Consider the following 55,049-nt stretch of genomic DNA (forward strand, 5'->3'; position numbering starts at 1 on the left):
CCACGTGAACGGGTAGCCGTCGGGGGCGAAGCCGCGGGCCGTGGGCATCCGCACGACGGCGGGGTCCGGGCTCGGCGCAGCGAGCGGCGCGAAGACCAGCACCTCGTGCCCGTGCCGCTCGAGCTCCTCCTTGTGCGCCTTGATCACGGTCTGCACCCCGCCGAGCGTCGGCAGGTAATAGTCGGTGACCATGGCGATGCGCACCCCCTCAGACTAGGGCCGCTAGGGTGAGGAGCATGTCCGGAGGCCGTGTGCTGGTGACGGGGGCGAGCGGGTTCCTCGGCGGTCATGTGGTGCGCGATCTGCAGATCCACGGAGTCGAGGTTTTCGCCGCCGGACGTCGCGCCGCAGCCCTCGATGCGCTCGTCGATGCGGAGCACCGGCTCGTCGGCGACCTGGCCTCTCTGGCGCGCACGGACCTGACGGTCGATGCGGTGATCCACTGCGCGGCGCTGTCGACGCCCTGGGGTCCCTGGCGCGCTTTCGTCGAGGCGAACATCGAGGGCACCGCGCAGGTCGTGGAGTTCGCGCGGCGCAACCGCGTGCGCCGGATCGTGCACGTCTCTTCGCCGAGCGTCTACGCGGCTCCACGCGATCGCCTCGCCATCCGGGAGGAGGATGTCGACACCGGCAATCGACTCAACGGATACATCCGCTCGAAGATCGCCGCCGAGGCGCTCCTGCAGGATGCTCGACGCGCGGGGGCCTTCTCCGAGCTCGTGATCGTGCGTCCGCGCGGGCTGATCGGCACCGGCGACCCGAGCCTCGTCCCGCGCCTGATCGAGGTGCACCGCCGCGTAGGGATCCCTCTGTTCGACGGCGGCCAGAACCTCATCGACGTCACGGCGGTGGAGAACGTGGCGACGGCTCTGCGGCTCGCACTGGATGCCGGCGATCCCGCCGGCGGGGTCTACAACATCAGCAACGACGATCCGCGTCAATTCCGCGACCTGGTCACCACTCTGCTCGAGCTCGTGGGCGAGACGCCGCGGATGCGACCCATGAACAGGCGCGTCGCCTGGGCGCTCGCTACGGCGCTCGAGGGAGTCTTCCGCGTCATTCCGGGGCGACCCGAGCCCCCGCTGACCCGCTACACCCTGAGCACCATCGCCTACTCGCAGACCCTCGATCTGACTCGCGCGAAGGCGGAGCTCGGATACGAACCCCTCGTGACGCTCGACGACGCGCTCGTGCGAGCGGCCGCCGACCAGAGGGCGCACGCATGAGCGCGCGTCTGCGGCACTACGTCTGCGGCAGCACCGCGCACGATCTCTCGGCCATGTTCCGCGGCGGTGCTCACGAGACGCGCGAGTTCCCCGCCGGGGTCTTCCTCTTCGATCGCGGCGATGGCATCCGCGTGCTCTTCGACACCGGCTACGCCACGGGCGAATGGCGCATCGGCTGGCGCGGCACCGTGTACCGGCGCCTGCTGCCCCCCAAGGTGGTGCCCGAAGACGACGTCGCGCGACAGCTGGCCGCCGATGGCATCGACCCGGCTTCGGTCACTCACGTCGTGCTGTCGCACCTGCATCCCGATCACATCGGCGGGGTCTCGCGGTTTCCCGGTGCCACCTTCGTGCTGACCGCGGGGCAACAGCGCTCCCTCGCGGCTCCGCGCCTGCGGGCCGGAATCTTCACCGGGCTGCTGCCGAGTTGGTGGGACGAGGCGTCGAAGATCGTGCTCGCCGCCGATGCGTTCCGCGACGTCGACGTCTCCGGCGTATCCCTGCGCGCAGCCGACCTGCTCGGCGACGGCTCCTATCTGGTCGTGGAGCTTCCCGGCCACGCCGAAGGGCACATCGGTGCGCTGGTGGACGGCCGCGTCCTGCTCGCCGGCGACGCTGCGTGGGGAAGCGACCTGCTCGGCGCGACGGCCGAGCTGCGTACGCTCCCGCGGGCGGTGCAGCACGATCCTGCCGCGTACCTTCGCACGGCCGCGCTCCTGCAGGACCTCGCCGATGCCGGCATCCGCATCTCCTTCAGCCACGATCCGCTCGGGCCGAAGGAGCTGCTGGCCTGATGTCGACCCTGCGGATCCTGCGAGAGTTCGCCGCCGTGCGGTGGACGCGGCGTCTGCGCACGCGCCGGGCGATCGAACGGCGTCAGGCGCGGCTGCTGCGCCGGCATCTCGGTTTCCTGCGTCGACGATCGCCGTATTTCCGCGACCTGCTCGAGACGCACGCCTTCGCCGGGCTGCCGCTCATGGACAAGAGCATGATGATGAGCCGGTTCGACGAGATCAACACGGTCGGTGTACGGCGCGACGAGGCCTTGGAGCTGGCGATCGCGAACGAGCGGTCCCGCGACTTCGACGCCGACCTCGGCGGGAACTCCGTCGGACTCTCCAGCGGTACCAGCGGGCACCGAGGGCTCTTCGTCGTCAGCCCGCGCGAGCGCGATGCGTGGGTCGGCGCGGTCCTCGCCCGCACGCTGCCGCGCGGACGGCTGACCGGGCATCGCATCGCCCTCTTCCTCCGCGCCGACAACAGCCTGTACGAGTCGGTCGGCTCGCGCGCGGTGTCGTTCTCGTACTTCGACGTGTACGCCGACATGGACGAGAACATCCGCCGCCTCGCGGACTACGCGCCCACGATCCTGGTGGCGCCGCCGTCGGTCCTCCGTCTGATCGCCCGTGCCGCGGATGCCGGACGCTTCCCGATCGTGCCGCAGAAGGTCTACGCGGTCGCCGAAGTCCTCGAGGTCGCCGACGAGAAGCGGATCGCGTCGTCTCTGCGACAGGAGCGGCTGCATCAGCTGTACCAGTGCACCGAGGGCTTCCTCGCGCACACCTGCGCGCACGGCGTTATCCATCTGAACGAGGACAGCATCCTCGTCGAGCGCGAACAGCTCGACGACGAGCGGTTCACGCCGATCATCACCGACCTCCGTCGTCGTGCGCAGCCGATCGTGCGGTACCGGCTGGGAGACGTGCTGCGCCCCCGCAGCGAGCGCTGCCCGTGCGGGAGCGCCCTGGCGGCCATCGAGCGCATCGAGGGGCGGGAAGGCGACACCCTGCTCTTCCGCGGGCATGACGGCCGCCGCGTTCCCGTGTTCGCCGACCTCGTCGCGCGGGCGCTGCTGTACGCGGAGGGCTTCGACGAGTACCGCGTGGTGCAGACCGACGCGTCGCTGCTCGAGATCGCGCTGGACGTGCTCGATGATCGGACGAGGGACAGCGTGACCCGCGAGATCCACGGCCTCGCCGACCGGATGCACAGCGAGCGGCCGGAGATCGCGTTCGCGCCGTACACGCCGGACGGATCGGTGAAGCTGCGTCGCGTGGCGCGGACCTGGAGGGGGGATGCCGATGAGGAGCTGTGAGATCGTCGGGTGGGGCAGCGTGCTGCCCGAGCACACGGTGCGATTCGGCGAGGAGGTCCGCTACCGCATCGCGGAGGACACGTCGCACCTCGACATGCTCGCGGACGCCTGCGAACGCGCCCTCGCCCACGCCGGGATCGGCATCGACGACGTCGATCTGGTGCTCGGCGCATCGGCGGCAGGCGTGCAGCCGATCCCGTGCACCGCGGCGCTCGTGCTCGAGCGACTGACCCTCGAAGGGCACGCCGCGGCCTTCGACGTCAACTCGACCTGCACGAGTTTCATCACCGCCGTCGACGTCGCGTCGCGGTACCTGGACTCCGGCGACCACGACACGATCCTGGTGTTCGCCGGCGATGTCGGGACGAGGTTCCTCGACCCGGCGCAGCGCGAGAGCTACGAGCTGTTCAGCGACGCCGCCGTCGCGGTCGTCCTCCGGCGCTCCGACGATCCGTCACGCGGCGTGATCGCCAGTGCCCAGCAGACCTGGCCCGCGTACGCGCACGACACCGAGATCCGTGGTGGACTCTCGCGGTCGCCGGCGCAGCTCTACGCGGAAGCCGACCCCGGCGACTACCTCTTCGACATGAACGGCCGACGGGCGCTGCTCGGGATGATGCGGGTGCTTCCCGGGTTCTTCGAGCGCTTCCATGAGCGGAGCGGCATCGCCTACGACGACGTCGCCCTGTGGGTCCCGCATCAGGCCTCGGCCGCGCTCGGTCCCATGCTCGATCGTCTCGGCATCCCCGTGGACCGCCGGGTCGACGAGGTCGCGGCCTTCGGCAACATGGTCTCGGCGTCCGTGCCGTTCATGCTCACGCGGGCCCTGGACGCCGGGCGCATCGGTCCCGGCGACACGGTGATCCTCTGCGGAACGGCTGCCGGACTCACCGCGAACGTTCTCGCGCTGCGGCTCTGACACGCCGCCACGCGACGACCGAGGTCAGACGATCGTGCGGCCGATGCTGCCGATGACACCGTCGATCGGCTGACCGGAAGCGTCGCGGCGGGCGCCGGGCTCGGGGAGCTTGCGCACCGCGCCGGTCGGGTCGACGGCCTGTGCGGGCGTCGGGCCCACCCAGGCGACCGTGAGCCGGTCCTCGCCCTTCAGGAACGAATGCGCCCGCACACCGCCGGTCGCGCGGCCCTTCGCGGGGTACTCCGTGAACGGGGTCAGCTTCGCCCGTCCCGGATCGGTGCCGGGAAGGATGCTGTCGCCGCCGGAGACCGTGGCGACCACGGCGTCCGCACCCGGGTCGACGACGCCGAAGAACAGCACCGAGGCGCCGGCGGAGAGCTTGACGCCGGCCATACCGCCCGCGGGAGCGCCCTGCGGGCGGACGGCGGAAGCGGCGAAGTGCAGCAGCTGCGCGTCGGTCGTGACGAACACGAGCTCGGCATCGTCGGGTGCGTCGGCCGCGCCGACGACGGTGTCGCCGGGCTTCATGCCGATGACCTCGAGTTCGGGACGGACCGGCAGGGTCGACGGGACGATCCGCTTGACGGTGCCCTGAGCCGTGCCGAGCGCGATCGGGGTCTCGCTGTCGAAGCGCACGAACCCGATGATCCGCTCGTTCTTCGACAGCAGGCCGAGGTAGTCGCGGAGCGGCGTCCCGGCGGCGAGCTGCACGGACGACGACGGCACGGAGGGCAGATCGACGGGGGAGAAGCGCATGACGCGTCCGGCGCTGGTGAGCGCTCCCAGCTCGGCACGCACGGTGGTCTCGACGGTGGTGAGGATCGCGTCGTGCTTGCTCCGGCGGGCCGGTGCGTTGAGCTCCTGCCCTTCGACGGCGTCGATGCGCACGGCGCGGCCGGTCGTCGAGAGCACGAGGAGGGTCGGGGCGTCGGCGATCTGCAGATCGACCGCACCCTTCGTGGCGCGCGGCTTCGGGGGAGCGGCGTTCATCAGCAGCGTCCGGCGCGGGGTGCCGTACGCGTCGGCCGCAGCGTCGAGCTCCTGTGCCACGACGGCGCGCAGCAGCGCGGGGCTGTCGAGCAGCTCCCGGAGGGAGGCGATCTCCGCGAGGAGGGAGTCGCGCTCGGCCTCGAGCTCGATGCGGGAGAACTTGGTGAGCCGGCGCAGGCGCAGCTCGAGGATGTACTCCGCCTGCAGCTCGCTCAGGTCGAACACCGAACGCAGGCGTGTGCGGGCCTGCTCCGAGTCGTCGGAGGAGCGGATGACCTGGATGACCTCGTCGATGTCGAGGATCGCGATGAGCAGGCCCTCGACGAGGTGCAGACGCTCCTCGCGGCGAGCCAGGCGGTACCGGCTGCGCCGCGTGATGACCTCGAGGCGGTGGCCCACGTAGACGCTCAGCATCTCCTTGAGGCCGAGGGTGCGCGGCTGCCCGTCGACGAGCGCGACGTTGTTGATGCTGAAGGAATCCTCCAGCGGGGTCAGCCGGTAGAGCTGCTCGAGCACGGCGTTCGGGTCGAAGCCGGTCTTGATGCCGATCGCCACACGCAGACCGTGGTTGCGGTCGGTGAGGTCGGTGACATCGCTGATGCCCTGCAGCTTCTTCGCCTGCACCGCGTCGCGGATCTTCTCGATGAGGCGCTCGGGGCCGACCATGTACGGCAGCTCGGAGACGATGATGCCGGTGCGCCGAGGGCCGAGAGGTTCGACCGAGACCTTGCCGCGCACCTTGAGGGCGCCGCGACCGTTCATGTAGGCGTCCTTGACGCCGTCGAGCCCCATCAGGATGCCGCCGGACGGGAAGTCCGGACCCGGGACGAACTCCATGAGCTCTTCCGTCGTGGCATCCGGGTTCTCGAGCAGGTGCGTCGCGGCGGCCACGACCTCGATGAGGTTGTGCGGCGCCATGTTGGTCGCCATGCCGACGGCGATGCCGCTGGCGCCGTTGACCAGGAGGTTCGGGAACGCTGCGGGCAGCACGGCCGGCTGCTGGAACTGGCCGTCGTAGTTCGGGATGAAGTCGACGACGTCTTCGTCGAGGTTCTCGGTCAGGGCCATGGCCGGCGCGGCGAGGCGCGCCTCGGTGTAACGCGCCGCGGCGGGGCCGTCGTCGAGGGAGCCGAAGTTGCCGTGCCCGTCGACCAGGGGCACCCGCAGGGCCCACTCCTGTGCGAGGCGCACGAGTGCGTCGTAGATCGCGGTGTCGCCGTGGGGATGCAGCTTTCCCATGACCTCGCCGACGACGCGGGCGCTCTTCACGTGCCCGCGATCCGGCCGCAGGCCCATCTCCGCCATCTGGTAGAGGATGCGGCGCTGTACGGGCTTGAGACCGTCGCGCGCGTCGGGCAGGGCGCGCGAGTAGATGACCGAGTACGCGTATTCGAGGAACGAGCCCTGCATCTCGCTGGAGAGGTCGATGTCCTGGATGCGTTCCTCGACGGGCTCGGGCGGCGGGGTTTTCGGCATGGACTTCCTGGGGGCGTGAAGGAGCCTGTGTCAGACTGGCTCGGATGTCCCTCATGCTACCGTCCGAGTCGCCCAGTGCCCGGAGCGTCGTCGGGGTGGCGGGTGACCTGTTCGCCGCTCTCCGGGGCGAATCCGAGGTGCTGCCGCGTGCGGAATCGGTGGTGCTCGTCGTGATCGACGGGCTCGGCGCGATCACTCTGCGGGCGCATGCCGGGCACGCCCGGGCGCTGACCTCGGGCATGCCGAAGCGCGACGTCGCGCATTCGGTCTTCCCGTCGACGACGGCGGCCGCGCTCACGAGCATCGTCACCGGTGTGTGGCCCGGCGAGCACGGCCTGGTTGGATATCGCGTGCTCGATCCGAGCCGCGACGTCCTGGTCAATCAGCTGAGCGGTTGGGAGACGGACGGGATCGACCCGCTCACCTGGCAGCCGGCGTCCACGATCTTCGAGCGTGCTGGGGCCGCGGGGCACGAGAGCTTCGCCGTGGGTGTCGCCGCCTACGCCCGGAGCGGGTTCACGAAGGCGACGCTGCGGGGCGCGGAGTTCGTCGCTGCCACGACCCCCGCAGACCGCGTGGCGACCGCGTACGACCTCGCGCAGCGGCATCCGGGCTCCCTCGTGTACTGCTATCTGCCCGAGGTCGACAAGGCCGGTCACCGGCACGGCGTCGATTCGCCCGAATGGGTGACCGCGCTGGAAGACATCGACGCCGCTCTCGCGGTGCGCGTCCCGCCGGGCGTCGGCGTGCTCGTCACGTCAGACCACGGCATGGTCGACGTGCCCTCGAACCGGCAGGTCGTGCTCGAGGAAGAGCATCTCGCTGGCATCCGCCATGTCGGCGGCGAGCCGCGGATGCTGCACGTGTACCTGGAACAGGATGCCGATGCCGCCGCCGTGACCGCCCGCTGGCGCGCCGACCTCGAGGGTGTGGCCGATGTGCTCACCCGCGACGAGGCGATCGGCCATGGCCTGTTCGGGCCGACCGTCAGCGCCGCAGCGTCATCCCGGATCGGCGACCTTCTGGCCGTGGCGCGGGGTGCTGCGGCCGTGTACGACGGCACGGCATCCGATCAGCGCGGGCGAGGCATGATCGGACAGCACGGCGCCCTGACGCCGGAGGAGCGTCAGGTTCCGCTGATCAGGCTCGGTGCGTTCGCGCGCTGAGACCGTTCGCGCGCTGAGCCGAGACGTCAGGCCGAGCGCTACTCGTCGGTGCGCGCGCCGAAGACGATCTCGTCCCACGACGGCATCGCGTTCCGCCGCCGACGGCGTCCGCCCCCGTCTCCCGCGTCTGCGGATGACGACGGCGCGGCCGGCTGCGGGGGCTCCGGCTCTTCTGCCGGCTGGTCGAAGGCGTCGAACAGGGAGATCGGAGTCTGGTCGAGGTGGTCGTCCTCATCGACGTCGTCGATGAGGGGAGCTGTCTCCCGCTGACCGCGGCGGCGACGCAGCGCTTCGAGCAGATCAGCCGTCTCGGGGTTCGTCTTCTGCGACTCCGGCGCGCGGTTGATCGCGGCATCCTGTGCGGCGGCATTCGAGCGCTCCGGCAGAGCGGGCTCGTCGACGCCCTCGGGATGGGGGAGCAGGCGAGGACCGAACGCTCCGGAGTCGAAGCGGCTCTCGTCCTTGTACGGCGAGGACGTGCGCTCCGGGTCCACGGCCCGCAGGCGGGGGATCAGGCCCTCGGGAAGGGACCCCTGGCGGGAGAGCTGCGTGGCGTCTGCGTTGAGCGGCGACAGCGCGCTGCGACGAGGGTCGAAGCTCCAGCGGGCATCGTGGTCGACGTCGTTCGCGGTGAACTCGAGCTTGATGACCCAGCCCGTGTCCTCCTTCCAGCTCACCCAGCGCTCCGCGGAGGCGGCGACCTCGGCGAGCTTGTCGCGCACGGCGGCGCCGAAGGTGGGCTGGGCGTCGGGCTCGACCTCGCTCCCGATCAGGACCGGAACGGCGAGGGCCTGACCGATGACGTGCTCGCGCTCGGCGAGGACGGGCCCCTCGAACCGGACGACGTCGTCGACGCTGATGCCGAGGAGCTCGGACACCTCGATCGCGGTCAGTCCGGCGCGGATCTGGGCCTGGATGTCGCGAGGACTCGCGGCGAGTCGATGACCGGCGGGTTCTGCCTGTCGAGTGGCGCGACGGATCTCGCGCTGCAGCACGTCGTCGATGGGCAGCGCGAACCGCTCGCCCGACTCGGTGGCGAGTACGAGCACTCCTGCCTCTGTGCCGACGATGGTGACGTTTTCCATGCGAATGCCCCTCTGGTGGGTGTGCGTTCATGGTGCCACGCGACCGCCGTCGCGGCCGGGAATACCCTGGGCGTGCCGTGAGTTTGGTATGTCGCACGGACCGGCATTTGCTTATTGCGTTCGGGTCGTGCAAACTATGGCCGCCGATTACCCGACGGCGCACCACCCACTCGCACCATGAAAGTGGAGATCTACCGCATGGCAACCGATTACGACGCTCCCCGAAAGAGTGAAGACGACTCCGAGTCGATCGAAGCCCTCAAGGAGCGTGTGCCGGACAAATCCTCCGGCTCAAGCGGGGACGAGGATTCCGACAACCCGTCGAGCTTCGACCTGCCGGGTGCCGACCTCTCCGACCTCGAGCTCGACGTCGTCGTGCTGCCCGCGCAGCAGGACGAATTCACGTGCATGAACTGCTTCCTCGTGAAGCACCGTTCACAGCTCGACCACGAGGGCGCATCCGGGCCCATCTGCAAGGAGTGCGCTGCGTAAGCAGTAGCCCTCTGAGCGACGTCTCACGCGCCCCCGATCATTCCGATCAGGGGCGCGCTGTCGTACCCGGGGCGATTCCTCAGCGGGCGGCGCGGATGGCGGCGGCGAGACGGTCCGGCGTCCGGCTGGAGATGGTCCAGGCCTCCACCGGGTCGTCCTGGTCCGTGTTCGGGACGATCACGATGCCGTCGATGCCGCCGCGGATCAGGTGCCAGCCGCGTGCCGGCAGGCCGGGGCCGCGGGCCTGCCGCGCCTCGTCGCCGGTCAGCGCGACGGGCTCGCCGAGGTGCCGGACGTCGATGTGCGCGCGTCCGGCGCGAAGGACCGTCCCGACGACGGAGACGACCGGGGTGGCCGCGATGAAGGCGACCACGAGAAGCGCAGACACCGCGGCGCCGACGATCAGCGCGACGGTCGAGCCGACGGGCACGAAGATGAGCGAGACCATGGGTCCTGCGAGCGCGACGGTCACGAGCAGCCGGAGGCTCGGAGCGAGCCTTTCGCGGTAGCGCGGACGTGCGTCTGTGGCGGTGTTCTGCATTAGCCTCATGGGGTGACCGATTCCGTTGATGTCCCCATTATCGCCGCTGTGGTCCCGGGATACGCGCACCCGGGCGATGCCGGCGCCGACCTGGTGGCCGCGGAGGCCGTGCGTCTCGAGCCCGGAGAGCGCGCTCTCGTCGCGACCGGCGTGCGCATCGCGCTTCCCGACGGCTACGCGGCATTCGTCGTCCCGCGCAGCGGCCTCGCGGCGAAGCACGGCATCTCCATCGTGAACTCTCCCGGCACGGTGGATGCCGGATACCGCGGCGAGATCAAGGTGAGCCTGATCAACACGGATATCCGCAGCGCGTACGATGTCGCCGTCGGCGATCGCATCGCGCAGCTGATCGTCATGCCCGTGACACGTGCCACGTTCATCCCGGTCGACGAGCTGCCCGACAGCGTCCGCGGCGACGGTGGATTCGGCTCCACCGGATACCAGGCAGGGCTCCAGAAGAACGAAGCAGGACAGGCACATGACTGACAACAACGCGACCCCCTCGAAGTCGGCACCCGAAGACCGCTCCACCGTGGGCCCGTTCGACGACTCCGAGGCGAACCCGGTTCGGCCGTACATCGATCTCGGCGGCATCAAGATCCTGCCGCGCGAGGGGCTCAACCTCCGCCTCGAGGTGGAGGAGCAGTCCAAGCGCATCGTCGCCGTCGGGCTCGACTACGCGGACTCCTCGCTGCAGGTCCAGCCGTTCGCCGCACCGCGCTCCGGCGGTCTCTGGGATGAGACCCGGGTGCAGCTGCGCGACCAGGTCAAGGCGCAGGGCGGCCGTGTCGAGGAGCGCGACGGCGCACTCGGCAAGGAGCTGCTCGCCGAGGTGCCCGCGACCGCGAACGAAGGCTCCGGCCTGCGGCTGGCGCGGTTCATCGGCATCGACGGCCCGCGGTGGTTCCTCCGCGGCGTGATCGGCGGAGCGGGTGCATCCGACCCCGACGCCGCCGCCAAGGTCGAGGACCTCTTCCGCTCGATCGTCGTCGTCCGCGGCAGCGCCCCCATGCCTCCGCGCGACCTGATCCCCCTGAAGATGCCGGCGACCCCGGGATCGGCGTGAGCACCCCCGAACCCGGCGCCGAACGCGAGCAGAGCGCGTCGGACATCCTCGGCGCGGCCCTGGGCGGCGCGGCACGTCGTGCAGGCCTCGACCCGGCCGAGGGCGCGAGCACGCAGAAGGTGGTGTGGTCCGCGATCGGCGGGTGGCGCGGCATCCTCGAGTCGGTGCTCCCGAGCCTGGCCTTCGTGATCATCTTCACGATCCGCCCCGAGCCCCTGATCCTCGCGCTGGGTGTGTCGGTCGGTCTCGCCGCGCTGTTCACGATCGTGCGCCTCGTGCAGAAATCTCCGCCGTCGGCGGCGCTCGGCGGGCTGATCGCCGCCGCAGCTGCCGCGGCGTTGGCCCTGTGGACCGGGCGCGGGCAGGACAACTTCGTCCCCGGCCTCATCACGAACGCGGCCTACGGGACCGCGATCCTCGTATCGGCGCTGATCGGCTGGTCGCTGATCGGCATCGCCGCGGGATTCCTGATGGGGGAGGGCACCGCGTGGCGACGCGACCGGCGCAAGCGCCGCGCCTTCTTCTGGCTCGGCATCGCCTGGTCTGCGCTCTTCTTCGCGCGCCTCGCCGTGCAGCTTCCGCTGTATCTGACCGAGCAGGTCACAGCCCTCGGCACCCTCAAGCTCATCATGGGCCTGCCCCTGTTCGCACCGCTGATCGCGGTCACCTGGCTGGTCGTGCGGGCTCTCTATCCGCGTGCGCCGCAGAATGACGAACCCGTCGAGGCATGATAGATTTATCTTGACATCAAGATAAATTGCAGGCTTTCGCCGGCGACCTGCGCGGAGCAGACTGGTTAGGTCCGCCTTGCTAGCCGCAGGGGCTCGCTGGCGAGCAAGATGGAGGCGCCTGTCGCTCCCATCCGAATAGAAGGAGACGGATTCGTGTCCACGGTGAACAGCTTCGGTGCCCAGAGCACCCTGACGGTCGGCAGCACCGACTACGAGATCTTCCGCATCGACACGGTGCCCGGTTTCGAGAAGCTCCCCTTCAGTCTCAAGGTCCTCCTGGAGAACCTGCTTCGCACCGAGGACGGCGCGAACGTGACGAAGGCGCAGATCGAGGCCCTCGGCTCGTGGGATGCCGCAGCGGAGCCGAACACCGAGATCCAGTTCACGCCGGCCCGCGTGGTCATGCAGGACTTCACCGGTGTTCCCTGCATCGTCGACCTCGCCACGATGCGTGAGGCCGTCACCGCCCTCGGCGGCGACGCGAACAAGATCAACCCGCTCTCTCCCGCCGAGATGGTGATCGACCACTCGGTGATCGCCGATCTCTTCGGCTCTGAGAACGCCCTCGAGCGCAACGTCGAGATCGAGTACGAGCGCAACGGCGAGCGGTACCAGTTCCTGCGCTGGGGCCAGACGGCGTTCAGCGACTTCAAGGTCGTCCCGCCCGGAACCGGCATCGTCCACCAGGTGAACATCGAGCACCTGGCGAAGGTCATCTACGATCGCGACGTCGACGGCGTGCTCCGCGCCTACCCCGACACCTGCGTCGGCACCGACTCGCACACCACCATGGTGAACGGCCTCGGCGTGCTCGGCTGGGGCGTCGGCGGCATCGAGGCCGAGGCTGCGATGCTCGGCCAGCCCGTGTCGATGCTCATCCCGCGCGTCGTCGGCTTCAAGCTCAGCGGCGAGATCCCCGCCGGCGTGACCGCGACCGACGTCGTGCTCACGATCACCGAACTGCTGCGCCAGCACGGCGTGGTCGGCAAGTTCGTCGAGTTCTACGGCGAGGGCGTAGCCTCCGTGCCGCTCGCCAACCGCGCCACCATCGGAAACATGAGCCCCGAGTTCGGCTCCACGGCGGCGATCTTCCCGATCGACGACGTGACGCTGGACTACCTGCGCCTCACCGGCCGCAGCGAGGAGGCCGTGGCGCTGGTCGAGGCGTACGCGAAGGAGCAGAAGCTCTGGCACGACGCCACGCACGAGCCGACGTTCAGCGAGTACCTCGAGCTCGACCTCGGAACCGTCGTGCCCTCGATCGCCGGACCGAAGCGCCCGCAGGACCGCATCCTCCTCTCCGAGGCGAAGGCGCAGTTCGAGCAGGACATCCTCGGCTACGCGACCGCGTCCACCTCGGACTCGATCGTGGATCTCGAGTCGAAGCACTCCTTCCCGGCATCCGATCCCGGGCAGGCGCCCGGCGACGAAGAGCCGAACACGCGACCGGTGCACATCAACAGCGGCGCTCCTGCGAACTCCTCCAAGCCGGTGCCGGTCACCACGCCGTCGGGGGAGAAGTACATCCTCGACAACGGCGCCGTGACCCTGGCTGCGATCACGTCGTGCACCAACACGTCGAACCCGTCGGTCATGATCGCCGCCGGTCTCGTGGCGCGCAAGGCGCTGGAGAAGGGCCTCAAGCAGAAGCCGTGGGTCAAGACCACGCTCGGCCCGGGTTCCAAGGTCGTCACCGACTACTACGAGAAGTCCGGCCTCGACAAGGACCTCGAGGGCCTCGGCTTCTACACCGTCGGCTACGGCTGCACGATCTGCATCGGAAACTCCGGTCCGCTGATCGAAGAGGTCTCCGCGGCCATCAACGACCACGACCTGGCCGTCACCGCGGTGCTCTCCGGAAACCGCAACTTCGAGGGTCGCATCAGCCCCGACGTCAAGATGAACTACCTCGCCAGCCCGCCGCTGGTCATCGCGTACGCGCTGGCCGGATCGATGCACTTCGACTTCGAGAACGATGCTCTCGGCAAGGGCACCGACGGTGAAGACGTCTTCCTCAAGGACATCTGGCCCACCCCGGCCGAGGTGCAGGAGCTCGTCGACTCGTCGATCTCGCGTGAGCAGTTCATCAAGCAGTACGCGACCGTCTTCGACGGCGACGAGCGCTGGCGGAGCCTCCCCACCCCGGATGACGCGATCTTCCAGTGGGACGAGAACTCGACCTACGTGCGCAAGGCCCCGTACTTCGACGGCATGACGATGGAGCTGACTCCGGTCAGCGACATCCAGGGTGCACGCGTGATGGCGACGCTCGGCGACTCGGTCACGACCGACCACATCTCGCCGGCCGGAAACATCAAGACCGGCACGCCCGCGGCGGAGTACCTCACCGCGCACGGCGTCGATCGCAAGGACTTCAACTCCTTCGGCTCGCGTCGCGGCAACCACGAGGTCATGATCCGCGGCACGTTCGCGAACATCCGCCTGAAGAACGCGATGGTCTCCGCGGTCAACGACGGCCAGGTCGTCGAGGGTGGCTTCACCCGCGACTTCACGCTGCCGGGTGGCCCGCAGTCGTACATCTACGACGCGAGCATGAACTACCAGGAGCAGGGCACGCCGCTCGTCATCTTCGGTGGCAAGGAGTACGGCTCCGGCTCGTCGCGCGACTGGGCGGCCAAGGGCACGAGCCTGCTGGGCGTCAAGGCCGTCATCACCGAGAGCTTCGAGCGCATCCACCGCTCCAACCTCATCGGCATGGGCGTCGTCCCGCTGCAGTTCCCCGCTGGCGAGAGTTGGGAGTCGCTCGGCCTCGACGGCACCGAGATCGTCTCGATCACGGGCCTGGAAGAGCTGAACAACGGTGTCACGCCCAAGACCGTGCGCGTCACCGCTGCCCCCAGCGAGAACTCGCCCGAGGGCAAGCAGACCGTGGAGTTCGACGCGGTCGTCCGCATCGACACCCCCGGTGAGGCGGACTACTACCGCAACGGCGGCATCCTGCAGTACGTGCTGCGCTCGCTCGTCTGATCGCTCGACGGAAGGGGCCCGGATCACGTGATCCGGGCCCCTTCCGCGTGTCAAGCCCTCTGCTGCTCTCCGAGCTTTCCCGGATGAGCGGGGTAGGATCGAGGGGACGTCCGGCTCTCGTCGGGCGCCTCTGACGGAGCCTGTGAGGAGGTGCAGATGCCCATTCTTCCGAGCATCTCAGGACCCCGTGATCTGGACGCGCTGTCCACCGAACAGCTGGTGGAACTCGCCGCGGAGGTCCGCGAGTTCCTCGTCGAGAACGTGTCCCGCACCGGCGGCCATCTCGGCCCCAACCTCGGCGTCGTCGAGCTGACGATCGCCCTGCACCGTGTCTTCTCGTCACCGGACGACCCGTTCATCTTCGACACCGGTCACCAGTCCTACGTGCACAAGCTGCTCACGGGCCGACAGGACTTCTCCCACCTCCGTCTGCGCGGCGGCCTCGCCGGATACCCGCAGCGCAGCGAGAGCGCACACGACGTCGTCGAGTCGTCGCACGCGTCGAGCTCGCTCAGTTGGGCGGACGGTGTGTCGCGCGCGCTGACTGCGACCGGACGGGCCGACCGGCACGTCGTCGCCGTGGTCGGCGACGGCTCGCTGACCGGCGGCATGACCTGGGAAGCGCTGAACAACATCTCCGACGACAACGACCGCAACCTGGTCATCGTCGTGAACGACAACGGCCGCTCCTACGCTCCCACGATCGGCGGCATGTCGCGGTATCTGAACCGCGTGCGGACGGCGGCCGCGTACAAGGAGCTGCACCACAAGTCGGATCGCCTGTTCCGCACCTTCGGGCCGGTCGGACGTGCTGTCTTCCGCGGAGTCCGCGGTGGCACGCACGGTTTCCTCTCGCGCTTCACCAACAACGAGGCGCTGTATTCCAATCTCGACATCAAGTACCTCGGCCCGGTCGACGGACACGACCTGTCCGCCCTCCTCGAGACCCTCGAGCTCGCGAAGTCCTACGGTGCTCCGGTCATCGTGCACGCGATCACCGAGAAGGGGCGCGGCTATCAGCCCGCCCGCGACGACGAAGCCGACCAGTTCCATGCCGTCGGGCGCATAGATCCCGTGACCGGCGAAGAGCTGTCCTCCGGCGGTCGCGGCTGGACCGACGTGTTCTCCGATTCGCTCGTCGCGGTCGGCGAACGCCGGAGCGACGTGATCGCGATGACGGCGGCGATGCTGCGTCCCACCGGTCTCGCACCCTTCGCCGAGCGCTTCCCGGACCGCGTGTACGACGTGGGCATCGCCGAGCAGCACGCGGTCGCCTCCGCTGCGGGTCTGGCCTTCGGCGGGCTGCACCCCGTCGTCGCGCTCTACGCCACGTTCATGGGCCGCGCCTTCGACCAGGTCCTGATGGACGTCGCCCTGCACCGCGCGGGCGTCACCTTCGTGCTCGACCGTGCCGGAGTGACCGGCCCCGACGGTCCGAGCCATCACGGCATGTGGGATCTGGCGATGCTGCAGATCGTGCCGCACATCCGCATCGCCGCACCACGCGACGGCGCGCGCCTCACCGAAGCCCTCGACGAGGCCGTCGAGGTCGATGACGCGCCCACCGTGATCCGCTTCCCGAAGGGGGCGATCGCGGAGGATCTTCCGGCGATCGAACGCCTGGAAGACGGCGTCGACGTGCTCGCGCGCGGCGAGTCCGAGGACGTGCTGATCGTCGCGATCGGGCCGTTCGCGGCCCTGGCGATGGACGTCGCGGATCGGCTCCGTGCGCAGGGGATCGGCGCCACCGTCATCGACCCGCGCTGGGCCATTCCCGTGCAGCCCTCGGTCGTGAGCCTCGCCGCGCAGCATCGCCTCGTGATCACCCTCGAAGACGGTATCCGCGTGGGCGGCATCGGCACGCGGGTCCGTCAGGTGCTGCGAGAGGCCGGAATCGACACCGCCGTGGACGAGCTGGGTCTGCCCGACGAGTTCATCGATCACGCCACGCGCGACGAGATCCTCGCGGATGCGGGGCTCACCGCTTCGAAGATCGCGCAGGACATCGTCTCGCAGGTGCTCGGCACCCGCATCCCCGTGGCGCGTCAGGGTGGCGAGACCGCAGCGATCGACCTGCCGCTCCACGAGCGGCGCTGACGGCTTCCGCTCTCAGTTGAGGGCGTGGAGCGCCGCGACGACCTCCGGGGCGTTCTCCGCCCCGCGGATCGCCTGCGACAGGAGATAGCCGTCGGTGAGCGCGTCGCCCGTGATGAGGACGTCGACGACCTCGACACCGCAGGCGGCGAGGACCTTGTCGGTGCAGGCGTCTCTGACCTGCGTGCTGAGCACGTCGTTGCGGGGGAGCTCGGCGCCTTCGAGGGAGCGGACCACGTCGCGCAGCGCCGCGGAGATGATGTTCGCCGCCCGCTCCGTGACGTTCACCACATCGAGCTCGAAGACCCGCAGGTCGCGACCCGAGACCACCGGACGCCATTCGAACGACGCATGCACCAGATGCTGGTGGCCGGATGCCGCGGTGAGGTGTCGCGCCGGCAGATCGGTCGCACGGCAACGCACGTCGATGAGCTTGTACCAGTAGAACAGCGGGAACGCGCCGTGCGAACCGGGTGTCAGCACGACGACCTCGCCGACCCCGGGAGTGCCCGCCTTGCCCAGCCGTGCCCTGCGGATGATCGGCTTGCCGTTCCGCGTGCGGATCGCCGCCCAGCCCTCGTCGACGGTGACGATGAACAGCTTCAGCATGGCCGGCACGACGAGCAGCGTCGTGAGCACCGCGGTCCCCGTCTTGACCAGTCCACCCATCGCGCCACCGCTGCTGAACATGCTGAAGATCGCGTCCATGGTCCTACTCTGCATGCCGCGTCGGGCGGATGAGGCTCCCGCGTCGGCTCTCGCACCGGATGTTCACCGGGATTTCGTGGCCGGTTCTCGGGGACGTCGTTCGCGCGTCCGTCCCGCGCGGCGCCGGTGACGCGGGATACTGATTTCCGGGAGCGAAGAGCGCGACCGATCATCGTGACCGACCGGAGACACCGACGTGAGTGCGCACATCGCCGTGCTGACCAATCCTTCCGCGGGAAAGGGACGTGCCGCCCACGCTTCCGACGCCGCCATCGAGCGGCTGCGAGCTGCGGGTGCAGACGTCCGCGCGTATGCGGGGGCGTCGCCGGAGGACACCACGCGGCTTGCGGCGCTCGCCCTGGAGGAGGGGCCGACGGCATTGGTGGTGATCGGCGGGGATGGCACGCTCTCGGGCATCCTGCAGGTCGCCACAGCATCCTCCGTGCCGATCGTGTTCGTCGCCGCGGGAACCGGCAACGACTTCGCACGCGCGCTGGGCCTGCCCCTCGAAGATCCGGGCGACGCGGCGATGCTCGCCCTGAACGGACGACCTCGTGTCGTCGACGTCGGAGAGGTGCGCAGCGGCGGAACGAACCGGCTCTTCCTGACCATCGCCGCGCTGGGCTTCGACGCGAAGGTCACCGACCGGACCGACCGGCTGCGCTGGCCGCGCGGCCGATTGCGTTACTACCTCGCGCTGCTCATCGAGCTCGTCCGGCTGAGTCCGATGGCGTTCCGCCTCTCGCTCGACGGGGAGCCCGAGCGTGACGCTCCGGGAACCCTGATCGCCGTCGGCAACACGGCCAGCTACGGCGGCGGGATGCCGATCTGCGTCGGCGCGGAGCCCGACGACGGACTGCTCGACGTCGTGCAGGTCCAGGCGCTCGGACGACTGCGGCTTCTGCGGGTCTTCCCGCGACTGCTCCAGGGAAGCCACCTGACGCTTCCTGAGGTGGCGTATCGCCGTGCTCGCACGGTCACCGTGTCTGAACCCGATCTCGTCGTCTACGCCGACGGAGAGCGCGTCGCGACGAAGGAGTGCACGATCGCCGTGCGCGCAGCCGCGCTGACCGTGATGGTTCCCGACCCCTGAGGCAGAAACGGGGGCCACGCTCTCGGCGTGACCCCCGTTCTGTCTCGAAGAGCGCTCAGCGGCTCTCGATGCCGCGGATCTGCGGGGTGTGGAACGATCCGCCGAAGGCCCGCTCCGACGCGCCCTCACGGTCGAGGTACGGCGAAGCGCCGCCGTCGATGAAGGGCCAGCCTGCGCCGAGGATGAGGCAGAGATCGATGTCTTCGACCTCGGGGACCACGCCCTCGTCGAGCATCAGCTTGATCTCGGTCGCGAGGCCGTCCTGCACACGCTGCAGGATCGTGCTCGCGGAGGCCGGGGCCTTGCCGACGGCCGGCTTCAGCAGCTTCTCGGCCTGCTTCGTCCAGCCGGTGACGCGGCCGCCCTTGTCCTTCTCCACGACCGCGTCGAGGGCGGCGAGAGCGTGGAAATTCTCGTTCGCGTAGAAGCGGTCGGGGAAGGCATGCACCATCGTGTCCTGCACGTGCGCGGCGACCTTCCAACCGACCAGGTCGATCAGTTGGAACGGACCCATCGGCAGACCGAGCGGGCCGAACGCCTTCTCGACGTCGGCGATCGGCGTGCCCTCGTAGACGGCACGAGCGGCTTCGCCCATCACCTTGGCGAGGAGCCGGTTCACGACGAAACCGGGAGCGTCGGCGGTCAGCACCGCGTTCTTGCCCAGGTTCTTCGCGACGATGAAGGCTGTCGACAGGGCGGCATCCACCGTGGAAGGCGTCTTCACGATCTCGATGAGCGGCATCACGGCCACCGGGTTGAAGAAGTGGAAGCCGACGAGACGCTCCGGGTGCTCGAGCTTCGAGCCGATCTCCTCGACCGAGAGAGACGAGGTGTTCGTCGCCAGGATCGCATCGTCGGCGATGATCTTCTCGATCTCGCCGAACACCTGCTGCTTCACGCCGACCTCTTCGAAGACGGCTTCGATCACGAAGTCGCAGTCCGCATAGAGGCTCTTGTCGGTCGTGCCGGTCACAAGCGCCCGGAGCTTGTTCGCGGAGTCGGAGTCCAGGCGGCCCTTGGTCTCGAGCTTGCCGATCTCCTCGTGGATGTACGCGACACCCTTGTCGACGCGAGCCTGGTCGAGGTCGGTGATGAGCACCGGCACCTGCAGCTTGCGTACGAACAGCAGAGCGAACTGGCTGGCCATGAGACCGGCGCCGATGATGCCGACCTTCGTGACCTTCTTCGCGAGCTCCTTGTCGGGAGCCCCGACCGGACGCTTCGCGCGCTTCTGCACGAGGTCGAAGGCGTACATGGAGGCCGCGAACTGGTCGCCCGTGACGAGCTCGGCGAGCGCCTCGTCCTCACGCGCGAAGCCCTCGGCCTTGGTGCCGCTCTTGGCCTTGTCGAGCAGGTCGAGGGCCGCGTACGGCGACTTCGGGACGGTGCCGATCTTCGACTCGAGCATGCCGCGGGCCATCTTGATGGCGATCGGCCACTTGGTGAGGCGCTCGATCTTGCCCGGCTCGTTCTTGCGCTCGACCTTCTTGCCGCCGAGCACCGCGTCAGCCCACGCGAGCGAGTTCTCGAGGTAGTTCGCCGCGGGGAAGATCGCGTCGACGATCCCCAGGTCGAACGCCTGCTGCGGCTTCAGCATGCGGTTCTGCTTGAGCGGATTCGAGATGACGACCTCGAGGGCGTTCTCGATCCCGATCAGGTTCGGCAGCAGGTACGCACCGCCCCAGCCGGGGATGATCCCGAGGAAGACCTCGGGCAGCGCGATCGCGGCCGCGGACGAGTCGACCGTGCGGTAGGTCGAGTTCAGCGCGATCTCGAGTCCGCCGCCGAGCGCGAGTCCGTTCACGAAGGCGAACGACGGCACGCCCAGCTCGGAGATCGAGCCGAGCACCTTGTGGCCGAGCTGCGCGATCAGTCGTGCGTTGTCGCGCGACCCGACCTTGCTGATGTCGGACAGGTCGGCGCCGGCCGCCAGGATGTACTGCTTGCCGGTGATGCCGACGGCCTGGATCTCGCCGCCCGCCGCACGGGCCTTGAGACCGGCGAGTGTCTCGCCCAGCTGGGTGAGGGTCGCCGGGCCCAGCGTGTTCGGCCGGTTGTGGTCGCGCCCGTTGTCGAGCGTGATCAGCGCCAGCACCTTGCCGGAGGCGAGACGGATGTCGCGCACGGGCGACTGCGTGATGACCTCGCCCTCGGTGAGCGCCTGGATGGGGGAGAAGTCGATGTCGTCGTAACTCACTACTTCTTCTTCTTTCCGTCGAAGTGCGGGTTCTCCCAGATGACCGAGCCGCCCTGGCCGAGGCCGACGCACATGGCGGTCAGGCCGTAGCGGACGTCGGGGCGCTCGGCGAACTGCGCCGCGAGCTGGATCATGAGACGAACGCCGGATGCCGCGAGCGGGTGGCCGAGCGCGATCGCGCCGCCCCACTGGTTGACGCGGGGGTCGTCGTCGGCGATGCCGAAGTGGTCGAGCAGGGAGATCACCTGGATGGCGAAGGCCTCGTTCAGCTCGAAGAGCCCGATGTCGGAGATCGTGAGACCGGCCTTCTTCAGGGCCTTCTCCGTGGACGGGATCGGTCCGATGCCCATGATCTCTGGCTGCACGCCCGCGAAGGCGAACGAGACCATGCGCATCTTGGGGGCGAGTCCGAACTCCTTCACCGCACCGCCCCCGGCCAGCAGCGACATGGTCGCGCCGTCGGTGAGCGGAGAGGAGGTGCCGGCGGTGACGCGACCGTGAGGACGGAACGGCGTCTTCAGCGCGGCCAGATCCTCCATGGTCGTCTGCGGGCGACGGCCCTCGTCCTCGGTCGCGAGACCCCAGGCGCCGTCGGCGCCCTTGGTGGCGACGGAGACCAGATCGGGCTGGATCTTGCCCGCGTCGTACGCCGCCTGCACCCTGTGCTGGCTCAGCATGCCGAAGCGGTCGGACCGCTCCTTGGTGAGGTGCGGGAAGCGGTCGAAGATGCGCTCGGCCGTGACACCCATGTTGAGGGCGCCGGGGTCGACCATCTTCTCGGCCACGAAGCGCGGGTTCGGGTCGGCGTTGGCGCCGATCGGGTGGTGCCCCATGTGTTCGACGCCACCGGCGAGGGCGAAGTCGTACATGCCGACGCCGATCGATGCACCCATGGTGGTGACGCTGGTCATGGCGCCGGCGCACATGCGCTCGACGGCGAGGCCGGGAACGGTCTGCGGAAGCCCTGCGAGGATCGCCACCGAACGGCCGAGCGTGAGCCCCTGGTCGCCGGTCTGGCTCGTCGCGGCGATGGCGACATCGTCGATACGGTCGGCCGGGACGGCGGCGTTGCGCTCCATGAGGCCGATGGTCGCCTTCACGGCGAGGTCATCAGCGCGGGTGTTCCAGTACATGCCTTTTTCGCCGGCGCGCCCGAAGGGGGTGCGCACTCCATCGACGAAGAAGACGTCCGAGATCTCGGCCACTCTGCCTCCAAGTTTGTGCGGTCGCCTCAGTCTATGAAGCCGCAGAAACCGGGAAGAATCGGTTGGATCGAACCTACGAAGCGGGTGCGGGCGTCGTGTCGGGCGTTTGCGCCGCCTCTACAAAGGCATCGGCGATCTTCTGTGCAGTCTGTTCAACCTGCCACGGGCGTGCGCCGAGGGCCGTGAGCGCCGATGCGATGTCGTCGGCGGTCTCGCCGGGCACATCCCACGCGACGCGGCGCAGGAACTCCGGCGTCAGCAGGTTCTCTGTCGGCATCCCCAGTCCCTCCGCCACAGCCTCCACCACGGGCCGCGCGGCCTTGAGCCGGGCATCCGCCTCCGGGTTCCGGTCCGACCAGGCGCGAGGCGGGGGGAGAGTGTCGCTCGGGACGCGCTCACGGGGGAGCTCCTCGGTGGCGCGGCCGTCGACGATGGCCTGCCACCAGCGGTCGAGCTGGGTGCGGCTCGCCCGCCCCTGGAACTCCTTCACACCGGCCAGAGCTTGCTTCGACTGCGGATTCGCCATCACCGCGGCGACGAGCGATCGGTCGGGCACGAGGCGACCGGGCGAGACGTCCTGATCCTGCGCGAAGGACTCACGGGCCTGCCACAGCGACCGTGCGACCGCGAGGTTGCGCGATCCGCGCACCTGATGCAGTCCGCTCAACCGGCGCCACGGGTCCTCGCGTGCAGGTTTGGGGAGGCGCGTGAGGGTGGCGGCGAACTCCTCTGCGGCGAACTCCGTCTTCTCCTGCTCCTCGAGCTCGGCGACGAGCGCATCGCGGACGTCGATCAGGTGCAGCACGTCCAGGGCGGCGTAGTCGAGCCAGGAGTCGGGAAGCGGGCGCGTCGACCAGTCCGACGCGGAGTGCTCCTTCTTCAGCGTGATCCCGAGCGTCTCTTCGACGACGGCGGCGAGGCCGACGCGTTCGTGCCCGAGTAGCCGAGAGGCCAGCTCGGTGTCGAAGATGGACGGGGGCTCCAGGTGCAGCTCGCGGAGCGACGGCAGGTCCTGGCTCGCGGCGTGGAACACCCACTCCGTGTCGCCGATCGCCTCCTGGAGCGGCGAGAAGTCGCCGAGCTCCGGGGGATCGAACAGGAAGACACCCGCGTCTCGCCGGAACACCTGCACCAGGTAGGCGCGCTGGGAGTAGCGGAAGCCGGACGCCCGCTCGACGTCGACGGCGACCGGCCCGGTGCCGGCAGCGAGCACGGCGCACGCCGCGCGGAACTCCTCAGCATCCGCGATCACGGAGTATTCAGTCACGTACAGCCTTTCGCGCGCCGAGCACGGCGATGCCCTCGGAGCCCGGCGGAAGTCCCGCCAGCATTCCGACCAGTTCGGCCCATGCTTCGACGTGCGGTCGGAACGGGCCCTCTGGTGTCCAGGACGCCCGCAATTCTATCTGTGCACCGTCGCCTTCGACGGCGAGGCCGCCGAATCCCTTGGACAGCGTCTTGGTCGACGTGCCGGATGCCGAGTGGTAGACGGCGTCCCGGGAGTCGAGTGCGTCGACCAGCCAGGACCACGTCACGTCCGCCAGCAGGGGATCGGTGCCGATCTCGTTCTCCAGAGGAGCCTGCGCGAAGATCACGATGCGCCACGCTCCACCCCAGGCTCCGGGCTCGTCGGGATCGTGGAGCAGGACGAAGCGGCCCGTGCCGTAGATCGACTCCCCGTCGCCCTCCGGACGCACGTCGGCGGCCAGCGCGATGGCGAACGGCGCCAGGCCTTGAGGCGTCGAGATCTCGCGCACCGTGATGTCGTCGCGGAACGCGGTCTCGCGCAATTCAGCCGTGGCGCTGTCGAAAGGGGTCCCGACCTCGGGATGTGCGGTCACGGCAACAGGCTAGAGTCAGGAGGCGATGAAGAGTCTCAGGCACGCCGTTGCACTCCTTGTCCCCGCGCTGCTCGCACTCGGGGCCGCGCTGTCGTTCCTCGTCTTCGGCGTGGCACGGCGTGTCGTCACCCCGATGCGTCGGCCGATGGACACTCAGATCCTCGCGGTCGACACCGGTGCGCAGACGATAGAGCTGGAGCGCACGGTCAACACCGAGCTGCCCGGTCGATACGGGCTCTTCACGACGGGCACCTACGGCTACGTGAAGCTCGGTGCCGTGCTCAGTGCCGACGCGACCAGTGTGCGGCGCAAGCTGCTGACGAAGATCGAGACGGGCGCGCGTGTGGATCGCGGCGCGGGGTTCAGCGGCTTCTACTACGCCTCCCCGAGCGAACTGCATCTGCCTTGGCAGAACGTTCTCATCGGATCCCCTGCCGGGCCGTGTCCCGCCTGGTACTTCCCGGCGGCGTCCTCGACCTGGGTGATCCAGGTCCACGGCCGGGGCGCTACGCGCGTCGAGTGCCTGAGGGCGGTGCCGGTGCTGCACGCGGCCGGCTTCCCGAACCTCGTCGTGTCGTACCGGAACGACGGGGAGGCGCCGCGCAGTCGGGCGGGTGCCTATGCGCTCGGCACGTCGGAATGGCGTGATGTCGATGCGGCGATCGCCTATGCGCTCCGTCACGGCGCCGAGCGCGTCATCCTGATGGGCTGGTCGATGGGCGGCGCAGTGTCGCTGCAGGCTGCGGTCAGCTCCAGCTACCGCGACCGCATCGTCGGGCTCATCCTGGAGTCTCCGGTGATCGACTGGCGCACCGTGCTGCGGTACCAGGCCCGGATCGCCGGAGTCCGCGCGCCCCTGCCCGAGCTCGCGATGGGCGCGCTCCAGCGTCCGCTCACCGCGCGCATCAGCGGTGCGGACGACGCCATCTCCTTCGACCGCCTGGACATGGTGGCGCGGGCGTCAGAGCTCTCCGCACCGATGCTCATCCTGCACAGCGTGGACGACGGGTTCGTGCCGATCGACTCGTCGTCGGCGCTGCAGGAGGCTCGCCCCGATCTCGTGACCATGCCGGAGTTCAGCGTCGCCCGTCACACGAAGATCTGGAACTACGACCAGGACGGCTGGACGAGGGCGATCACCGACTGGCTCGAGGCGCAGGGGTTCAGCGCTTCTGCCTGACCTGCTTCTTCGCCCGCATCAGCATGCCGGTCATGCCGCCGATCCGCAGCGGTGAGACGGCCTTGGTGAGGCCGATCGACTGCGGGTAGTCGTCGGGGATGGCGAGCACCTCCTCCGACGTGAGCCCGGTGAGGCCCTGCACGAGGATGCTGGCGAACCCGCGCGTCGTCGGAGCCTCTTCCGGCGCCGTCGCATGCATCGTCACGATGTCGTCGTTCACCTCGACGTAGATGTACACCGGCGACTGGCACTCTGCGACGCGCTCGCACATCTCGGGGTGGTTCGCGACCTCTTCGGAGACCGCGGGAAGCTCGTCGGAGTACTCCAGCAGGAGCAGCAGCCGATCCGCTTCGGGCGTCTCGAGGAAGCCGTCGCGGATGTCGGCGAGGATGTCGGGAAGGTCGCTGGCGCTCATCCCTGCCATTCTCACACGGTCAGAGCGAGCCGGGCTCGGCGCCCGTGACGATCGGGACGCGCACGGCGCTGCCCCACTCGGTCCAGGAGCCGTCGTAGTTGCGCACGTTCTCGAAGCCGAGCAGGTGCTTGAGCACGAACCAGGTGTGGCTGGAGCGCTCACCGATGCGGCAGTATGCCACGACGTCGTCGCCGTCCTTCAGCCCGGCACCGTCGCGGTAGATCGCGTCGAGCTCTGCGCGGCTCTTGAAGCCGCCGTCCTCGGCGACGGCCTTCGCCCACGGCACGCTCTGCGCGGTGGGGATGTGGCCGGCGCGCAGAGTGCCCTCCTCCGGATAGGCGGGAGCGGTCGTGCGCTCACCGCTGTACTCCTCGGGGGAGCGCACGTCGATCAGCGGGCTGCCGATGTGGTCGAGCACGTCCTCCTTGTACGCCCGGATGATCGAGTCGTCGCGCTCGACGATCGGGTACTCCGTCGCAGGGCGGTTCGTGGCGTCCCGGGTGACCTCGCGTCCCTCCGAGATCCAGCGGTCGCGTCCGCCGTCGAGCAGGCGCACGTCCTCGTGGTCGAAGAGCGAGAAGACCCAGAGCGCATAGGCGGCCCACCAGTTGTTCTTGTCGCCGTAGATGACCACGGTGTCGTCGCGCGAGATGCCCTTGCGGCTGAGGAGTTCGGCGAACCCCGCACCGTCGACGTAGTCGCGCACGACCGGGTCGTTGAGCTCGGTGTGCCAGTCGACCTTCACCGCGCCCGGGATGTGGCCGGTCTCGTAGAGCAGCACGTCCTCATCGGACTCGACCACGACGAGACCCGGGGTTCCGAGCCGCTCCGCGAGCCATTCGGTGGTCACCAGGCGGCCGGGTTCGGCGTACTCGGCGAACTTGGGGGAGGAGGAATCGATCTCGATGGCCATGGGGTTCTCCGAAGCGTTGAGGGGACGAGGGGGCAGGTGTGGACGGCGTAGTGTTGAGGCGTCCCTTTCGACGATAGATCCCCTTCGGGCGCCCGGCTCCCGATTCGTAAGACTTCGACACAGGCCCGTGCCTGATTCAGGACCGTGATGACCGACACCACCAGCCGCACGGGAATCGTGCACCTCACCGAGCGTCAGCCCGCTGTCAGCGGACCCGAGATGCTCGCGAGTCTGGTGCCGCCGCCGCAGTTCGACACCGCGACCTTCGAGAGCTACCGCGCCGATCCTGCCTATCCCTCGCAGGAGGAGGCCAAGGAGACGCTCATCCGCTTCGCGGGCCGCGGCGGTCCGGTGAAGCGCGGCGGGTTCTTCAGCCGGGGGAAGAAGGAGCCCGAGGTCAAGCCGGGCGTCTACCTCGACGGCGGCTTCGGAGTCGGCAAGACCCACCTTCTCGCGTCGATCTATCACGCGATGCCAGCGCGACGGAAGTACTTCGGCTCGTTCATCGAGTACACCGCTCTGGTCGGGGCCCTCGGCTACAAGAACACGGTCGACCTGCTCAAGGGCGCCGATCTCCTCTGCATCGACGAGTTCGAGCTCGACGATCCGGGCGACACCATGGTCATGACCCGTCTGCTGGGAGAGCTCGTCCCCACCGGGACGCGCCTGGCGGCGACGTCCAACACCCCGCCGAACGCGCTCGGTGAGGGACGCTTCGCCGCTCAGGACTTCCTCCGTGAGATCCACGCGATGTCGGACAGCTTCCAGACGATCCGTATCGACGGCGTGGACTTCCGCCAGCGCGCCCTCGACGGACACGCCGTCGTGCTCGACGACGACGCGTACGCAGCGGCCAGCGAGACGGCGGGGGCTGCCGGCTCGGCATCCGACGACGGGTTCGACGATCTCATCCGTCACCTGGCGCAGGTGCACCCGTCGCGGTACATCCGCGTGATCGACGGACTCACTCAGGTGGGGCTCCGTGGGGTCCGTCAGCTGACCGACCAGTCCGAGGCGCTGCGCTTCGTCGCATTCGTGGATCGCGTGTACGACGCGCAGATCCCGATCATCGCCACGGGCCTCGGCCTGGACTCGGTGTTCTCCGACGAGATGCTCGCCGGCGGATACCGCAAGAAGTACCTGCGCGCCATCTCACGACTGAACGCCCTCACGCATTCTGCGTGACCCTGCAGGCCCGTGTAACGCGATGTTCACACCCAGGACCCTCCTGTAACAGTCACGAAACAAACCTCACCCATGCGCGAAACGGCGCGTCGTCACACTGAAGCTCTCAATTACTTCGGATGTGAGGTTTTCCTATGGATGCTCCCGGCAACATCTCGTGGGCGATCACCGCGACAGCGTTGGTTCTGCTCATGACGCCTGGCGTCGCCTTCTTCTACGGCGGTCTCGTCAAGGCGAAGAGCGTCGTCAGCATGATGATGATGAGCTTCGGCTCGATCGGCCTTGTCGCCGTGCTGTGGATTCTCTTCGGCTTCTCGATGAGTGCCGTCGACAGCCCGACCGCCTTCGCCGGCAACCCGTTCGCCGACTTCGGCCTCTCGAGCCTCGCCTCGGGTGAGGGTTCGAACGTCGCCCTGCTCGGCGTCGCCTACGGCGCCACCTTCGCGATCATCACGGTCGCACTGATCTCCGGCGCCATCGCCGACCGCGCGAAGTTCGGCAGCTGGCTGATCTTCGCCGGTGTCTTCGCCACCGTCGGCTACTTCCCGGTCGCCGCATGGGTCTGGGGCGGCGGTTGGATCATGAACCTCGGCACCACCCTCTTCGGTGAAGAGAGCGGCATCGGCGTCATCGACTACGCCGGTGGTACCGCGGTGCACATCAACGCGGGTGCTGCCGCTCTCGCCCTGGCGATCGTCCTCGGCAAGCGCATCGGCTTCCAGAAGGGCATCCTCAAGCCGCACAACGTGCCGCTGACGCTCCTCGGTGCTGCGCTGCTGTGGTTCGGCTGGTTCGGCTTCAACGCCGGTGCGGAGTGGCTCGCCGAGGACATGGGCGGCGTCGGACTCATCGGTCTCAACACGCTCGGTGCGACGGCCGCGGCCATCCTCGGCTGGATCCTGATCGAGAAGATCAAGGACGGCAAGCCCACCTCGGTCGGTGCGGCATCCGGTGCGGTCGCGGGTCTCGTCGCGATCACCCCGGCCTGCGCCAACCTGACGCCCGGTTGGGCCCTGCTGCTCGGTGCCGTCGCCGGTGTCGTCTGCGCCCTCGCGGTCGAGCTGAAGTTCCGCCTCGGCTTCGACGACTCGCTCGACGTGGTCGGCATCCACCTCGTCGGCGGTGTCATCGGAACCCTGTACCTCGGCTTCTTCGCCACCGACACCGGCCTGTTCGTCGGCGGTGACGCCCGTCAGCTCGCCGTCCAGGTGATCGCCGCCTTCGGCGTCCTGATCTACTCCTTCGTGGTCGCCTTCATCATCGGCTTCGCGATCGAGAAGACCATCGGCTTCCGTGTCACGAACGAAGACGAGATCGCCGGTGTCGACTCGGTCGTCCACGGCGAGGAGGGCTACGCGCTCACCGACGCGTGACAGCGGTTAGGGTGACCGTGTGAGCAACACCGACGGCATCCTGGCAGCACTCGCGAAGATCCTGCAGAAGGCTCTCGGATCGAACCGGGCGTCTCGGACGAATCGTCCGAGACGCCCGGTTGCGCGTGTGCGGCCCTCCGGGGCGGCACCGACGGCCTCGAGTGCCCGACAGGAGGACCGGGGGAGCAGCGGCGGCACCGCGACGATCCGCATCGACCCGGACAGCATCGACCGCCTGCAGGTCGCCTACGCTCCGGAGCGCGACGGTGCACCGGATGCCGGGGAGATCGTCTGGACCTGGGTGCCGTACGAGGAGAACGACGGCCGCGGCAAGGATCGACCGGTGCTCGTCATCGGGCGCGAGTCGGCGGATCGCGTCTACGCGGTGCGCATGACCAGCAAGGCGCACGACGGCGACCGGGACTTCCTCACCATCGGATCCGGAGCGTGGGATTCACAGGGACGAGAGTCCTGGGTCGACATCGAGCAGCTCTACAGCGTGCACGAGGACGGCCTCCGGAGGGAGGCCGCCGTCCTGGACCGCAGGCTCTACGACAGGGTCGTGGGTGCGCTCACACGCCGCTACGGGTGGGCTGCAGCGGGCTGAGCGCCGGGAACGCCTGCAGCACCATCTCGACGAGCTCGGTCAGCGGACGTGTCAGCGGATCCGTGGCCGGAAGGCCCAGGCTCAGTTCGATCTCGTCGATGGCCGTGCCGAGCTGATCCGCCGAGAGGTTCTCGTGGTTCACCGTGATCCCGATGACTCGCGTGTCTGCGAAGGCTTCGATCAGGGCGACTTCGCTCTCGACGGTGGGCATGGCCACCATCGGGAAGTCGCCGAGCACCTTGCGCCCCGGGGCGTGCTGCACGATGACACCGGCGGGCTGGCTGCCGCGGAGGATGTGCGCCGACGTGATGTAGGCGGGGTGGCTGAGCGCGCCCTGACCCTCGACGATGATGACGTCGGGATCCTCGCCCTCGAACGCGGCGACGACCTGGTTCTCGACCTCGCCCGAGCAGAACTGCGGCACGAGTGCGTCCAGCGCCACGCCGTACTTGCCGCCCTGGATGATCGTGGTCTGTCCGGTGCCGACCATCACGGCGTGGATGCCGTGCTCGTTCAGCGCGCGCACGAGCAGCGTCGCGGTCGTGCGCTTGCCGATGGCGCCGTCGGTGCCGAGGATGGCGATGCGCGGGCAGGTGACGTCGAAGATCCGGCCCGAGAAGAGGTGAAGGTCCTTCTTCTCCTTCGGGCGGCGGATGTCGGTGATCGTGACGCCGGCGAGCAGGCTCGCGGCGACGAACTCCGCGTCATCCGTCAGGAACTCGTGGAGGCCGTTGATGATGTGCATCCCGCGGGCGATGCCGTCGAGCAGCACGGTGCGCTGGTCGGCGGAGAGCAGGCCGTCGGCCGGCGCCACTCCGCAGATCAGGTAGTCCGGCACGAAGCCCGCGTGGGCGATCGCCGACGTGAGACCGTCGAGGACCGGGATGCCGACGGCCGCACCGTCGAGCAGCATTCCGGCATCGGCGCCCGCGTGCGTGCTGTCGATGACGCTGAGGATGTCGTACTTCTCGGAATGGCGGACCAATCCGTTGGCCGTCTTGCCGTCCTGCTCGCCGAACTGGCCTTCGCAGTAGATCACGGCGGTGGTGCCGACGGGCAGCGGGATCGGCTCGGCCCACGCATGCGTGACGGTCGGATCGACGGGCAGGGCTGGGTGAGACATGGCTCTCCTCGGACTCGCACAGAGGAGGCGACGGAGAACGAAATGGCCGAAACGGCCCGTTGGTCGACAAGAAGTCTTCCCTGACGCCGGCGAGCTGCCGGCCTCCTCACCGTAGCAGGGTGGCCTGGGACCCAGCCGCGAGCGACCGGATCGCCGTCACCCGGGGAGATCTTCCCCGCGCAGGGCACCGCTCAGCCAGCGGGCGTAGAGCTGCCACGGTTCGCCCGCCGCCCGTATCCCGGAGACGTGCGCGCGGAGGTCGTCCGTCAGGGTGAACCACTCTCCGCCTTCCCGGATCGTGGCGAACTCACGATGCCGGCGCTGCTCGAGGTCTCTGCCGCCGCGCTCGAACGCCAGCAGTTCGTGGTGCAGGATGCGCGTCAGCCGCTGGCGGGGGCTCCGGCTCGTGCCGATCTTCACTCGGCGGTCGTAGCGCAGGTAGTACACGACATCGACCCGGGGGAGCGGCAGGTCGTCATCGGGCACGTCACCGAACCGCCATCCGCACGCGTCGCAGATCCACGCTTCGCCGACCCGCGTGCCCGACAGCCCTCCGCAGAGACGGCAGGGCCCGGGGAGCGCGTGGTTCGACCGCATGGACGCACGCTACGCGCGGGGTCGGACACGGAGGTCGGGTCGGATCGCGGAGGGTGCGCGCCTCACGCCGTCCGGTGGAGGGAACGATGGCGCAGGTTGCCCACCCATCGGATGACCACCGCGAGCACGAAGAACGCCACCACGAGCACGAGGCACCAGACGACGACCCCGCCGTATCCGCCGGAGACGTTCGGGTTGAAGAACGGGTAGGGGTAGAAGCCGTCGATCGCTCCCCGCACCACGGAGAAGATCGAGTACGCGGCAGGCCAGATCATCCACCACAGGGCGACCCGGAAGGGAAGATGCCGACGCGGGGCCCAGATCAGCCAGTCGACGACGCCGGCGACCGGCACGATCATGTGCACGACGACGTTCACCCACGGGATCAGCTCCCCGAGATCGGTGTCGGCGAGGATCGTGTTGAACACGATGCCGACGAAGGCGATGTAGACGACCGCGCCGCCGCGGATCGCGACATCGGAATCCGAGGGATCCTTGCGGCCGGAGATCAGTCGCAGTGCGCTCACGATGAACACGATGGAGATCATGATGTTCGACAGGTTCGTGAAGTAGCAGAAGAAGTTGACGATGCTGTGCCCCTGGGGGACGGTCACGGCGAAGAACTGGACCCCGACCGCCACGAGCGAGAGAGCAGCGAAGAAGAGCCGGAACGCGATGGCGGCAGTGCGCGATTTCATGGCACAAACGTAGCGGGATGGCGGCATCCGCTCCCGGAACCACACGAAACTTGGCAGACTCGGTGCAGGTGTTCTCGGCGGAGGGGTCGCAGATGAACGGATTCGCGCGGTATTCCGGCATGGTGGTGACGATCGTCGCGGTCTCCGCAGTCCTCACCGCGTGCACGGTCGGTACGGCCGTGGATCCCGGAGTGCCAGACCGCTCGAACCCTTCGGTCGAGGTGACGGGAGACGCGGAGGTCATCGCCGAAGGTCTCGCGGTGCCGTGGTCGATCGCCTTCCACGGCGACGTCGCCCTGATCAGCGAACGTGACACCGCGCGCATCATCGAGCTGTCCGCAGACGGCACCGCACGCGAGGTGGGCGTCATCGACGGCGTCGCACCGCGTGGCGAGGGCGGGCTGCTGGGCATCGCCGTCTACGAGGACGATCTCTATGCCTACTTCACTTCGGCATCGGGCAATCGCATCGAACGGTACGAGCTGATGGGGCAACCGGGAGAGCTGCGGCTCGGGTCATCCGAATCCGTGCTCACGGGACTCGAGGCTGCGGGTAACCACAACGGCGGCCGCATCGCCTTCGGGCCCGACGGCATGCTCTACGCCACGGTGGGAGACGCCGGTCAGCCGTCGCGGGCGCAGGATCTCGACTCGCTGTCCGGGAAGATCCTCCGCCTCACTCCGGACGGCGACGTGCCCGATGACAATCCCTTCGAGGGCTCGCCGGTCTTCAGCTACGGGCACCGCAATCCCCAGGGCATCGCCTGGGACGACGAGGGAACTCTCTTTGCCAGCGAATTCGGGCAGGACACCTGGGACGAACTGAACATCGTCGAGCCGGGCGGGAACTATGGCTGGCCGGAGGTCGAGGGCATCGCGGATCGTGACGGCTTCGTCGATCCCGTGCAGCAGTGGCACCCGGACGAGGCGAGTCCCAGCGGCATCGCGGTCACCGGCGGGGCGGTGTTCGTGGCGAATCTCCGAGGGGAACGGCTGCGGGAGGTGCCTCTCGGCAATGTCGCCGTGGCCGCCGAGCACTACGTCGGAGAGTTCGGGCGTCTGCGTGACGTCGTGGTCGCACCGGATGGGGCGCTGTGGGTGCTCACGAACAACCGAGACGGGCGGGGGTCGCCGATCGAAGCTGACGACCGGGTGCTGCGCGTTCCGCTCGATTCGGCCGACTGACGCACTGCGATCAACGGGCCGGACCCGACCACTCCGCGACGAGCGACGGTTCGATGAACGTCGCAATCCAGGTGATCTGTCCGTCATCCGCATGGATGACCATGACGGCCGCGGGACGGTAGGCGTCGTCCTGCCACTGATGGCCGAGCAGCGCGGGGTGGCCGTTGACGTCGCCCAGCGGCTCGAGGCGCCACGGTGTCGCGAGGACGCGCTCCGCGAGGAATGCGCGAACGTCCTGTCGGCCGTCGAACCACGCGGGGAGTGGCGGCATGGTGAAGCGGACGTCGTCGGCGAGGAGTTCGACGATCGTGACGATGTCCGATGCCGCGAATGCGTCGGAGAATCGCCGCACGGCATCCCGATCGGCGGCGGTCGCCGACGTCGCACGCGTCGGTGCCGACTCATTGCCCGCACTCGAGGCTGCAAGCGTCACTCGGGCGCGCTGGAGGGCACTGTTCACGGCGGCCGTGGTGGTCTCGAGAGCCGCCGCCGTCTCGGCGGAGGAGTAGCCGAGCACGTCTTTCAGCACGACGGTGGCGCGCTGCAACGGAGGCAGCAGCTGCAGCGCCGACATCCAGGCGAGTTCGATGTGCTCGCGGCGTTCCACCGCGCGTGCGGGGTCGGGATCGCGGAACGGCTCGATCCAGGGGCCACCGGACGGGGGTCCGAGTGGTGCGGCGGGATCGTGCGCCTCGCCGGCATCCCACGACAGCATGCGAGGTCCGCGACGTTCGGCGAAGCGCATCGCCACGCGGGTGGTGAGACGGTACAGCCAGGGTCGCAGCGCGCCCGGTTCGCGGAGTGTGTCGAGAGCGCGCCAGGCGGTGAGCAGCGCCTCCTGGAGTGCGTCCTCGGCGTCGGAGGAGCTGCCGAGGAGGCGGTACGCATGCACGAGGAGTTCGCGGCGGTGCGGGGCGATGACGCGCTCGAACGCTCGGCCGTCTCCGGATGCCGCAGCGGTCAGATTCACCGCGCCGTCGAGGTCACTCATGCGACCTGATTCTGCCCCATCGGTGCGGGCGGCCCGAAGAATCTTTCCGCGCACCGATGAATTCGTGGTCGACGACGTCTCTCTACTGGTGAACCGACTCACCGAAAGGGAATCACCATCATGCGCAAGGTCATCGTGAACAACATCGTCTCCGTCGACGGCTTCTACTCGGCCGCTGACGGGAACCCGCTCGTCCTGAACATGGATGCCGCATTCGACCGGGAGAACCTCGCCTCGATCGAGGCCGCCGGAACCGTGCTTCTGGGACGGAACTCGTTCGAAGGCTTCAGCCAGTACTGGCCGTTCGTCGCGGATGCGCCGGCGGCCGAGGACCCGGAGTCGCCGGAGGGGCGGGCGCTCGACGACGTGAACCGTGCCATCAGCCGCCGATACTCGGCCGTGCCGAAGGTGGTCGTCAGCGACCAGGGTGCGGTGCCCGCCGAGAACGCCTGGCATGACAGCACCACGGTCATCGGTCGGAGTGAGGCGCTCGACTGGATCGCCGCCGAGCGTCTCCGGGGCGAGGGAGACATCGCGATCTTCGCGAGTCGCACCCTGTGGAACGTGCTCGCTCAGGCGGGTGTGATCGACGAGTTGCGGATCATGATCAGTCCCGATGCGCTCGGAGTCGGTGTGCCGCTCTGGGATTCTCCGATGCCGCTGGAACTCCTTGAGGCGCGCACGTTCGAGGACTCCGGCAACGTGCAGCTGCGGTACGCGCCGCGGGCGTGATGCGTCGCAGGTGCGAGCCGAGAAAGAGTGATGTGGTGGGCGATACCGGACTCGAACCGATGACCTCTTCCGTGTGAATCAAGTGCGACCCGTCCGGCTAGCTCCGGATGAATGCTGATAGAGCGTGATTCGTTGGGGAGAGCCCGTCCAATGATCTGGGTGGATGCGGCCCAGTACTGCCCATTCCTGTTCCGTGTGCACACACTCCCGCTCACACGGACGTGTCGCCGATAGAGTGCACGCATGAACTTGGCCAGACTGCATATGATGATCGCCTTGTTCCGTTGGGACGGTTGGCCGAATGCTGCGGAATGGCAAGCCTTCTGGGCGTTCGTAACCGCTACGATCGCCCTCGTCGCCGCGATCATCGCGCTCCGGCAATATCGAATCTCGGTGAACAGCCGGCTCGAGCAGGCGCGGCCGTTCGTCGTGGTTGACTTCCGGTTCCTGGGTGCTCTGTATGCATGTATTGACGTCTCGAATGCCGGACAGACAGCCGCTCGCAACATCCGGTTTGAGTGGAGCGAGCGCCCCATCGCGTTGGACGAGAGAAGTCAGGAGGCTCTCGATCGCGCCATGGTCGACGGCAGTATCCCGTTCTTGGCCCCGGGGCGAAAGATCAGCTACATGCTGAACCGTTATGACGATGACCAGAACCCAACTGATCTGCCGCGCCGATTCGAAGTCAAGGCGATCTACGACGGACCCGCCGGCGAATCGTGGGACAGCGAGAGCGTTCTCGACGTGGATCAGTGGGCGGCGACTCTCGTAGAGCGCGACCGTTATGCCGACGTCACCAGTCAACTCAAGAAGCTCGTGGCGGCTGCACATAACCAGAAGGAGGCCGACGAGGCCCTGACTCGCGCTGCGGACTCGATCAACGTGCACCTCGAGGCGGGATTCCGAGTTCAGACCGCCCGGCAGCGGATGCAAGAGGAGCGCGAAGCTCGCTGGAAGACGCAGGAGGAGCGTAGCGCGCGTCTATTCGGAGCGTCGGCGAGTGAGCCGCAGGTCGATGCGTCGACGGACGCTGAGGAGTCGGCCGGCTAGCGTCGGCGGGCACGAACATAGTCCGTGAGGTCGCTCTCGGCCACACGCTGGTTCTTGCGCGTATCGCCGAGTTCGACGACAGGGATCTCACCGCGCCTGATGCGCTCGTAGACCCAATCGATTCCGACGCCGAGGATCTCGGCGACCTCGGCCACCTTCAACAGTCTGTCCTGCACTCTCACCACGCTACGGCCGTCGAGGTGCAAGATGAACAGATGAACGCCCAGAGCGACCCCGACCACGACCTCGCGTTGTGGGCCATCGCCGAGAAGCTCCGAACCATCGAAAACGTCGCGGACTCGCGCGAGGAGCACTTCCAAGTCCTCGCGGCGATCGCTGAGGCGTGCTGGTGGATTGCATCCCTCGATGAGCGACTCGGAGGCACGGAGAAGACGCCGTACGCGAGGGCGAGGGCGAGGGATGCGGACGCCGGCGGGGCTGTGATCCCGGGGCTTCGGTGGGCTCGGAACCGTCACCCATGACCTGATCTCCACGGGAGGCGGACACGTGCATCCATTTGTGTCTGAGGAGCCCCGCGGAGTGTTCTACATCTCCAAGGCCTACAGGTGGCGCACGGTGGAGTCGATGAACCTCACCGGCAACAGTGCGACGCGCGGCTGTATCGAGCGGGAGAGGTACGTCGATACTCTCGTGGGTGAGGAGGTCCACCAATCGCTAGAAGCTGCGCGCGCGTGGCTCATTGAGGCTTGTCGCGACCGTCGGCATCCCGTCTAACTGAACAGGGAGTGCGCCCCGGTGGAGGCGATCGCCGGGTTCTGGGGGAGCACGTCGCAGAAAAGGCCAGGAGCCGCAGCGCACCCCCGGCCGTGCGAACGCTGAGCCAACGGCGGCGGCGTGAAAGGCCGCGCTCAGGCATCGCGTCGGGAAGTACTGCGGGCCGATACGATCGCGCCATGGAAGAGCAACTCCCGGCACTGTTCATCAACTTCGCCCTGCTCGTCGTGAGCGGTATCGGGGCCGTCGTCGCGGTCGTGCAGGCGCGCGCTGCGCTGCGAGACGCCGGCAAGGCGGAGACCGCGCGAGACGAGGCGATTTCTGCACAGAAGGCGTCAGCTGTGGCGCTCGAAGACGCGAACCGCATCGCAGCCGATGCTCGCGACCTGCTGCGCAGGCAAGATGCCCGCGACACCGAACGGCACGACGTGCGGTGGGAGCCAATTTGGCAGGAGAGCACCGGAAAGTGGATCCTCGGGAACCGTGGTCAAGACACTGCCTTCGACGTCCGCATGGTGACAGACGCGACAGTCATCGGTGAAGAGGCACATGAGGAGGCGGAGGTGCCTCCGCGCTCTGGTCTATCCATCCAGTTGCCCGCCCGGTTCATCGGCACCGGGCACACTCCCATCGTCGATTGGCGAGTCGAATGGCGCACCCCGCTCGGCTCAAATCTCGACGACAGCGGACGGTGGCCGGTGACCTGAGGTGTCTGAACCGACGCGTACGCTTCCGATCACACACGAAAGGAAGTGCACGATGAGAGTTGACGAGCGCCTCGGGCGGATCTCGAATGATCTCGACTATGCGGTGCGGAACGGTGCGTTCGCTGATGTGCCCGTGAAAGGGGAAAGCTACGCCAAGTGGTACGCACGGCTGCTGAGTACGCTCACCCTAATCGTCGGCGACATGAAGGTCCTGTACTCGCAGACCACGTATGACCCGGCAGAGCCGGGCAATCATGCTCGGACAGTGCTGTTCACGGGGAGTCGAGTGATCGTGGTCGACATCGCCGACGTCCTACAGGACGACACGGAGGTGCGGACGCGCATCCTTCCGCGTAAGAGCCTCGAAGCGATCGACGTCGCCGCCGGGATGCGCATCGATACGCGAGGGTCGGAATCGTACGGCTGGCCGGGTGAGCTGACGATCACAGCCCACTACCCGGGGCTCGACGGTAGCGTGAAGATTTCTGGGCCCGGCGTGGAATCGTACAAGGTGGACCAGCCAGCACCGATCATGGCCCTGCTCGAAACTATGCAGAACGATCTAACCGCGTGACGAGCGGTGGGACGGCGCACACAAAGCGCTGCGCCGTCCCACCGTGTTGTCAGCTCTTGATCTCGACGGTGCGCCCCAAGCCTGCAGCCTGCACAGCCTCGACCAGCGCCAAGCGGACCTTCTTAGGGATCCTCGCCGGAACATGATTGACGCCCGCGACGTGGACATAGTGGGCTTCCATTCCGTAGAGGCACCTGACGGCGAAACGACGGAGGCCCGGAATCCGCTACTCGCGCGTGATTCCGGGCCTTCTGGCTGTGGGCGATACCGGACTCGAACCGATGACCTCTTCCGTGTGAAGGAAGCGCGCTACCAACTGCGCCAATCGCCCATACCTGTGGGGTACGTCAACAGATACTACCTGACGCTCAGGCGCCGCGAGGACCACCCCGGCGGACACGCGCGGGATTCGATTCCGGTTTGGACCCTCGCCGATCTTCGGCTAATGTTTCATGAGTGCCCGGGTCAACCGGGAACGAATGCGGATGTAGCGCAGTGGTAGCGCATCACCTTGCCAAGGTGAGGGTCGCGAGTTCGAATCTCGTCATCCGCTCGAGTGCAGTGAGTTTCTCTTGGAGACTCGAAGCACGTGGGGTCAATCCACACGGTGGCGTGGCCGAGCGGCTAGGCACCGGCCTGCAAAGCCGTTTACACGGGTTCGAATCCCGTCGCCACCTCGTCGCAGACAAAACTGAAAAGCCTGTACAGGCGCGATTGGCGCAGCGGTAGCGCGCTTCCCTGACACGGAAGAGGTCACTGGTTCGATCCCAGTATCGCGCACAGACAAACCCCCGGTTTTCCGGGGGTTTTTTCGTGTCCCGGGACGGCTGGGGTGCGGGGCCCTCGTTCTTCGGCGACACGCGTCGACACGAGTAGCCAAAAGCGCCTCCGCAGTGCAAGGCCCAGATCGGCGCCGGCGAACCGCACTACGGTGTGGGCATGGCGGATGCGAAGAACTCTGATGAAGGCATGGTCCCCTACACGATCGGCGGTGTCGTGGGGGGAATCCTGCTCGGCGTGGTGGTCGGGCTCCTGGTTCCCTCGATCGGCGTCGGCTTCGGAATCGGAATCGGAATGGCGGTCGGCATCACGGTCGGTGTCATCATCTGGATCATCCGCCGGCAGCCTCGCCGCTGAGGCGGGAGCACGAGGGTCTCTTCGTGTCCGCGCGCGTGTGCATCTGCACCCTCGCCTAGGCTGTTCCCATGCTCGCTGCCCTGATCCGCCCCGCCGAACGGCAGACCGCGACCGTCGAGGGGACCGAGATCCCTGAGCTCCGCTCGCAGCTGCTCGCACAGGCTCCGGCCGGCTGGGACATGGCCTCCGCGCACGTGGAGATGAGGCCCGGCGGCATCCGGATCGTCGAGGGTCGCTTCCAGCGGCGCGACGAACCGACCACGATCGAAGCCGATGACATGGCGGCCCTCGAAGCGAAGGTCCCCGAGGGGTGGCAGATGCTCTCGGTGTGGCGCAGCTGACGGCATCCGCTCAAGGATCAGGGGCGCACAGGCGGCAGCATCCGGTGCGACAGGGCCCGTACTGAACGCAGCCGCCGTCCGTGCCGAAGAAGCATGCCGATCGCCGACAGGCGGCGGCGCATTCCCCACCACGTCACCAGGGCGAGCGACTCCGACACGATCGAGCCGCTCATCTTCGACTCGCCGTGCACGCGCTCGACGAAGGTGATCGGAACCTCGACGACGCGCAGTCCGCGCTCGAGCGCCCGCCACAGCAGGTCGACCTGGAAGCAGTAGCCCTGCGATGCGACGTTCGACAGGTCGATGCGCCGCAGCGCGGCCGCGCTGAACACCCGGTATCCGCCCGTGGAATCACGCACGTCGATCCCCAGAGCCAGACGCGCATACAGGTTGCCGCCCCTGCTGAGGATCTCGCGGTGGCGCGACCAGTTGAGAACGCGCCCACCCGGCACCCAGCGCGAGCCGAGCACGAGATCGTGGTCGATGAGCTGGTCCACGAGCTTCGGCAGCGCCTCCGGCTGATGCGACCCGTCCGCGTCCATCTCGACGAGAGCCCAGTAGTCCCGCTCGAGGCCCCACGCGAATCCCGCCAGGTACGCTCCGCCGAGCCCGTTCTTCTCGGAGCGGTGCAGCACATGCACCTCGGGGTGACGCGTCGCGAGGTCGTCGGCCAGGTCACCGGTTCCATCCGGTGAGGAGTCGTCGACGACCAGTATGTCGACGTCGGTCGCGGCGAGAACGCGGCCGACGATCGCCTCGAGGTTCTCGATCTCGTTGTAGGTCGGGATGATGACGAGTGTCTCGTTCATGAGAGTCCTTTCAGAGCGGATGATCAGCCGCGGAGTTCCGCGAAGACGATGAGGTTGTCGAGGTAATGGCCGGTGGACGAGTCGAACGTGCCGCCGCAGGTGATCAGGCGCAGCTCCGGCGTCGGCACGTTGCTGTACACGGCGTCCGTCGGGAACTCCGCCTTCGCGGACTGGATCGAGTCGCTCACCGCGAATGTGAGCGCTGAACCGTCGGACAGCGTCACGATGATCTCGTCACCCGGAACGAGGTTCCCGATCTGGGCGAACACCGCAGGGGCCGACGGGGAATCCACGTGCCCGGCGATGATCGCGGGACCGACCTGACCCGGCAGCACACCGTCGGCGTACCAGCCGGCGAGGTCGTAGTCGACCGGAGCCTGCAGGCGGCCCCCCTCGCCGAGAGCGAGGGATTCCAGAGCCGAGTCGACGCCGATCGCCGGGATCTGCACGCGCACAGGCGGGGCAGCGGCGGCATCAGACTCCTCCGGCGCTGCCGGGTCCTGCAGCTCGCCGGCCGAGAACGAGTCCGCTGACGTTCCCGAGCTCGGCGCGGAAGCTGCATCGTCGTTCGCGCCGCAGGCGCCGAGGAGCAGCGTCATCGCCACAACGCCGGCTGCGGCGAGGAGGCGGATTCCGCTGCCCCGGACCATCAGACCGCTGCCTTCCCGCAGCCGCCGAGGGAGTCATCCGTCAGCATGGCCGTGGCGAGCATCACCCAGGCGTCACCGTAGTAGGTCGGGTATTCCGCCGTGAGTTGCGCGGCACGCTCCATGTCGGTCGTGCTGGCGACCTCTTCGCCGGTCGCCTGCGCCGCAGCCGCACGAGCGGTGAAACCGAGAGCCGACTGCTCTTCGGAGAGCGGTCCCGCGCCCAGATCGAGGCGAGACGAGATGTCCTTCTCCCGGTCGAGCGCGTCGAAGGGGAGCGCCGCGAGCGCGACATCCTCCGGCGTGCACGACTCGGCATAGCGCAGCATCAGGCGCGGCGCGTCGAACGCGTACTGCACCGGATCGCCTTGGCCGAGGGGACCGGGCATGGGCTCGATCAGGCCATCGGCGTGCACCTGCGCCCAGTCGGGCGGCAGATCGGTGGCCGTCAGGATCTCGGCCGTCACCGCGGCGCTTCCCGCCTGCAGCTCGGCCCAGCGGGGGTCGCCGGTGGCCTCGCCGAGCACCTCGAACGCCACGGGCGAGGCGTAGCTCGGGTTGTAGGCGTAGGGCTCGCGGTCCGCCGCCCAGAGACCGGGGAGCAGGATGCGGCCCCGCTCCGTCTGCACGGTCAGTCGGTCGGCGATCACGGTCGCAAGTTCGACACCTTCCTCGCGGAGGTCGTCTCGCCCGAACCGGTCTCCGGCCAGCACCAGCGCGCGAGCGGCGTCCAGGTCGGCATCCGAGGCGGGCTCGTCGTCGACGACCGCGCCGTCATCCCAGCGCCAGGCCATCAGGCCGTCGCTGCGGACCAGCTCCGTGGTCGTCCAGTCCCAGATCTCATCGAAGGCATCTTCGTCGTCTGCGACGACCGCAGCGAGCAGGCCGTACGCCTGTCCCTCGCTCACGGTGTCGCCGCCCTCGTCATGACGCACCACTCGTCCGTCTTCGACCCATTCGTCGAGGAAGGCGTCGGCGAGCGCGGTGGCGTCCAGCTCGGGCGCGCCGTTCTCGTCAGAGGGCAGCGGCGTCGAGGTCGCCTCGGGGGCGGCATCCGGCGGCCCGTGATCGGAGGAGCTGAGTCCGACTGCGAGGAAAGCTGCTCCTGCGGTCACGACGACGGCTCCTGCCGCGATTCCGACGATGGTTCCGCGGCGCATCAGAGGATCCCTCCCCGCAGCTTCGCGAGCGAGGAGGCGTCAGCGTCCGAGGAGGCGAGGTATCCGCCGCCCGTGTCGACACCGCCGTCAGGGGAGTCGCCGACGGCCGCACTGTCGAGCACCGGCAGGATGGTGAGTCCGCCGCTGGAGGTGTCGAGCACGAACAGCGTCGTGACGCTGCCGGGTGCCACGGAGACGTCGGCGGTGTCGCTCACGCCCTTCCCGGTCAGATCGAGTGTCCAGTCGCCGGCGGGGATCTCCGCGTAGCCCGTGGCCGATCCGGCCTTCGCGCTCTCGGCGATCGGGTCGCCCTGCTCCGTCTTCACATCGACCTCCGGCGTGATCGTGGATGCCTGGATGAGGCGGATCCGCGCCGAACCGGTGCTCGGCTCGGTGAGATCGTCGTCGAATGCGCGTACCTGCAGGTCATCGGTCGGGCCGTAGGCGGCCACGGTGGTGGCGGTGCCGGCTTCGACCATGATGGTCTGCGAGATCATCGGCACCCTCGAACCGGACGCTCCGGCGGGCACCATGCTCACCGTGTAGCTCCCGGCAGGAAGCGACTGGTAGGACGACACGTCGCCGTAGCCCACGCCGTCGAGCTCGAATTGGGTCGACCCCCCGCTGAGCGCAGAGACGCGGACATCGACGGACTTGGTGTCGGGGGAGAGGTGTCCGAGGCGCAGCCACCCTGTGGGCGCTCCGACTGCGGTCGGGGCGGATGCCGAACCAGGGGCGGTGGCGGGTGCTGCCGCAGCGGGTGACGGAACAGCGACGGCGATGAGCAGCGCGGTCGCGCCGGTCGCCACGAGTGTCTTGAGGTGCGGGAATCGTGAGGTGTTCATGATGTGCTCCTTCGGGTGGTGAGAGATGGATTCAGGGCAGCGTCGGCTGCAGGGACACGGGATAGCGGAGGACGATGCTGTCGCCCTCGATGCGGATCCGGTCGGGTTGGTACGTACCCTCGAGGGAATCCACGAGGTATCGGGCATCGGCGCTGAGATCGCCGTCGATGACCGCGGGGGCACCGGCGATCTCCGAGATCGCGACCTGTCGGAAGGGCCGGCCGTCCTCTCCGTCGACGATCGGGAAGCCGGCCACACTCACTCGACCGGAACCGGCCAGAGCTCCGACGACCGCGATGATCCGCGAATCGACCTGCCCGGCCCCGAGGCGATCGCGATCTTCGTCACCGAGCTGCACCAACGGGTTCGTCACGAGTTGATCGCCCAGAGCGGCCTGCGACGCGGAGGCTGCTTCCTGCGACGCAGCCGCCTGGTCGGCGCCGTCGACGGCGACACGGCGCACCTCGACCATCTGCGTTCCCTCGCCGAAGGTGGCGACGGCGACGGAGTTGTCGATCGCTTCCTGCACTTCGGGGAACGCACCGGGGAACGTCCGCATCGAATCGGTCGTCACGACGTAGTCCGCGTCGCGCCAGCCGTTCGGCGACTGCACCTGGACAGCGGGGTCGGTGTCGAGCTTGTAGTACCAGATGACGTTGTCCCGGTCCCAGCCGGCCTTGACGAGGTCGACCCACATCGCGTCGTCGACGATCACCCTCTGGTCGGTGGAGGCGTTCTCGATGAGCCACTCCTGCGCATTCCGCAGCGGCGCGTCGAGGTCGGCCAGCACGAAGCCGCGCAGCTGCGCGGTCCACAGCGGGACGGCGACGACAGCCCCGATCGCCGCGACCACGACGGCACCCAGTGCGAGTCTGCGACGCGCGGCGCCCTTACGACGGAGCCTCGCGACGGCGAGGTCGACGACACCGGCGATCAGCAGCGCTCCGAACGGCAGCAGCATGATCACGTAGGGCACGGGAAGGTATCCGCCGGGCCGGAACATGAAGACCGTCATCGCCAGCAGCAGTACGGCGTACGGGCGGAAGCGAGCGCTGAAGACGGCCGCGATCGCGGCGAGCAGGCTCATCACGATGAAGACCGGATCGAGCTGCCACCACATTCCGAGGGTGCGGTTGATGAGCGAGTCGGGGTCGGTGATCGATCCGCTGCCCTCACGGGAGCCGAGCTGGAAGGTGATGCCGTCCATGAGGCTCACTCGTCCGGCCCCGCTGAACAGCTCGCCCTTGACGGCCGCGAGCAGAAGGTAACTGCCGCCGATCAGGACCAGGATGCTCGTCGCGACGGAGAGCGTGTAGCGGCGGGTCTCCGTGCGGGCATTGCGCACCATGACCCAGACCAGGATGGGCAGCGCCAGCAGGAACGTCTCCTTGGAGAGGACTGCGATACCGAACGCGACGGCGGAACCTGCGAAGGCCGCGAGCTGTCCGCGACGATTCATCGCCAGGAAGAACGCGAGCAGCAGCCACGGCACGGCGACGTTGTCGAGGTACACCGTGCGGTGGAACTGCACGGCCAGCGGCGAGAGCGCGAAGATCAGTCCGGTGGCCGCCGCCGCACCGCGCGACATGCCGAGTCGACGCGCGATCATCCAGAGCAGCACGACGGAGATGAGGGCGGCGACGAGCACGGCCTCCCTGCCGGCGAGCACCGCGATGTCCCAGCGCTCGAAAGCGCCCGTGAGCTGCGTGTATCCGGCGATCTGCAACCAGCCGAGCGGCGGGTGGTCGTACCAGTAGGTGTAGTGGGCGAGTTCGCCGAGGTGGGTGACCGCCCAGGCCTGAGCGGTGTACGTGCCCTCGTCGTCGATGCGCTGAGGTGCACCGCCGACGTTGAGGAAGTTGACGACGGCGCTCACGAGCAGCACCGGCAGGAGCCACAGGAGAGCACGGGAGCGTGCTCTCAGCTCGTCACCGACTCGACGAACAGAGTGTCGGATCGCGACGATCGGCGTGCGATCGGCTGTCTGCGGCGCATTCTCGACGACGGGCGTCGGCGAGGTGGGCCGCTCGAGGGTGGTGGTCATGCGGCCACCTCCTCGCGGATCGGGCTCAGGCGAGCGTCGACGGTGGGCGCGTCTCCTTCACGGTGGGCACCGGTGTGCTCGGTCTTCTCCCAGCCGCGCTCACCGCGGAGCTCGCGGAAGACGGCACGGATGGCGGCACCCGCGAGCAGTACCTGGAACGGGATGGTGCCGAGCACCAGTCGCACGTAGTCGAGGACGCGCACCTTCTGCCCGTACAGCCGCCCGAATTCACCGAGGCCGGCGATCTCCACGGCCACCGTCACGAGTGTCGGGGCGAGCGGGATGAAGGTCAGGAGAGCGACGACCGTGGGGACCTTGACCACGAGGATCAGGAACACGGAAAGCGGGATGAGGAGCCCGGTGGCCGCCTGCAGGAACGGCATGGCGAGCATGTACCGCGCGAAGAGACGCTGAGAGCGGTTCGGCAGCGCGCGCCACTCGCCCTTGCGGAGCACCTGAAGGAACCCCTGATTCCAGCGCGTGCGCTGCTTGTAGAAGGACTTCAGCGTTCCGGGGGTCTCCTCCCGTGTGACGTACTCGGGGCTGTAGGCCACGACGACCTTCTCGCCCTGGCTCGACAGCCGCACACCGAGCTCGCAGTCCTCGGCGAGGCACTCGGCATCCCAGCCGTCGTTGCGCACGAGTGCGTCCTTCTTGACGAAGACCGTGTTCCCGCCGAGCGGGATGAATCGCGCACCGGCATGGAAGTGCAGGCGGGAGCGGAACCAGAAGTAGTACTCGAGCACGTTGCGCAGCGACCACCACGTGGTGCGGAAGTTCATGAGCTGGACCCCGCCCTGGACGACGGTCGCGCCGGTCTCGGTGAACCGCGAGTCGATGTGCCGGAGCAGCTCCGGGTGCACCTCGTCCTCGGCGTCGAACACGCCGATGATCGAGCCGGCAGCGTAGGGGAGCGCGCGGTTGAGCGCCTTCGGCTTGTTCTTCGGGACGCTGTCGTCGACGACGACCTCGATGCGGTCCGGATGCCGCGCGGCAGCGGCACGCACCACGGCGGTGGTGCCGGGATCGTCGTCGCCGACGATCGCGATGATCTGCACGTCAGGGTGCGTCTGTGCGGCGAGGGCGTCGAGCGTCTGACCCATCACCTCTTCCTCGTGCCGTCCCGGCACCAGGAGGGTGAACGTGTGGCGCGGCGCGTGCGGCTCCTTCGAGAACGCGGTGCTGTCGTAGGTGGTCTTGGAGCGCCACGCGTACAGCATCCACCAGAGCGTCGTCACGGCGATGATCGTGAGCGTGAAGGCGACGAGCACGAGCCCGCTGTAGCCGACCACGGCCGCCCAGTCCACGGAAGTCGCATTCTGGGTCGCATCGGTCAGACCGGGGTCGAGGACATTCCGGTTCGGCACGCTGTCCGGTGCGGGCGCCTGATCGGGCGCCGGTGTCAGGAGCGGATTCGGCGCGGTGTCGTTCTCGAAGGGTCGAAGAGAGAGGGGAGTCATCACGATGTTTCCTCCTGCGGGGACCGGAACACGAGGAACCGGTAGGTGAAGTAGCGGAAGAGCGTCCCGAGAACGAGGCCCACGACGTTGCCCGAGATGTTGTCGGCCAGCGTGGAGGTGAAGCCGAGCACGTAGTGCGAGACGAACAGGCAGCCGGATGCGATGAGCAGTCCTCCGCCGTTGGCGAGCCCGAACAGCAGCAGTTCTTTCACGACCGCCGGCCGGCGGGTGCGGCGGAAGGTGAGGTAGCGGTGGCCGAGCCAGGCGACGCCGGTCGCCACGGTGACAGACACGACCTTGGCCCAGATGACCTGGTCCGGCATGACAGTGATCCGGAGCAGGTTGTAGCCGCCGACGTCGACGACGAAGGCGAGCAGTCCGACGCCACCGAACGTGGCGAGCTGAGGGATGGCATCTCTCACAAGAGCGATGATGCGAGACAGCGTGAGAAATGGCGCAGAGGGGGAGAGCGTCATAGCGGCTGTTCGGAGGTGGGCCCCCTGCGGATTGGATTAATTCGACGGGCGGCGAAACTCTCAGGCAGCTCATAACCTTGCCTGGAGCGCTTGCCACAATTGATCTCGGCTGCGCAAGGGGGAAGCAGAATATTGCTTCCGTCTCATAGTGTTCACGAGTGAACGATCCCCACCCTGCTTCCTCCGACGTCCTCTGGGCGTGCGTCGAGGAAGGATTCCATGTCGGCAGCCGCAGTGGCGATTTCCTCGGTTACGTCGACCGGCAGCCGGACGGCACTTACGCGGCGTTCGACGCGCGCTCGCGCCCGATCGGAGGCTTCGCGACTCTCGACGGCGCGACCGCGGCCGTCTCCTCATCGGCGAGCGCGACCGTGGCGGATGCCGGCAAAGACGAGCAGCAAGAGGGAGTGGTACAGCGATGAGCACCGAGGACAACGCACTGATCTCCCTCGTGTACACGAGCACCGCGTCTGCGCCGTTCCGGGAGACGGCTCTCTCGCACCTGCTCGATCAGGCAAGAGTCCTGAACGGCTCGCGCGACATCACCGGGATGCTGCTGTATCGCGGCGAGCGGTTCATCCAGGTGCTCGAGGGGCCGGCGCACATCGTGCGCCGCCTCGCCCGCACGATCGGACAGGACGCGCGTCACCGCGACATGCGCATCCTGATGGACGAGGCCATCGAGGAACGCCGCTTCGACGACTGGACCATGGGGTATCGGAAGCTTCAGGCCGATCGCGACCAGGCCCCGGAAGGTTTCCGCGATTCCTTCGCCGACCTCGAGCACGCCGACGAGCGCTCGACGACACTCCGCGCTCTCGCGGAGCTGACGCTGTGGTTCCGGGTGCGCGCCGATCGCGGCGTCACGGTCTGAGTGTCTCTCATAGCGCGGCCATGAGCCGTCTTCTTCTAGAGTGAGCGTGTGATTCGCGTCCCCTGCACCCGTCCGCAGCGGGTTCATGTCGGTTCGCTGAAGGATGACCTCGTCGTGCTCCTGGAGATCAGCTTCACGTCGCAGTGGTTGATGACATGGTTGCCACGTTCTCTTCGCTGGGTGACGATCGTCTCGTTCTCGGTTGCGGCTGCCCTCGCCCTGTTGCTCGGCGCTGCAGGCGGGCTGTTCTACGTCATCGCCATCGCGGTGGCGTTCGTTTTCCTCAGCTCTGTCGCGGCGTGCCTCATCATCGCGGACGCCGCCTACCGATTGATGGACTCGAACCGTCTCGTGCTGCTCTCGATCGACCGACAGGCGTCCATCGACGTGATCTTCGGGCGTCGCGGGCAGGTCCTGCTGCGGGAACACGGCCGTCTGATCGGCGCGACCAGTGCGCCCGCGCTGCGGGCCGATGTCGCAGACTGGATAGCGACTCTCGAGAACGTCGATCTCGATGTGCGCACGTGGCATCGGGCCATCGTCGAGCTCTGCATGGAGCACTGTCCCGAGCTCGAGCCGCTCGGGAGAGATGGGCTCTTTCGGATTCGCCTCGGACGGCGGCTGGGGACCGGGTCATCTGCACTCAGTCGAAGCGCGATGGCCGAAAGCGAGCCAGCTCCGGTGCAGCCGCCGAGGTCGTGATCTCGTCCGCCACGAGACGGCCGATCGTCGCCGCGAGGCAGACGCCGGGGTGCGCGACGGCGACGTGGATGCCGGGAACGTGCGTCGCGCCGACCGCGGGCTCGCCATCATCGGTCATCGGGCGCCAGCCCACGTCGACGCTCAGCACCCGCACGTCACCGGCATCCTCGAAGGAATCGACCAGCAGGCGCCGAACCGTCTCGCCCGTCTGCGCCAGCGAGTCGGCGGAGTCCTCTCCTGAGTAGCCGCGCGGCATGAGAATCGTGCCGTCGGGGGCCTGCCTGGCCTCGAACTCGTCGTTCGCGACGACATGTCCGATCAACCCGGGCGCGGCCGAGAGACGCACCATGACCGCGGGCGACGATGTCAGGGACAGACTGACATCGACCGAACGGCAGAGCGCTGCCGACCCGGTTCCCGCCGCGACGATCACGTTCGTCGCTCCCAGCACCACGTGACCGAGGTCGACGCCGACGAGTCCCGCGGCCTCGTCCCGGATGAGCCGCAGCGCAGCGGCTCCGAACAGGGTCTGCGCCCCGCGATGCCGGGCGGCGTCGATCAGCTGCTCCGTCACGCGCACGGGATCGATCCATCCCTCGTCCGGGCTGAATCGGGCGGACGAGGGCAGATATGAGAGCCGTGGCTCGACGTCGATCGGTGGGGCGATCGCCTCCGCGCGTGCGAACTCGTCGCCCCACGTGAGAGCTCCCGACCACACCAGCTCGAGTCCGGGAATCTCCGCACCGAGCCGTCTCCAGTCGTCCACGGAGAAATCGCGAAGCCCGACGGCCGGCCCATCGGGACCTCCGGCGCTGCTGATCCAGGCGAAGGAATGACGAGTCGCACCGGATGCGGGAAGCGCCGCATCGACGACCGTCACCGGCTCTCCGCGCGCCGCGAGGTGGTACGCGATCGATGCGCCGATCACACCGGCACCGATGACGACGGTGTCGTGCATCTCCCAGGGGCGCACGATCGTCACCTGTCGCTTCGAGACCCGCGCTTGACCTGGTCGTACGCGGCGAGCGCGGCCTTCCGGGTGTCTGCGAGATCGACGATCGGTTCGCTCGGCGCATCGGCCGCCCACCGGGAGATGTAGACGCTCTGCGGATCGAACTTCTTCGCCTGCAGCTCAGGGTTGAACACCCGGAAGTACGGCGCGGCATCCGCACCGGATCCGGCGACCCACTGCCAGTTGAACGGATTGTTCGCCTCGTCGGCATCGACCAGCGTGTCCCAGAACCATTCCTCGCCGAGACGCCAGTCGATCAGCAGATTCTTGATGAGGAAGGACGCCGTGACCATCCGCACGCGGTTGTGCATGTATCCGGTGTGCCAGAGCTCTCGCATCCCGGCATCCACCAGGGGGATACCGGTCTCGCCGTGCTGCCAGGCATCCAGCTGCGGCGGATCGAGCGGCGGCCAGGGGAACGCATCGAACTCCTGCCGGAGGTTCTTCGTCGCCAGGTCGGGGAAGTGGTACAGCGTGTGCCAGGCGAACTCCCGCCAGCCGAGTTCGGAGAGGAATCTGCCCGCGCCGTCGACGCCGACCGACTCGTGCCAGACCGTGAAGGGGCTCACCTCTCCCCAGCGCAGTCGCGGAGACATCAGCGAGGTGGCGCCGGCGGAAGGCTCGTCGCGTGTGCGATCGTACTTCGGCAGGTCGTCCTCGAGGAACTCCTTCAGGCGTCGGCGCGCGACCGGCTCGCCCGGTTCCCAGGTCTCCCGCAGTCCCGCCGCCCAGTCCGGAGCGGTGGGCAGCAGCTCCCAGTCGTCGAGGGAGTCGGATGCCGGCGGTCGCGGCACTCCCGCTATCTCGCGGGGCTCGGGGAAGGGCGATCGCGGAGCCGGGAGTGCGCGACAGGCCCGCCAGAACGGCGTGAAGACCGAATAGTGCGTGCCACTGCCCGTCGTCACCGTCCACGGCTCGTGAAGGAGTGACCCGGCGAAGGAGGCGACGGTGACCCCGTCCTCGCGGAGCGCCGATTTGATGCCCGCGTCCACGGCGCGTTCCGGACCCCCGTAGCGGCGATTCCAGAACACGGCCCCGGCACCGGCATCCGTCACGACCTGCCGTACGATGCCGTCCGCATCGCCTCGGCGCAGGACGAGAGTCGTCCCCTTGTCGTGAAGCCGTTCAGCGAGCGAGGCGAGCGAGTGGTGCAGCCACCACCGCGCCGCACCGCCGAGAGAGCGGATCCCTTCGGATTCCTCGTCGAGCACGAACAGCGCGATGATCGGCTCGCCGCGGTCGATGGCAGCGCGCAGAGCGGGATTGTCCGCCAGTCGCAGGTCGTCGCGGAACCAGACGATCGATGGGGAGGCCATCGCCCCATTCTTGTCGACGTCGGTGCAGAACGGGGCGCCGCGCCGGAGAGTCGGTCAGCGCCGGCGGACCGGCTCGTCGTTCGTCGCCCAGAGCGCCCAGAGCACGAGCAGGGGCTGCAGGAAGAGACGGCCGAGGCGTCGGGCATCCGTGTCGAGCCCCGGTGTCGAGCGGCCCGTACGCCACTGGTGGATGTTGCCGGGAAGCACCGCGACGAAGAAGGCGGCCGTCGCCCACCCGATCCGGCGACGCTCGCGAGGGAGAGCGACCAGGCCGGTGGCGAGCGCGATCTCGGCCGCGCCGGAGGCGATGACGATGTCGTTCTTGTCGAGCTTCGTCATCTCCACGGCCCAATCGGGAACGACGACGCGGAAGCCCCTCGTAGACCGGAAGTGCATGATGCCGATCGCGCCGAGGGCGATCGCGAGGATCCATCGGGCGACTGCTCTCATGCCTTCACGCTACGTGATGTTCGGCTGCTCGGCGCATTCGGAGTCATACCCAGGAGGCAGACGACAATGGCACCCCGGTAGCTGTCGGCGAGCTTCGTCGAATACCTACCTTGAGGGCATGCGCTCACGTCTCCTGACCTCTTCCGCCGCCGTTCTCGTCGTCGCCGCCGCCACTGCACTCGGCGGGTGCGCGTCGTTCGACTCGGGGCCGCTGGTCTCCGAGCAGCGCGACGTCGCCGATGTCCGCATGGTCGAACTCAGCACCGAAGGCGATCTGACGATCTCGGTCGGCCCGACCCCTGCCCTGACCGTGACCGCCGGAGAGCGGATCATCGAGCGGCTCACGGCCGAGGTCTCAGACGGCGTCCTTCGCCTGGACATGGCCGGCGAATCGGTGCTGCCGAACGGCCGGATCACCTACGAGCTCACCGTGACCTCGCTGGAATCGATCGCGGTGCTCGGCTCCGGCGATGCGACAGTCGACTTCACCGGGGCGATCGAGCCCGTGATCGTCTCGAGCGGCTCGGGCGACATCGAGGCCGCGGGCATCGACGCGACGAACGCCGACATCACGATGGACGGCTCCGGAGAGGTCACGGTGGCGGGTGCACGGGTGCAGAACCTCACGGTGCGCATCGACGGCTCGGGCGGCGCCACCATCGATGGGACGGCGGACACGCAGCGCGTCGAGCTGAACGGGAGTGGGGAGTATGAGGCCGCCGATCTCCGCAGCGCCAGTGCCTTCGTCGGCATCCATGGCTCGGGCGGCGCCGACATCACCGCAACGGCCGAACTCGAGGTCGTCCTCGACGGCAGCGGCGACGTCTCCTACGGCGGCGATGCCCTGGTCACGAAGGACGTGTCGGGGTCGGGCGAGCTCAACCGGCGCTGAGCTCACCCGTGGGTTCCGCCGTCACTCCGCGGCGGGCATCCTCGTGCGCTCCCACGAGCGGAACTCGTCGGCGATCTTCTGCGCGTGGGCGTGATGGAGATAGTGCTCTCCGTCGATCGGCACGACCGTTCCATCCGCCACGGCCTCGGCCTGCTCCTCGTGCAGCGCCAGCCAGGTGGGAACGCTCGGATTGTTCGCCACGACGAACAGCAGCAGGGGGAGGTCTTCGGGGAAGCTCGTGTCGAGCGCGTCCTCGAAGTTCGCGTGGAGCAGGGACATCGCGTTCAGGTAGGTGGGGCTCAGCGTGTTCCGGTTCGTGAGCAGGGCGATCTGCTCCTGCGCCTCCGCCGAGTAGACGGACTCGTCGTAGCCCGTGCCGCGGAACGACGCGATGAGTCGGACCAGGCCCAGATTCTTCGCAGCACCGAAGAGCCCGACCGGCAACTCGGTGTCCGAGCCCGGCTGACCCGGGACGCTGCTGTCGATCCCGACGAACGCCCGCACCTCATCGGGATAGCGGTTCGCGAACTGGATGCCGTAGATGCCAGCGATGGAATGTCCCATCAGGATGTAGTCGTCGACGCCGAGCTCCTGGAGGGCGGCATGCGTCTCGGTCACGATGTTGTCGGTGGTGCGGGCCCGATCTGTGCCGTCGCTGAGTCCGTAGCCGAACGGCTCGACCACGATGACACGATGATCCTTCGCGAGGTCGGCGACGAGCGGCTCGAAGTCGAGCACGGGCGATGCGGTGCCGAACCCCGGCAGGAGCACGATGTCCTCCGGGCCATCGCCGGTGATCGAGACGTTCATCTCGCGCCCGTCTACCGTGACCGTCTGGCCGTACGGCTCGATGCGGTCCTGCTCGACCGCTGTGGCCACCGCGTTCCCGACGGTGGTCGTCGCCAGTCCGACGGCGATCACAGCGACGACGGACGTGAGTGCGATGAGCACTCTCTTCACAGGCTTCTTCATGCCCACCTCTCTCGACGCACGCGCTGTGCGTCCTCGCTCCAGCGTGCCGTCCGGCATCCGCTGCCACATCGCCCTGCCGCAGACACTCGTGTACCGCGATCGCAGTACACGCAGGTCATCCGGGCGGGGGATCCGAGACGCGGGCCCGCGGGGAATACTGGAGGGATGCCGGCACCTCGTCCTCCAGGAATCGCGGCGCCGCTCGGCGACGTGATCGCCGTGGTCGTCGTCGTGCTGTTCGCCGTGTCGCCCTTCCCGGATGAGGCATTCCGCGCCAGCGGATGGTGGCTCGTCGTCGCACTCGTCCCCGCAGCCGCGATGCCGTTCCGTCGTCGGCTTCCGCTCGTCGTGCTCGCCGTCTGCCTGCTGTGCGCGGTGACCCTGGCCTTCGCGGGGGTGCTGTCGCCGAGCGGGCTCATCGCGGTGGCGATCAGCGCGTTCGCCGTCGTGGATCGTCGAGGGCGCCGGGTCGGCATCATGACCGTGAGCGCGACGACGGCGATCGTGTTCTTCTGCAACGCGATCCCGCTCCACGGTGATCTGTTCGATGCCCGCGCGCTGCAGTTCGTCTTCATCATCGCGCTGGCCGCCGCCCTGGGAGATGCGACCCGGTCGCGTCGCGAGTTCGTCTCCGCGATGACCGAACGAGCGGAGCGGGCGGAGCAGGGGCGTGAGGAGGAAGCACGGCGGCGCGTCGCCGAGGAGCGTGTCCGCATCGCTCGCGACCTGCACGACGTGGTCGCGCACCAGATCTCGGTGATCAGCCTCAACGCGGGCGTGGCGTCGTCGTCGTTGGAGACTCGTCCGGAGCGTGCACGAGAAGCCTTGAGCACCATTCGGCGTTCCTCTCGCACCGTGCTCGCCGATATCGGCGGACTGATGGCGCTGCTGCGTTCCGAGGATCCGGACGACCACCGCGACCTCCGTCCGCAGGTCGGCCTCGCCGGCCTCGACGAGCTGGTCACCCGGTTCCGGGAGGCGGGGCTGCACGTCGAGCTGCAGGATGACGCCGACCGTCCCACCCTGTCGCCGGCCAGTGATCACGTCGCCTACCTCGTGGCCCTCGAGGGGCTGACGAACGCGCACAAGCACGGAGCAGACGGCAGCGCGATCGTCCGCCTCAGAACGGCGGACGGGGCGCTCCACCTCATCGTCGTCAACCCGGCGGCGGCGGAATCGGATGCCGTGTCGCACGTCGGTGGCCACGGACTGCGGGGGCTGCGTGAGCGGGTCGCCGCGGTGCGGGGAGAGGTGCGGACCGGCCGAGCCGGCGACGCGTTCCGCCTCGACGTGCGGATACCCGTCGACGGCGGTGCGCGATGACCCGGGTGCTCGTCGTCGATGATCAGCCGCTGGTCCGGCAGGCGGTCCGCGACATCCTCATCGACGGCGGCATCGAGGTGGTCGGGGAGGCGGCGAACGGGCGCGAGGCGGTCGCCGCGGTGCGCGCATCGACGCCGGACGTCGTCGTGATGGACATCAGGATGCCGGAACTCGACGGCATCGAAGCCACCGTGCAGATCATGAGCGCGCCGCTGTCGATGACGACCCGGGTGCTCATCCTGACCACCTTCGAGGAGGACGACTACGTGATCGCCGCGCTCCGTGCAGGCGCAAGCGGGTTCATCGGCAAGGGTGCCGAGCCGGAGGACATCGTGAAGGCTGTGCGGGTCATCCATCGTGGCGAGGCTCTGCTGTCGTCGGCCGCGACCCGAGCGCTGATCGAGCGCTCGGTTCTGCCGCAGCATCCCCGGCCCGACGCCTGGGAGAGCGAGCCGCTGCGGCAGCTCACGGAGCGGGAGCGCGAGGTGCTGCTGCTCGTGGCAGGCGGGGCGTCGAATCAGGCCATCGCCGACGACCTCGTGATCTCACCGCACACCGCGAAGACGCATGTGAACCGCATCATGTCGAAGCTCCATGCCGGCGATCGTGCGC

At 68.3% G+C, this 55,049-nt stretch carries 57 protein-coding genes and 4 tRNA genes (2 of these 61 running past the window's edge); 33 read left to right on the forward strand and 28 right to left on the reverse strand.

Annotated elements, in window-relative coordinates; all coding sequences use genetic code 11:
• Positions 1-204: the 5' end (the start) of a glycosyltransferase gene (locus LC452_RS20860; protein WP_223628756.1), read on the reverse strand. It extends 1,014 nt beyond the left edge of the window; only the first 204 of its 1,218 coding nucleotides appear in the window; its start codon is at positions 202-204; the stop codon falls past the left edge of the window.
• Between the two features lie 32 nt (positions 205-236).
• Between LC452_RS20860 and LC452_RS20865 the strand changes: the two genes are divergently transcribed.
• Genes LC452_RS20865 through LC452_RS20880 form a run of 4 tightly spaced genes read left to right on the forward strand, consistent with a single transcriptional unit; the run spans position 237 to position 4,240 of the window.
• On the forward strand, positions 237-1,226 hold the full coding sequence (locus tag LC452_RS20865) for an NAD(P)-dependent oxidoreductase (protein WP_223628757.1): 990 nt from the start codon (positions 237-239) through the stop codon (positions 1,224-1,226).
• Complete coding sequence (locus tag LC452_RS20870; protein ID WP_223628760.1) at positions 1,223-2,020, forward strand: MBL fold metallo-hydrolase; 798 nt, start codon at positions 1,223-1,225, stop codon at positions 2,018-2,020. The genes LC452_RS20865 and LC452_RS20870 overlap by 4 nt, the downstream gene beginning before the upstream one ends.
• The gene (locus tag LC452_RS20875) at positions 2,020-3,321 is read left to right on the forward strand and encodes a F390 synthetase-related protein (RefSeq protein ID WP_223628762.1); all 1,302 of its coding nucleotides are present in this window, start codon (positions 2,020-2,022) and stop codon (positions 3,319-3,321) included. The genes LC452_RS20870 and LC452_RS20875 overlap by 1 nt, the downstream gene beginning before the upstream one ends.
• The gene (locus LC452_RS20880) at positions 3,308-4,240 is read left to right on the forward strand and encodes a 3-oxoacyl-ACP synthase III family protein (protein WP_223628764.1); all 933 of its coding nucleotides are present in this window, start codon (positions 3,308-3,310) and stop codon (positions 4,238-4,240) included. Before LC452_RS20875 ends, LC452_RS20880 begins: the two co-directional genes overlap by 14 nt.
• A 24-nt stretch (positions 4,241-4,264) precedes the next feature.
• Here LC452_RS20880 and LC452_RS20885 read toward each other — a convergent pair whose 3' ends face one another.
• Complete coding sequence (locus LC452_RS20885) at positions 4,265-6,706, reverse strand: DNA topoisomerase (ATP-hydrolyzing) subunit A (protein ID WP_223628766.1); 2,442 nt, start codon at positions 6,704-6,706, stop codon at positions 4,265-4,267.
• A 44-nt stretch (positions 6,707-6,750) separates the two neighbouring features.
• On the opposite strand from LC452_RS20885, the gene LC452_RS20890 reads away from it, so the two are divergent.
• Positions 6,751-7,872 carry an alkaline phosphatase family protein gene (locus tag LC452_RS20890; RefSeq protein ID WP_223628767.1) on the forward strand — a complete coding sequence of 374 codons (1,122 nt, stop codon included), beginning with the start codon at positions 6,751-6,753 and terminating at the stop codon, positions 7,870-7,872.
• A gap of 38 nt (positions 7,873-7,910) precedes the next feature.
• Here LC452_RS20890 and sepH read toward each other — a convergent pair whose 3' ends face one another.
• Positions 7,911-8,957 carry a septation protein SepH gene (gene sepH / locus LC452_RS20895; protein WP_223628768.1) on the reverse strand — a complete coding sequence of 349 codons (1,047 nt, stop codon included), beginning with the start codon at positions 8,955-8,957 and terminating at the stop codon, positions 7,911-7,913.
• Positions 8,958-9,155: 198 nt separating this feature from the next.
• Here sepH and LC452_RS20900 point away from each other — a divergent pair, with 198 nt between their 5' ends.
• Positions 9,156-9,449, forward strand: a complete 294-nt coding sequence (locus LC452_RS20900; protein ID WP_136055362.1) for a DUF4193 domain-containing protein — start codon at positions 9,156-9,158, stop codon at positions 9,447-9,449.
• Between the two features lie 79 nt (positions 9,450-9,528).
• Here the strand turns inward: LC452_RS20900 and LC452_RS20905 are convergent, their stop codons facing one another.
• Entirely contained in the window at positions 9,529-9,990 is a 462-nt protein-coding gene (locus tag LC452_RS20905; protein WP_223628770.1) for a DUF3093 domain-containing protein, read from the reverse strand.
• Between the two features lie 12 nt (positions 9,991-10,002).
• On the opposite strand from LC452_RS20905, the gene dut reads away from it, so the two are divergent.
• The 5 genes from dut to dxs all read left to right on the forward strand — a co-directional run bounded on the left by dut (position 10,003) and on the right by dxs (position 16,872).
• Positions 10,003-10,476, forward strand: coding sequence for a dUTP diphosphatase (dut, locus tag LC452_RS20910; protein ID WP_168429274.1), 474 nt, complete (start codon positions 10,003-10,005; stop codon positions 10,474-10,476).
• Positions 10,469-11,056 (forward strand): DUF3710 domain-containing protein, encoded by a 588-nt coding sequence (locus LC452_RS20915; RefSeq protein ID WP_223628771.1) that lies wholly within the window; start codon positions 10,469-10,471, stop codon positions 11,054-11,056. Before dut ends, LC452_RS20915 begins: the two co-directional genes overlap by 8 nt.
• Positions 11,053-11,787, forward strand: coding sequence for a DUF3159 domain-containing protein (locus tag LC452_RS20920; RefSeq protein ID WP_223628773.1), 735 nt, complete (start codon positions 11,053-11,055; stop codon positions 11,785-11,787). Before LC452_RS20915 ends, LC452_RS20920 begins: the two co-directional genes overlap by 4 nt.
• 153 nt (positions 11,788-11,940) lie before the next feature.
• Entirely contained in the window at positions 11,941-14,775 is a 2,835-nt protein-coding gene (locus LC452_RS20925) for an aconitate hydratase (protein ID WP_308116491.1), read from the forward strand.
• A 156-nt stretch (positions 14,776-14,931) separates the two neighbouring features.
• The gene (dxs, locus tag LC452_RS20930; RefSeq protein WP_223628781.1) at positions 14,932-16,872 is read left to right on the forward strand and encodes a 1-deoxy-D-xylulose-5-phosphate synthase; all 1,941 of its coding nucleotides are present in this window, start codon (positions 14,932-14,934) and stop codon (positions 16,870-16,872) included.
• A gap of 12 nt (positions 16,873-16,884) precedes the next feature.
• On the opposite strand, the gene LC452_RS20935 is transcribed toward dxs, so the two are convergent.
• Positions 16,885-17,577, reverse strand: a complete 693-nt coding sequence (locus LC452_RS20935) for an SPFH domain-containing protein (protein ID WP_223628783.1) — start codon at positions 17,575-17,577, stop codon at positions 16,885-16,887.
• Between the two features lie 196 nt (positions 17,578-17,773).
• Between LC452_RS20935 and LC452_RS20940 the strand changes: the two genes are divergently transcribed.
• Entirely contained in the window at positions 17,774-18,670 is an 897-nt protein-coding gene (locus tag LC452_RS20940) for a YegS/Rv2252/BmrU family lipid kinase (protein ID WP_223628784.1), read from the forward strand.
• A gap of 55 nt (positions 18,671-18,725) precedes the next feature.
• Here the strand turns inward: LC452_RS20940 and LC452_RS20945 are convergent, their stop codons facing one another.
• The 4 genes from LC452_RS20945 to LC452_RS20960 form a co-directional block, all read right to left on the reverse strand.
• The gene (locus LC452_RS20945) at positions 18,726-20,867 is read right to left on the reverse strand and encodes a 3-hydroxyacyl-CoA dehydrogenase NAD-binding domain-containing protein (RefSeq protein ID WP_223628786.1); all 2,142 of its coding nucleotides are present in this window, start codon (positions 20,865-20,867) and stop codon (positions 18,726-18,728) included.
• Positions 20,867-22,072 carry a thiolase family protein gene (locus LC452_RS20950; protein WP_223628788.1) on the reverse strand — a complete coding sequence of 402 codons (1,206 nt, stop codon included), beginning with the start codon at positions 22,070-22,072 and terminating at the stop codon, positions 20,867-20,869. Before LC452_RS20950 ends, LC452_RS20945 begins: the two co-directional genes overlap by 1 nt.
• Before the next feature lie 73 nt (positions 22,073-22,145).
• Positions 22,146-23,339, reverse strand: coding sequence for a ribonuclease D (locus tag LC452_RS20955; RefSeq protein ID WP_223628789.1), 1,194 nt, complete (start codon positions 23,337-23,339; stop codon positions 22,146-22,148).
• The gene (locus tag LC452_RS20960) at positions 23,332-23,913 is read right to left on the reverse strand and encodes a DUF3000 domain-containing protein (RefSeq protein ID WP_223628791.1); all 582 of its coding nucleotides are present in this window, start codon (positions 23,911-23,913) and stop codon (positions 23,332-23,334) included. The genes LC452_RS20955 and LC452_RS20960 overlap by 8 nt, the downstream gene beginning before the upstream one ends.
• 25 nt (positions 23,914-23,938) lie before the next feature.
• Between LC452_RS20960 and LC452_RS20965 the strand changes: the two genes are divergently transcribed.
• The gene (locus LC452_RS20965; RefSeq protein WP_223628792.1) at positions 23,939-25,093 is read left to right on the forward strand and encodes a S9 family peptidase; all 1,155 of its coding nucleotides are present in this window, start codon (positions 23,939-23,941) and stop codon (positions 25,091-25,093) included.
• Here LC452_RS20965 and LC452_RS20970 read toward each other — a convergent pair.
• Both LC452_RS20970 and LC452_RS20975 read right to left on the reverse strand, forming a co-directional pair.
• Positions 25,077-25,508: a SufE family protein gene (locus LC452_RS20970; RefSeq protein ID WP_223628793.1), complete on the reverse strand. Its 432-nt coding sequence runs from the start codon at positions 25,506-25,508 to the stop codon at positions 25,077-25,079. The genes LC452_RS20965 and LC452_RS20970 overlap by 17 nt on opposite strands.
• Positions 25,509-25,527: 19 nt before the next feature.
• A complete protein-coding gene (locus tag LC452_RS20975) occupies positions 25,528-26,421 on the reverse strand; it encodes a sulfurtransferase (protein WP_223628794.1) in 894 nt (297 codons plus the stop codon).
• A 147-nt stretch (positions 26,422-26,568) separates the two neighbouring features.
• Between LC452_RS20975 and zapE the strand changes: the two genes are divergently transcribed.
• The 3 genes from zapE (at position 26,569) to LC452_RS20990 (ending at position 29,586) form a co-directional block, all read left to right on the forward strand.
• The gene (zapE, locus tag LC452_RS20980; protein ID WP_223628795.1) at positions 26,569-27,606 is read left to right on the forward strand and encodes a cell division protein ZapE; all 1,038 of its coding nucleotides are present in this window, start codon (positions 26,569-26,571) and stop codon (positions 27,604-27,606) included.
• A 134-nt stretch (positions 27,607-27,740) separates the two neighbouring features.
• Complete coding sequence (locus tag LC452_RS20985; RefSeq protein ID WP_223628796.1) at positions 27,741-28,979, forward strand: ammonium transporter; 1,239 nt, start codon at positions 27,741-27,743, stop codon at positions 28,977-28,979.
• 19 nt (positions 28,980-28,998) lie between these two features.
• On the forward strand, positions 28,999-29,586 hold the full coding sequence (locus LC452_RS20990; RefSeq protein ID WP_223628797.1) for a type II toxin-antitoxin system PemK/MazF family toxin: 588 nt from the start codon (positions 28,999-29,001) through the stop codon (positions 29,584-29,586).
• Here the strand turns inward: LC452_RS20990 and LC452_RS20995 are convergent.
• The 3 genes from LC452_RS20995 to LC452_RS21005 form a co-directional block, all read right to left on the reverse strand.
• Positions 29,552-30,709: a DUF1611 domain-containing protein gene (locus tag LC452_RS20995; protein ID WP_223628798.1), complete on the reverse strand. Its 1,158-nt coding sequence runs from the start codon at positions 30,707-30,709 to the stop codon at positions 29,552-29,554. The genes LC452_RS20990 and LC452_RS20995 overlap by 35 nt on opposite strands.
• Before the next feature lie 156 nt (positions 30,710-30,865).
• Positions 30,866-31,306: a GIY-YIG nuclease family protein gene (locus LC452_RS21000; RefSeq protein ID WP_223628800.1), complete on the reverse strand. Its 441-nt coding sequence runs from the start codon at positions 31,304-31,306 to the stop codon at positions 30,866-30,868.
• Between the two features lie 62 nt (positions 31,307-31,368).
• Positions 31,369-32,004, reverse strand: a complete 636-nt coding sequence (locus LC452_RS21005; RefSeq protein ID WP_223628802.1) for a Pr6Pr family membrane protein — start codon at positions 32,002-32,004, stop codon at positions 31,369-31,371.
• A gap of 92 nt (positions 32,005-32,096) precedes the next feature.
• Between LC452_RS21005 and LC452_RS21010 the strand changes: the two genes are divergently transcribed.
• Positions 32,097-33,188 (forward strand): sorbosone dehydrogenase family protein, encoded by a 1,092-nt coding sequence (locus tag LC452_RS21010; protein WP_223628803.1) that lies wholly within the window; start codon positions 32,097-32,099, stop codon positions 33,186-33,188.
• Positions 33,189-33,198: 10 nt separating this feature from the next.
• On the opposite strand, the gene LC452_RS21015 is transcribed toward LC452_RS21010, so the two are convergent.
• Positions 33,199-34,179 carry an RNA polymerase subunit sigma-70 gene (locus LC452_RS21015; protein WP_223628806.1) on the reverse strand — a complete coding sequence of 327 codons (981 nt, stop codon included), beginning with the start codon at positions 34,177-34,179 and terminating at the stop codon, positions 33,199-33,201.
• Between the two features lie 120 nt (positions 34,180-34,299).
• Here LC452_RS21015 and LC452_RS21020 point away from each other — a divergent pair, with 120 nt between their 5' ends.
• On the forward strand, positions 34,300-34,911 hold the full coding sequence (locus tag LC452_RS21020; protein ID WP_223628807.1) for a dihydrofolate reductase family protein: 612 nt from the start codon (positions 34,300-34,302) through the stop codon (positions 34,909-34,911).
• 243 nt (positions 34,912-35,154) lie between these two features.
• Positions 35,155-35,961 (forward strand): hypothetical protein, encoded by an 807-nt coding sequence (locus tag LC452_RS21025; RefSeq protein ID WP_223628808.1) that lies wholly within the window; start codon positions 35,155-35,157, stop codon positions 35,959-35,961.
• On the opposite strand, the gene LC452_RS21030 is transcribed toward LC452_RS21025, so the two are convergent.
• Positions 35,958-36,137, reverse strand: a complete 180-nt coding sequence (locus LC452_RS21030; protein ID WP_223628810.1) for a helix-turn-helix domain-containing protein — start codon at positions 36,135-36,137, stop codon at positions 35,958-35,960. The two genes, LC452_RS21025 and LC452_RS21030, sit on opposite strands and share 4 nt — an antisense overlap.
• Positions 36,138-36,176: 39 nt before the next feature.
• Between LC452_RS21030 and LC452_RS21035 the strand changes: the two genes are divergently transcribed.
• From LC452_RS21035 to LC452_RS21045, 3 genes are all read left to right on the forward strand, one after another.
• Entirely contained in the window at positions 36,177-36,443 is a 267-nt protein-coding gene (locus LC452_RS21035) for a hypothetical protein (RefSeq protein WP_223628811.1), read from the forward strand.
• Between the two features lie 432 nt (positions 36,444-36,875).
• Entirely contained in the window at positions 36,876-37,403 is a 528-nt protein-coding gene (locus tag LC452_RS21040) for a hypothetical protein (RefSeq protein WP_223628813.1), read from the forward strand.
• 52 nt (positions 37,404-37,455) lie between these two features.
• Entirely contained in the window at positions 37,456-37,977 is a 522-nt protein-coding gene (locus LC452_RS21045) for a hypothetical protein (protein ID WP_223628815.1), read from the forward strand.
• Between the two features lie 258 nt (positions 37,978-38,235).
• Here the strand turns inward: LC452_RS21045 and LC452_RS21050 are convergent.
• Positions 38,236-38,308 (reverse strand) — tRNA-Val (locus LC452_RS21050).
• A gap of 150 nt (positions 38,309-38,458) precedes the next feature.
• On the opposite strand from LC452_RS21050, the gene LC452_RS21055 reads away from it, so the two are divergent.
• The 5 genes from LC452_RS21055 to LC452_RS21075 all read left to right on the forward strand — a co-directional run bounded on the left by LC452_RS21055 (position 38,459) and on the right by LC452_RS21075 (position 39,455).
• Positions 38,459-38,530: transfer RNA gene (locus LC452_RS21055), tRNA-Gly, on the forward strand.
• A 53-nt stretch (positions 38,531-38,583) separates the two neighbouring features.
• Positions 38,584-38,654, forward strand: a tRNA-Cys gene (locus LC452_RS21060).
• A 31-nt stretch (positions 38,655-38,685) separates the two neighbouring features.
• Positions 38,686-38,757 (forward strand) — tRNA-Val (locus LC452_RS21065).
• 159 nt (positions 38,758-38,916) lie between these two features.
• A complete protein-coding gene (locus LC452_RS21070) occupies positions 38,917-39,114 on the forward strand; it encodes a hypothetical protein (RefSeq protein ID WP_223628816.1) in 198 nt (65 codons plus the stop codon).
• Positions 39,115-39,182: 68 nt separating this feature from the next.
• Positions 39,183-39,455 carry a hypothetical protein gene (locus tag LC452_RS21075; protein ID WP_223628817.1) on the forward strand — a complete coding sequence of 91 codons (273 nt, stop codon included), beginning with the start codon at positions 39,183-39,185 and terminating at the stop codon, positions 39,453-39,455.
• A gap of 17 nt (positions 39,456-39,472) precedes the next feature.
• On the opposite strand, the gene LC452_RS21080 is transcribed toward LC452_RS21075, so the two are convergent.
• Genes LC452_RS21080 through LC452_RS21110 form a run of 7 tightly spaced genes read right to left on the reverse strand, consistent with a single transcriptional unit; the run spans position 39,473 to position 46,842 of the window.
• Positions 39,473-40,264 (reverse strand): polyprenol monophosphomannose synthase, encoded by a 792-nt coding sequence (locus tag LC452_RS21080; protein WP_223628819.1) that lies wholly within the window; start codon positions 40,262-40,264, stop codon positions 39,473-39,475.
• Between the two features lie 23 nt (positions 40,265-40,287).
• Positions 40,288-40,914, reverse strand: a complete 627-nt coding sequence (locus LC452_RS21085) for a class F sortase (protein ID WP_223628820.1) — start codon at positions 40,912-40,914, stop codon at positions 40,288-40,290.
• Positions 40,914-42,071: a glycosyl hydrolase family 8 gene (locus LC452_RS21090; protein WP_223628821.1), complete on the reverse strand. Its 1,158-nt coding sequence runs from the start codon at positions 42,069-42,071 to the stop codon at positions 40,914-40,916. The genes LC452_RS21085 and LC452_RS21090 overlap by 1 nt, the downstream gene beginning before the upstream one ends.
• On the reverse strand, positions 42,071-42,916 hold the full coding sequence (locus LC452_RS21095; RefSeq protein WP_223628823.1) for a DUF4397 domain-containing protein: 846 nt from the start codon (positions 42,914-42,916) through the stop codon (positions 42,071-42,073). The genes LC452_RS21090 and LC452_RS21095 overlap by 1 nt, the downstream gene beginning before the upstream one ends.
• A gap of 31 nt (positions 42,917-42,947) precedes the next feature.
• Positions 42,948-44,960, reverse strand: a complete 2,013-nt coding sequence (locus LC452_RS21100) for a glycosyltransferase family 39 protein (protein ID WP_223628825.1) — start codon at positions 44,958-44,960, stop codon at positions 42,948-42,950.
• Entirely contained in the window at positions 44,957-46,420 is a 1,464-nt protein-coding gene (locus tag LC452_RS21105) for a glycosyltransferase (RefSeq protein WP_223628859.1), read from the reverse strand. Before LC452_RS21105 ends, LC452_RS21100 begins: the two co-directional genes overlap by 4 nt.
• Positions 46,420-46,842: a GtrA family protein gene (locus LC452_RS21110; RefSeq protein WP_223628827.1), complete on the reverse strand. Its 423-nt coding sequence runs from the start codon at positions 46,840-46,842 to the stop codon at positions 46,420-46,422. The genes LC452_RS21105 and LC452_RS21110 overlap by 1 nt, the downstream gene beginning before the upstream one ends.
• Before the next feature lie 212 nt (positions 46,843-47,054).
• On the opposite strand from LC452_RS21110, the gene LC452_RS21115 reads away from it, so the two are divergent.
• Genes LC452_RS21115 through LC452_RS21125 form a run of 3 tightly spaced genes read left to right on the forward strand, consistent with a single transcriptional unit; the run spans position 47,055 to position 48,472 of the window.
• Complete coding sequence (locus tag LC452_RS21115) at positions 47,055-47,318, forward strand: hypothetical protein (RefSeq protein ID WP_223628829.1); 264 nt, start codon at positions 47,055-47,057, stop codon at positions 47,316-47,318.
• Positions 47,315-47,770: a BLUF domain-containing protein gene (locus LC452_RS21120; protein ID WP_223628830.1), complete on the forward strand. Its 456-nt coding sequence runs from the start codon at positions 47,315-47,317 to the stop codon at positions 47,768-47,770. The genes LC452_RS21115 and LC452_RS21120 overlap by 4 nt, the downstream gene beginning before the upstream one ends.
• A 48-nt stretch (positions 47,771-47,818) precedes the next feature.
• Positions 47,819-48,472, forward strand: a complete 654-nt coding sequence (locus LC452_RS21125; protein ID WP_223628832.1) for a hypothetical protein — start codon at positions 47,819-47,821, stop codon at positions 48,470-48,472.
• Here the strand turns inward: LC452_RS21125 and LC452_RS21130 are convergent.
• Genes LC452_RS21130 through LC452_RS21140 form a run of 3 tightly spaced genes read right to left on the reverse strand, consistent with a single transcriptional unit; the run spans position 48,414 to position 51,250 of the window.
• Positions 48,414-49,454 (reverse strand): FAD-binding oxidoreductase, encoded by a 1,041-nt coding sequence (locus LC452_RS21130; RefSeq protein WP_223628833.1) that lies wholly within the window; start codon positions 49,452-49,454, stop codon positions 48,414-48,416. The two genes, LC452_RS21125 and LC452_RS21130, sit on opposite strands and share 59 nt — an antisense overlap.
• Positions 49,451-50,800, reverse strand: a complete 1,350-nt coding sequence (locus LC452_RS21135; protein WP_223628835.1) for a deoxyribodipyrimidine photo-lyase — start codon at positions 50,798-50,800, stop codon at positions 49,451-49,453. Before LC452_RS21135 ends, LC452_RS21130 begins: the two co-directional genes overlap by 4 nt.
• Positions 50,801-50,854: 54 nt before the next feature.
• A complete protein-coding gene (locus LC452_RS21140) occupies positions 50,855-51,250 on the reverse strand; it encodes a hypothetical protein (protein WP_223628836.1) in 396 nt (131 codons plus the stop codon).
• Between the two features lie 118 nt (positions 51,251-51,368).
• Between LC452_RS21140 and LC452_RS21145 the strand changes: the two genes are divergently transcribed.
• Positions 51,369-52,142: a GIN domain-containing protein gene (locus tag LC452_RS21145; protein ID WP_223628837.1), complete on the forward strand. Its 774-nt coding sequence runs from the start codon at positions 51,369-51,371 to the stop codon at positions 52,140-52,142.
• A gap of 21 nt (positions 52,143-52,163) precedes the next feature.
• On the opposite strand, the gene LC452_RS21150 is transcribed toward LC452_RS21145, so the two are convergent.
• A complete protein-coding gene (locus tag LC452_RS21150) occupies positions 52,164-53,114 on the reverse strand; it encodes an alpha/beta fold hydrolase (RefSeq protein WP_223628839.1) in 951 nt (316 codons plus the stop codon).
• 165 nt (positions 53,115-53,279) lie between these two features.
• Here LC452_RS21150 and LC452_RS21155 point away from each other — a divergent pair, with 165 nt between their 5' ends.
• Positions 53,280-54,437, forward strand: coding sequence for a sensor histidine kinase (locus LC452_RS21155; RefSeq protein WP_223628841.1), 1,158 nt, complete (start codon positions 53,280-53,282; stop codon positions 54,435-54,437).
• A protein-coding gene (locus LC452_RS21160; protein ID WP_223628842.1) for a response regulator transcription factor crosses the window boundary here: on the forward strand, positions 54,434-55,049 show its 5' portion. It continues 68 nt past the right edge of the window; the window shows 616 of its 684 coding nt (coding positions 1-616); the start codon lies at positions 54,434-54,436; its stop codon lies beyond the right edge, outside the window. The genes LC452_RS21155 and LC452_RS21160 overlap by 4 nt, the downstream gene beginning before the upstream one ends.

The sequence above is a fragment of the Microbacterium sp. EST19A genome (genome assembly GCF_019969685.1).
Taxonomy (GTDB): domain Bacteria; phylum Actinomycetota; class Actinomycetes; order Actinomycetales; family Microbacteriaceae; genus Microbacterium.

Coding starts and splice junctions, on each gene's coding strand:
- LC452_RS20880 (WP_223628764.1), top strand. CDS start 3,308: ATGAGGAGCTGTGAGATCGTCGGGTGGGGCAGCGTGCTGCCCGAGCAC.
- LC452_RS20890 (WP_223628767.1), top strand. CDS start 6,751: ATGTCCCTCATGCTACCGTCCGAGTCGCCCAGTGCCCGGAGCGTCGTC.
- LC452_RS21090 (WP_223628821.1), bottom strand. CDS start 42,071: ATGCGCCGCGGAACCATCGTCGGAATCGCGGCAGGAGCCGTCGTCGTG.
- zapE (WP_223628795.1), top strand. CDS start 26,569: ATGACCGACACCACCAGCCGCACGGGAATCGTGCACCTCACCGAGCGT.
- LC452_RS20900 (WP_136055362.1), top strand. CDS start 9,156: ATGGCAACCGATTACGACGCTCCCCGAAAGAGTGAAGACGACTCCGAG.
- LC452_RS20875 (WP_223628762.1), top strand. CDS start 2,020: ATGTCGACCCTGCGGATCCTGCGAGAGTTCGCCGCCGTGCGGTGGACG.
- LC452_RS20915 (WP_223628771.1), top strand. CDS start 10,469: ATGACTGACAACAACGCGACCCCCTCGAAGTCGGCACCCGAAGACCGC.
- dxs (WP_223628781.1), top strand. CDS start 14,932: ATGCCCATTCTTCCGAGCATCTCAGGACCCCGTGATCTGGACGCGCTG.
- LC452_RS21145 (WP_223628837.1), top strand. CDS start 51,369: ATGCGCTCACGTCTCCTGACCTCTTCCGCCGCCGTTCTCGTCGTCGCC.
- LC452_RS21035 (WP_223628811.1), top strand. CDS start 36,177: ATGAACGCCCAGAGCGACCCCGACCACGACCTCGCGTTGTGGGCCATC.
- LC452_RS21015 (WP_223628806.1), bottom strand. CDS start 34,179: ATGAGTGACCTCGACGGCGCGGTGAATCTGACCGCTGCGGCATCCGGA.
- LC452_RS21005 (WP_223628802.1), bottom strand. CDS start 32,004: ATGAAATCGCGCACTGCCGCCATCGCGTTCCGGCTCTTCTTCGCTGCT.
- LC452_RS21095 (WP_223628823.1), bottom strand. CDS start 42,916: ATGAACACCTCACGATTCCCGCACCTCAAGACACTCGTGGCGACCGGC.
- LC452_RS21000 (WP_223628800.1), bottom strand. CDS start 31,306: ATGCGGTCGAACCACGCGCTCCCCGGGCCCTGCCGTCTCTGCGGAGGG.
- LC452_RS20970 (WP_223628793.1), bottom strand. CDS start 25,508: ATGAGCGCCAGCGACCTTCCCGACATCCTCGCCGACATCCGCGACGGC.
- LC452_RS21150 (WP_223628839.1), bottom strand. CDS start 53,114: ATGAAGAAGCCTGTGAAGAGAGTGCTCATCGCACTCACGTCCGTCGTC.
- sepH (WP_223628768.1), bottom strand. CDS start 8,957: ATGGAAAACGTCACCATCGTCGGCACAGAGGCAGGAGTGCTCGTACTC.
- LC452_RS21140 (WP_223628836.1), bottom strand. CDS start 51,250: ATGAGAGCAGTCGCCCGATGGATCCTCGCGATCGCCCTCGGCGCGATC.
- LC452_RS21025 (WP_223628808.1), top strand. CDS start 35,155: ATGAACTTGGCCAGACTGCATATGATGATCGCCTTGTTCCGTTGGGAC.
- LC452_RS21010 (WP_223628803.1), top strand. CDS start 32,097: ATGAACGGATTCGCGCGGTATTCCGGCATGGTGGTGACGATCGTCGCG.
- LC452_RS20965 (WP_223628792.1), top strand. CDS start 23,939: ATGAAGAGTCTCAGGCACGCCGTTGCACTCCTTGTCCCCGCGCTGCTC.
- LC452_RS20905 (WP_223628770.1), bottom strand. CDS start 9,990: ATGCAGAACACCGCCACAGACGCACGTCCGCGCTACCGCGAAAGGCTC.
- LC452_RS21085 (WP_223628820.1), bottom strand. CDS start 40,914: ATGGTCCGGGGCAGCGGAATCCGCCTCCTCGCCGCAGCCGGCGTTGTG.
- LC452_RS20985 (WP_223628796.1), top strand. CDS start 27,741: ATGGATGCTCCCGGCAACATCTCGTGGGCGATCACCGCGACAGCGTTG.
- LC452_RS21040 (WP_223628813.1), top strand. CDS start 36,876: ATGGAAGAGCAACTCCCGGCACTGTTCATCAACTTCGCCCTGCTCGTC.
- LC452_RS21105 (WP_223628859.1), bottom strand. CDS start 46,420: ATGACTCCCCTCTCTCTTCGACCCTTCGAGAACGACACCGCGCCGAAT.
- LC452_RS21155 (WP_223628841.1), top strand. CDS start 53,280: ATGCCGGCACCTCGTCCTCCAGGAATCGCGGCGCCGCTCGGCGACGTG.
- LC452_RS21075 (WP_223628817.1), top strand. CDS start 39,183: ATGCTCGCTGCCCTGATCCGCCCCGCCGAACGGCAGACCGCGACCGTC.
- LC452_RS21120 (WP_223628830.1), top strand. CDS start 47,315: ATGAGCACCGAGGACAACGCACTGATCTCCCTCGTGTACACGAGCACC.
- LC452_RS20935 (WP_223628783.1), bottom strand. CDS start 17,577: ATGGACGCGATCTTCAGCATGTTCAGCAGCGGTGGCGCGATGGGTGGA.
- LC452_RS21070 (WP_223628816.1), top strand. CDS start 38,917: ATGGCGGATGCGAAGAACTCTGATGAAGGCATGGTCCCCTACACGATC.
- LC452_RS20870 (WP_223628760.1), top strand. CDS start 1,223: ATGAGCGCGCGTCTGCGGCACTACGTCTGCGGCAGCACCGCGCACGAT.
- LC452_RS21135 (WP_223628835.1), bottom strand. CDS start 50,800: ATGGCCTCCCCATCGATCGTCTGGTTCCGCGACGACCTGCGACTGGCG.
- LC452_RS20885 (WP_223628766.1), bottom strand. CDS start 6,706: ATGCCGAAAACCCCGCCGCCCGAGCCCGTCGAGGAACGCATCCAGGAC.
- LC452_RS20975 (WP_223628794.1), bottom strand. CDS start 26,421: ATGGCCATCGAGATCGATTCCTCCTCCCCCAAGTTCGCCGAGTACGCC.
- LC452_RS21045 (WP_223628815.1), top strand. CDS start 37,456: ATGAGAGTTGACGAGCGCCTCGGGCGGATCTCGAATGATCTCGACTAT.
- LC452_RS20995 (WP_223628798.1), bottom strand. CDS start 30,709: ATGTCTCACCCAGCCCTGCCCGTCGATCCGACCGTCACGCATGCGTGG.
- LC452_RS21100 (WP_223628825.1), bottom strand. CDS start 44,960: ATGACCACCACCCTCGAGCGGCCCACCTCGCCGACGCCCGTCGTCGAG.
- LC452_RS21080 (WP_223628819.1), bottom strand. CDS start 40,264: ATGAACGAGACACTCGTCATCATCCCGACCTACAACGAGATCGAGAAC.
- LC452_RS21020 (WP_223628807.1), top strand. CDS start 34,300: ATGCGCAAGGTCATCGTGAACAACATCGTCTCCGTCGACGGCTTCTAC.
- LC452_RS20865 (WP_223628757.1), top strand. CDS start 237: ATGTCCGGAGGCCGTGTGCTGGTGACGGGGGCGAGCGGGTTCCTCGGC.